The organism is Pseudoalteromonas sp. GutCa3 (genome assembly GCF_002836155.1).
GTDB lineage: Bacteria > Pseudomonadota > Gammaproteobacteria > Enterobacterales > Alteromonadaceae > Pseudoalteromonas > Pseudoalteromonas arctica.
The window spans coordinates 1-55,821 of the sequence record NZ_PJBK01000014.1; the positions used below are offsets into that span (position 1 = coordinate 1).

Sequence of the window (55,821 nt, forward strand, 5' to 3'; positions counted from 1 at the left end):
AAAACTAAGTTTTACTTAACACCTGAGTTGTTCGTGCCTCGCTATGCGTTGGCGTTTCCCGTCTCAGTGGGGTCGCATTATAGGGAGATCCGAAAACAGATCAACCCTTTTTTGAAGAAAACTTGAAATAATGTGCTGTTCGCTGAGTATTTGAGCTAAACGCTCAAAAACACAACTAAACTACCATTATTAATAGGTTCATAGAGCTATTTGAAATGAAAGTTGTGGCAACTACTAACGGGTAGAGACACATTTCGATCATCGATGCGGAAAAAACAACCAATAGAGCAAGAGTCGTATTCCTATAATCATTTAAATTAATCAAAAGCTGAGAATTAAATTGATCAGCCTATGTTTAATAATAGTTTTACATATTTTAGGAGGAAGTTTACTTAGGCCGTAATGGTTAACTTTACTCTGAGGTTCTTAGTACCGGTATATTTATAAGAGTACGCACGTTATATCTTTTAATCAGCTCTATAAGTAGAAACTTCGTTAGGGATTGCTCTAATTGTAGCTCAATTCGCGGCGGCATTATTAATAGCTGTAAATCACAATATATAGTGGAAATGATCTTTAACTAGAATCTGATAGGCTATTTTGAATGAATGGTAAATAAAGAGTAATTAGGTAGAGCTATTAAAGCAGCTGTCAAAACAACTTATCAATTCAGAATCTATGAGTCATTGCCCATAATAGAAGGTAATTACTGGTTCATATAGTTTGACAAATTTTAGGCAAGAAAAAGCCGAGCATAGGCTCGGCTTTTAGGTTTCTTTAAGACTTACTCTGCAGACTGTGCGTCTTCTTGAACTGCTTCGCTAGTCGCTGGGCGACCAACTAGTTCAATATAAGCCATTGGTGCATTATCACCAGTACGGAAGCCACACTTAAGAATACGAGTGTAACCACCTGGACGATCCGCGTTACGTGGACCGATTTCACTGAATAATTTACCAACAACTTCATTATCACGCGTGCGAGCAAACGCTAAACGGCGATTTGCTACACTGTCAGTCTTAGCCAGTGTGATTAAAGGTTCAATTACACGACGTAACTCTTTCGCTTTAGGCAAAGTAGTTTTGATGATTTCATGTTTCACCAAAGAACCTGCCATATTGCTAAACATCGCTTTACGATGGCTACTGTTACGGTTTAATTGACGACCACTCTTACGATGGCGCATGACCCTATCCTTCTAACTAAACTAATATAGTGATTTAGATTATTCAGCTAAACTTGCAGGTGGCCAATTTTCTAGGCGCATGCCCAGAGAAAGTCCACGTGAAGCTAGCACGTCTTTAATTTCAGTTAGAGACTTCTTACCTAAATTAGGTGTTTTAAGAAGCTCAACTTCAGTGCGCTGAACTAAATCACCGATATATTGAATTTGCTCGGCTTTCAAACAATTTGCTGAGCGTACTGTTAATTCAAGGTCATCAACTGGACGAAGTAGAATAGGATCGAATTCTGGCTTCTCTTCTTTCTCTTCTGGCTCAGTTACATCACGTAAATCTACGAATGCATCTAATTGCTCAGCTAAGATAGTAGACGCACGGCGGATCGCTTCTTCTGGATCTAAAGTGCCGTTTGTTTCCATATCAATGATTAACTTGTCTAAATCTGTACGTTGCTCAACTCGAGCTGATTCAACCGAGTACGCAATACGTTCAACTGGGCTAAATGATGCATCAAGCAACAATCTACCAATTGGACGCTCATCGTCATCAGAGGATAAACGACTAGATGCCGGCACATAACCACGACCACGTTCAACACGAATACGCATGCTGATCTCGCTGTTATTTGTAGTTAAATTACAAATAACGTGATCTGGATTAGCAATTGTTACATCGCCATCGTGCTGAATATCAGCCGCAGTAACAGGGCCTACACCAGATTTAGTCAGGGTCAGAAAAACTTCATCTTTGCCTTCTAACGTTACTGCTAAACCTTTAAGGTTTAATAGTATTTCAATGATGTCTTCTTGAACGCCTTCTTTCGCGCTGTACTCATGTAATACACCGTCGATTTCAACTTCAGTTACTGCACATCCAGGCATAGATGAAAGTAATATACGGCGTAAAGCATTACCCAGAGTATGGCCAAAGCCACGCTCTAATGGTTCTAAAACTATTTTAGAACGCGTTGGGTTGATAGCGTCGATGTCGACTAACCTTGGTTTTAGAAATTCTGTAACAGAACCCTGCATTTTATCCTCTCTTAACTCTTAACTTTACTTAGAGTAAAGTTCGACGATTAGTTGTTCATTAATGTCCGCAGACAGGTCTGAACGCTCAGGTAGACGCTTAAAGCTGCCTTCCAATTTCTTACCGTCAACTTCAACCCAAGTCGGCTTTTCACGTTGCTCAGCCAACTCTAGAGCAGCGATGATACGTGCTTGTGTCTTAGACTTCTCACGGATTACAACAGTATCTTCTGGAGTAATTACGTATGAAGGAATGTTCACAACACGACCATTAACTAAAATCGCTTTATGGCTTACTAACTGACGTGCTTCTGCACGTGTGCTAGCAAAACCCATGCGATATACAACATTGTCTAAACGTTGCTCTAAAAGCTGTAACAAGTTTTCACCTGTATTACCTTTAAGGCGAGCAGCTTCTTTGTAGTAGTTACGGAATTGCTTTTCTAATACACCGTATATACGACGTACTTTTTGCTTTTCACGTAATTGTAAACCGTAATCAGATAAACGACCTTTACGGGCGCCGTGCTGACCAGGTGCAGTCTCAAGTTTACACTTAGAGTCGATAGCTCTTACGCCGCTCTTAAGGAACAGGTCAGTACCTTCACGACGACTCAGCTTGAGCTTAGGGCCCAAATATCTTGCCATGTTATTTCTCCTAACCTATTGTTAAACGCGACGTTTCTTCGGTGGACGACAACCATTATGTGGTATAGGCGTCACGTCAGTAATGTTGGTAATACGGTAACCAGCAGCATTCAAAGCACGTACAGCAGATTCACGACCTGGACCTGGACCTTTGATGAAAACTTCTAGATTTTTTAAACCGTATTCTTGAGCAGCAGTACCTGCACGCTCTGCAGCAACCTGAGCAGCAAATGGTGTAGATTTACGTGAACCACGGAAACCTGAACCACCGGCAGTAGCCCATGATAGTGCATTACCTTGACGGTCGGTAATCGTTACAATAGTGTTGTTGAAAGACGCATGAACATGAGCCATACCATCAGCAACTTGTTTTTTAACCTTTTTACGACGAATTGGTGTCTTAGCCATAATACTATCCCCTTATCGCTTAATAGGCTTACGAGGACCCTTGCGGGTGCGCGCGTTAGTCTTAGTTCTTTGACCACGTAGTGGTAAAGAGCGACGGTGACGTAGGCCACGATAACAACCAAGGTCCATAAGGCGCTTGATATTTAAAGTAACTTCACGACGAAGATCACCTTCAACAGTGTACTTGCCAACTGCATCACGCAGTACGTCAAGAATTTCGTCTGAAAGTTCACCGATTTTTGTGGTTTCGGCGATACCAGTCGCTACTAAGATAGCCTTAGAGCGAGTCTTACCTATGCCATAAATAGCTGTTAAACCAATAACTGCATGTTTATGATCAGGGACGTTAATGCCAGCAATACGGGCCACTAACACATCTCCTATATTCGAATTTGGTAATCATCTGTTTGAAAAGCCCGTAAGGATACTCAAACGAAGACCAAATTACTACTAAAAACACAGGCCGAGAAAACTCAGCCTGCACGCTGTTTACTTAACCTTGCCTTTGCTTATGCTTAGGCTCACTGCAAATTACGCGTACTACACCAGCACGTTTAATAACTTTACAGTTACGGCATATTTTCTTAACGGAAGCACGTACTTTCATTGCTCAACTCCGTAAACTGACCTTATCGACCGTAGCCTTTAAGGTTCGCTTTTTTCAGCACAGAATCATACTGATGAGACATCAGGTGAGTCTGTACTTGTGCCATAAAGTCCATGATCACTACAACGATAATCAAAACTGATGTACCGCCGAAGTAGAATGGCGTTTGCCACGCCATCGTCATGAATTCAGGCACCAGACAGATAAAGGTTATATACAAAGCACCTGCCAATGTCAGGCGTGTCATCACTTTATCAATGTATTTAGATGTCTGCTCACCTGGACGAATACCTGGGATAAATGCGCCAGATTTCTTAAGGTTATCTGCTGTTTCACGTGGGTTAAAAACCAACGCTGTGTAGAAAAAGCAGAAGAAGATAATAGCCGCAGCTAAAACAAGTGAGTACAACGGTTGACCTGGGGTCAACGTAGTAGCAACAGCTTGTAATACATCAGCGACTGGACCTTCACCTTGGCCGAACCAGCTAGCAATTGTACCAGGGAACAGAATTATACTGCTAGCGAAGATTGGTGGAATAACACCCGCCATATTTACTTTTAGTGGTAAATGCGTGCTTTGAGCAGCAAATACTTGACGACCTTGTTGGCGTTTAGCGTAGTTAACAACAATACGACGTTGTCCACGTTCGAAAAACACTACAAGATAAGTAACAGCGAATACGATTACCGCAACCATCAACAGTACAAAAACATTCAAATCACCTTGGCGCGCCATTTCGACTGTCGAACCAATAGCAGACGGCAAGTTAGCTACAATACCAACAAATATTAGAACAGAGATACCGTTACCGATACCACGCTCTGTTATTTGTTCACCCAACCACATAAGGAACATAGTACCAGTTACTAAACTCACCACTGCGGTGAAATAGAAACCCATACCAGGGTTAACAACTAACCCCTCCATCATGCCCGGTAAGCTAGAAGCAATACCGATTGATTGAATAGTAGCTAGCACAAGCGTGCCATAGCGTGTGTACTGGCTAATTTTTTTACGCCCTTGCTCACCTTCTTTCTTAAGCTCTATAAACGGAGGATACATATGCGTTAATAGTTGCGTAATAATCGAAGCCGAGATATACGGCATAATACCCAGTGCTAACACTGAAGCTCGCTCAAGTGCACCACCACTGAACATGTTGAACATCTCAACAATGGTGCCCTTTTGTTGCTCGAAGAAATCGGCAAGTACAGCGGCGTCAATCCCAGGGATCGGCACAAATGAACCTAGACGGTAAATTATGATAGCACCCAATACGAAGAGTAATCGGCGCTTCAATTCCGAAAGTCCACCTTGTGCACTTTTTGTATCTTGACCTGGTTTAGCCATTAGTACTTCCTTAGTCTTCTACCTTGCCTCCGGCAGCTTCAATAGCTTCGCGAGCACCTTTAGAGGCTTTAAGGCCTTTAACGGTAACAGCGCGTGAAACTTCGCCAGATTTAACAACTTTAACGAAAAGAACGTTCTTTTTAACTAGACCAGCTGCTTGTAACGCGCTTAGGTCTACCACATCGCCTTCTACTTTAGCGATTTCAAAAAGGTTTATTTCTGCAGATACTAAAGATTTGCGAGAAGTAAAACCAAATTTAGGTAGACGACGTTGCATAGGCATTTGACCGCCTTCAAAACCAACGCGTACTTTGCCGCCAGAACGTGATTTTTGACCTTTGTGACCACGGCCGCCAGTCTTACCTAGACCAGAACCGATACCACGACCAACACGTTTTGGAGCAGTTTTTGAACCTGCAGCAGGTGAAAGTGTATTCAAATGCATCGAATTAACCCTCTACCTTAACCATGTAAGAAACCTTGTTTATCATACCACGTACACATGCTGTGTCTTCTAACTCAACAGTGTGGTTGATACGACGTAAACCAAGACCGCGTAATGTAGCTTTATGTTTCGGTAAACGACCGATAGAGCTTTTTACTTGTGTTACTTTTACAGTTTGATTTGCCATGGTTACCCCAGTATTTCGTCTACGCGAAGGCCACGTTTAGCAGCGATTGACTGTGGAGAATTCATATTCTCAAGAGCCGAAATCGTTGCACGTACCACGTTGATCGGGTTAGTAGAACCGTAACATTTAGAAAGTACGTTCTGCACACCAGTAACTTCTAGTACTGCACGCATAGCACCACCTGCAATGATACCAGTACCTTCAGATGCTGGTTTCATGAACACTAGTGAGCCAGCATGACGTCCCTTAACAGGATGCTGTAATGTGTTGCCATTTAGGTCTACGTTGATCATGTTACGACGTGCTTTTTCCATTGCTTTTTGAATAGCAGCTGGAACTTCACGTGCTTTACCATAACCGAAACCTACTTTACCTGCGCCATCACCAACTACAGTTAGTGCAGTAAAGCTAAAGATACGACCACCTTTAACTACTTTAGACACACGGTTCACCGCGATTAGCTTTTCAGCTAGATCAGGCTGTTGTTGCTTTGCTTCTACGTTAGCCATAGTCTACTCCTAGAATTGCAAACCGGCTTCACGCGCAGCATCAGCTAGCGCCTTCACACGGCCGTGATATTTAAAGCCACTGCGATCAAAAGCAATCTTTTCGATGCCTTTGTCAGCCGCACGTTCAGCAACCGCTTTGCCAACTGCTTGCGCAGCTTCAACGTTACCGGTGCCTTTAACTGTTTCGCTAATAGCCTTTTCAACAGTAGAAGCAGCAGCCAGTACATTACCCTCAGCATTTACTACTTGAGCGTATATGTGACGTGGCGTGCGGTGGATAACAAGACGCGTTGTGCCTTGTTCAATATAATTTCTACGAGTGCGTTTAGCACGACGTAGACGAGCTGTTTTTTTATCCATCGTCTTACCTTACTTCTTCTTAGCCTCTTTACGGCGTACATTCTCATCTGAATAACGAACACCCTTACCTTTATAAGGCTCAGGTTTACGGTATGCACGAATGTTAGCAGCTGTTTGACCAACTAACTGCTTATCTACGCCCTTAACTAGAACTTCTGTTTGGCTTGGAGTTTCAATCGTAATTCCTTCAGGAACTGCGAAATTAACTGGGTGTGAGAAGCCAAGAGTTAAATCTAATGTTTTACCCTTAGCTGCAGCACGGTAACCCACGCCTACTAACTGAAGTTTCTTCTCGTAACCTTCATGCGTACCAACAACCATGTTGTTGATTAGAGCGCGAGCAGTACCTGCTTGAGCCCATGCATTAGCTACGCCATCACGAGGTAAAGTAGTAATAACGTTGTCATTAACTTGTACTTCAACAGCGTTGTTGATAGTACGAGTAAGTTCACCGTTTTTGCCTTTAACTGTGATTTCCTGGCCTTTTAATGTAACTTCTACACCGGCAGGAACAGTAATTGGTGCCTTTGCTATGCGAGACATAGTTCCCCTCCGATTAAGCTACAAAACCAATGATTTCACCACCAACACCAGCACTACGTGCTGTGCGGTCTGTCATTAGGCCTTTAGAAGTTGATACGATAGCGATACCAAGACCACCCATTACCTTAGGTAATTGGTCACGTTTCTTATAGATACGTAGACCAGGGCGACTTACACGCTGGATATTTTCAATTACAGCTTTGCCTTCGAAGTACTTCAACTCGATAGAAAGCTCAGGTTTAGTTTCACCGTTAACGGCGAAATCTACGATATAACCTTCGTCTTTTAGTACTTTAGCTAATGCTACTTTCAGCTTTGAAGTTGGCATCGTTACAGATACTTTCTTCGCTGATTGACCGTTACGAATTCGTGTAAACAAATCCGCGATAGGATCTTGCAAGCTCATAGTCTTACTCCCATGATTCTATTACCAGCTAGCCTTTTTAAGGCCAGGAATTTCACCGCGCATAGCTGCTTCGCGAACTTTAATACGGCTCATGCCGAATTTGCGAAGGAAACCATGTGGGCGGCCCGTAATGTTACAACGATTACGTTGACGTGCAGGGCTAGAATCACGAGGTAAAGCTTGTAGCTTAAGTACCGCGTCCCAACGATCATCTTCAGATGTGTTAACATCACTGATGATAGCTTTTAGTGCCGCGCGCTTTTCAGCGAACTGAGCAACTAGTTTTGTGCGCTTTGCTTCGCGCGCTTTCATAGAATTCTTTGCCATAACCCTACCCTTATTTCTTAAATGGGAAGTTAAACGCTTCTAACAACGCACGGCCTTCCTCATCAGATTTCGCAGAAGTAGTGATAGTAATATCCATACCGCGTACACGGTCTACTTTATCGTAATCGATTTCTGGGAAGATGATTTGTTCACGTACGCCCATGCTGTAGTTGCCACGTCCATCAAAAGACTTAGCACTTACGCCACGGAAGTCACGAATACGTGGGATAGCGATTGATACCAAACGCTCAAAAAAGTCCCACATACGCTCGCCGCGTAGGGTTACTTTACAACCAATCGGGTAACCTTCACGCACTTTGAAGCCAGCAACAGATTTGCGTGCTTTAGTGATTAGAGGTTTCTGACCAGAGATTGCTGCTAGATCCGCTACTGCGTTATCTAAAATCTTCTTGTCAGCTAGGGCTTCGCCCACGCCCATATTCAATGTGATCTTTTCGATCTGAGGGACTTGCATGACAGAGCTGAAACCAAACTTCTCTTGAAGTTCCGCAACTACTTTGTCTTTATATACTTCATGCAGTTTCGCCATCATTCTACTCCAACTATTAGATAGTTTTACCAGTAGATTTAAAGATACGTAATTTCTTACCATCTTCAATCTTGAAACCTACACGATCAGCTTTACTCGTTTCCGAGTTGAAGATCGCAACGTTTGATGCATCCATAGATGCTTCTTTCTCAACAATGCCGCCAGCTTGGTTCAATTGTGGAACCGGCTTTTGGTGTTTCTTGATCAAGTTTATGCCTTCGACAAAGATTCGACCAGATTCAGTAACAACTGAAAGCACTTTTCCGCGCTTACCTTTGTCTTTACCTGCTAGTACGATTACTTCGTCATCACGACGTATTTTTGCTGCCATGATTGGCTCCTTACAGTACTTCTGGGGCTAGTGAAACGATTTTCATGAACTTATCATTACGAAGTTCGCGAGTCACAGGGCCGAAAATACGTGTACCAATTGGCTGCAAGTTATCATTTAAGATAACAGCCGCGTTGCTGTCAAAACGGATCAAAGAACCATCTGGACGGCGAACACCTTTTCTGGTACGCACAACTACCGCGTTTTTAACATCACCTTTCTTCACTTTACCGCGAGGAATAGCTTCTTTTACAGAAACTTTAATGATGTCGCCAATCGCTGCGTAGCGACGGTGTGAACCACCAAGGACTTTTATACACTGCACTTTGCGAGCGCCGCTGTTATCAGCAACTTCCAGCTGAGTTTGCATTTGGATCATGTTAATGACCTCCGGTGTAGTAATTACAACGTGTCTAAAATTCGTTTAAAAATCAGACATTTCGATTAAATCCCAATCAAAAAACAAACGAGTTGTCTCTTAAGGGCGGGCAATTGTACCAGCATTGAGGGGGTAGTGATAGGTTATTTTTTAATTAATTTAGAGCGTACGGTTATTAAAGTTGAGTAATTACGGCTATGTAGCTATTTTACAGGTGGTTACAAAACAAACAAGGCACTATATAAGTGCCTTGTTTGTTTTAACTATAGATGATTAACCGAATAAACCTTTTAATTTATCTTTAATCTTATCCTTTGCTTTGTCTTTGGCTTTTTCTTTTGCCTCATCAACCTTCTGCTTAGCTTCATCTTTAAGCGCATTGCCTACATCAAGCTTTATACCAACATCGTGGAAAGGCCCTTTTATACGTAGTGGTATTTTAAAACCAGTGCTGTCATCAGTGGTCCCCTGTCCTTCGATTGATCCAACTATGCCTGTAACCAAACGGTAATTAACTGTTGTTTGCGGTAAATCAACATCGCCTTCACCTGATATTCTAACGAGTGGGCTAATAAGTGATAAATCAGTATTTTTACCAACACCATTAGTAAAGTTAAAACTTCCCGTTAGTGCAGAGAAATCTGTTTGCTCTGATTCTTCAAACCCGGTATCCAGCCCTTCAGACGCAGCACCAAAGTTTCCTGAAATGAGTTCCTTACCTTTACGAACCATCTCAGCTATATTCGCACCTTTTACAGCTCCATCAGCAAACTCAAATTCAAGTTTTCCGTTAAGCGCACCAATAAACGACTTTTGACTTTGGCCAGTTGTGTTTAGGTTCCAATTTAAAGAACCCTTACCCATTAGCTTGTCAAAACCTGCCGCATCAGTTAATAAAGGCTGTGCATCTATACCAGCTAAGTCAAAGTTAGTTGATATTTTATAAGGCACTTGTTGTGCGTTTACATTAATAACGCCTTTACCTGACCCTTCATAAGCAGAAAAGCTATCTAGGCTTAGTTTTGCAACGCTATTTTTTAAAGCAACAGTAAATTGATTGGCGCCCAACTTAATATCGTTAGCTTTTAATCCACTTGAACGAATAACTACATTCGCATCTAGTGAATTTAACGCACTTAGATCAATTTTAGTGTCATCCCATACTATTGGCTCTGCAGGTTTATCATTTTGCTCTACTGGCTCTTCTTGTTTTGCTACTGCTTCAGGTAGGTACGGGTTTAAATCAAGCATACCTAAATCAATATCAGCATTTACAGCTAAACGCTTACCTAGGTTAAGCTCACTCTTACCTTTTATTTCCAATGCGTCTAACGTCGCAACTAAATCTTCTAAATTAAATTTCTCACCTGCTAGGTGCATTTTACCGTTTACACTAAATGCGTTAAAAGCATTGTCTTTAGCGTCTAACTCTACACCTTGCCATTTCGCAATACTTTTAACTGACTCACCGCTTAGTGATAACTGACCTTTAATATCTTGGCCTTGCCCAGCGATGCTCCCTTCGAACGTTAGATCAACTAAACGAGAATCTAAGGTTTGTTTAACATTAAAAGTAGCACCTTCAATTGCTTTAGCAGGAGTATCTAATTTTATATCAAGCTCAAAACGCTCCTGCATATAAGTAATACCCCCTTTTACTTCTAATGTTTTACGAAGTGATGGAAGTAAAATAGCGAGTTCTAAATCACTAATTTGTTGCTTAGCACCTGTTAGACCATCTAGATAAGTAAATGTGCCGCCATAAATAGCAACCTCACCTAACTCAATATCAAAGTTATCTGGAAGCTTTATCGCTTCACCTGATTGGCTTTGCTCTTTAGGTTGCTCTGCAACTGCATCAAACAACTGCCAATTAGCTTTACCATTTTTGTCAGTTTCTAATAGGATATTTGGTTCATTTATAACAAACTTATCTAATTTAAACTCACCACCAAATAATGAAAACCAAGGTATGTGTACAGCAAGCTGTTTCATACTCGCCATATCGGCGCGCGAACCTGATTCCATATTTGCAAAATGCACGTCGTTAAGTTCTAACTTTAATGCAGGGAATACGCTAAGTGTTTTATCACCTTTAATAGTAAGAGTGCGCCCAGTTGTTTGTTCTACCTGCTCAGACACTTTATTAAAAATAGTATCACTAGGGATTAAAAACGGTGCGGCAACAATTAGTGCTATACATAGTAAAAGTATTACACCTACAATTTTAAGTAAAGTTTTCATGATCGTCCTTTCAAACGTGCAAATAATGTTCTTATCATAGCGAGTGTTAGCCTTAAAATCATTGTAGTTGATGTAAAAAAGCCACTAAAACCATTTTACCTGTTATATATGAATCTTTCCTGAAACATTTTGATACCTTTAGGTTACAAATAAATATTGACCCGGTGATACCCCAAGGTTACATTGATACCCAGAGGTTACAAAAAATAAAATACTATTACAGGATGAATACTATGAAACAACAGGATATTAAAACTGAAGAACAATTTATGGGTCAAAACATATGGATTAGTTTAAGCGCAGGGATAGTTTGTTTACTTCTCTGTGTTTACTCACTAATAAAACAAGATCAACATATTGGAGGGCTTTTAACTGTTGGAATGGGCGTTTTTTTTTATATAGTTATAGTGATTATTTATCTCATTAAAGGGGGTTTTCCGTTAAAAATGTATTTTCAATACGCTTATAAAGATGAGTTTCTAAACACCATTGACACTAATGCATATAAACATACAAGTTTTGCATTTGGGTTTTGCCTTCTTGGTGTTTTTTATATAAGCGATGAAATACCTACCGAATTTTCGCATGCAACTATGGCAATATTCTACCTAGGTATCATGCTCTTGGTATATGGCGCTTCATTGCTTTGGCAAAATCGTGATTAGGAGAGGAAATGCAAAATAACATAGCAAAGTATCGAAAAGAGGCCGGGCTTTCACAGCAAGAACTTGCTGATGCTATTAACGTGTCGCGCAAAACAATAAGTACCGTAGAAACAAACCGGTTTACGCCGTCGGTAATAATTGCTCTAAAAATAGCAAAGCATTTTAATACCTCAGTTGAAAGCCTATTTGTACTGGATGAAAATGATTGATACATGTTAAAGCATTAGTCTCATTTTATTAGCAAAAATACTGATTTAGTCACTTCAATTACAACGTATGGAGGACAGCGCTGTTGTTATTAGCGTAATTGCGCTAAAATAGACCAGCAAAAAAATATATATCTAAACCGGAGATTCTACAAGGCATGAAAAAACTGCTAATTTCACCGTCAAAAATGACGCTAGGCGAACAAGAAAATCAAATCTATCAGAACATTCTGAAGCAATCTTCAGAGTTAAGCCTTAACCTTATGGCCGTGAAAGTAGAAAACCACCCTGATGATTTTTTACCTTGGTGTTACGAATTGCTAAGTGCAAGCAGAGATCGTATGAACTACGATTTGCTAGAGCCACAGCAGTTACCAGTACTTAAGAAGCTACACGATCAGCTTATTTCAGCTATCAGCTTTTTACAGGTTAAAACTTTACGTATTGCTCCGTGGCCTGTTGTAAGTGTATTTGTAGAACAACACAAAGACGTTATTGCACTTGATGAACAGCTTCGTTTGGTAGACTACATCAAAAGCATTCGTGAACAGTCTCTTAAAGATATGATTCCTGAAGACTTACTTGCGTTTAGCGGTAAGCACATGGCATCACTTGATCCAAGCACATACAACTTTGACGTTGAATGGTTTGCATCTACAAAGAGTGCAAAGAGCTTCCATCAAATGCTTGGTGATTTACCAGGTGCTTTTGACGATGCACTAGTGAATATTCCACTTGAAGGTGATATTACTCAATACGAATATCAACAATTTGTTGCTGCTTATTCAAAAATATTCACCGACAACAACGAAAAACCAACACTTGCGCCTGCAACACGACTGCTTGCAATGCGTCGCCCTGATTTATTTACTCCGATTACAAATAATCGATTAGATGCATTATGTGGTGCCCTTGGTGTTTCTAAACTTAAAAATAGTGATTTTGAGCGTTACTGGCAAGATATCGTAAAAGGTATTCAAGCTATGTCATGGTACAAAATGGCTAAACCTAGTAATGAGTTAGAAGAACAATTGGTTGCTATTAAAGCATTAATTCCATGTTTCTTTCACTACGCTGATGCTAAAACACCAGATAACTCTAACTACATTAAACTGCTAACCAAGCCTAAACGTACTACAACTACAACAGGTAAAACTCAGCGTAGAGGTAAAGAGTCTGCAGAAATTCTAGTAGACCGTGCACTTGCTGCTGACGATATTCCTGAGCATATTCGCAGTAAACGTGATTCAATTGTGAGTGAAGTACAAAAAGGTCGCAGCGTAAACGAAACAATTAGCCTTATGCGCACTATATTCGGTTAAAATCTTCTAATTTAGCCGTACTTTTATGGTGCGGCTAGGTTAATTTATGCACCAGCAATGTGCGCAACATCTTCCTTCATGTTATATCCCCATCCTATTCATAAAATTCAAGCTCATGTTTTTAATAAATAAAAAATAATTTTTAATAAAAAATAATGAAGCTGGCACATACAGTGCAATTATCCCGTTAGTTAAACAATAAAAAGCCGTCAGCCTAAAGGTTCCGATTACATAATAAAAACCTTGGCGAGCAAAAATCATATAACGGGAAATGGACATGCTAAAACTAAAAAAAACAATCGCTATCAGTGCTATAGCATTAATGGGCGCAACATCTTTAACGTCAACAGCCGTACATGCTGAAGTAACTGCTAATGCAGCGGCAACATCAAACTACTTATGGCGTGGTCAAGAGCAAACTGGGGGCGATGCAGCTATTTCAGGCGGTATTGATTACGCCAATGAATCGGGCTTTTATGCAGGTACTTGGGCTTCAAATGCATCGTGGGCAGATGAAATGACCTATGAGCTTGATTTATATGCAGGCTTTGGTGGCGACATTAACGAAAGCGTTAGCTACGATGTTGGCTATATTTATTACGCTTACCCAGATGCCGCTTCTGAAGCAGACGCAGATTTCTCTGAAATTTACGGTAGCATTAGTGTAGAAGGTTTTACATTTGGTGCTTCAGTACTTGCAACATCAGCTGCAAGTGGTGATGGTACAGACTTTGGTGATTCACTTTACCTGACAGCTGACTACGGTTTTGCTGTTGGCAGTAACGGCACTGAAATGGCACTTCACTTAGGCCATTACTCTGGTGATTTTATTGGCGATGACAATATTCTAGATTACGGTGTATCAATTTCGAAAGACGGTTTTACTTTTGGTTTGTCTGATACAGATATGGATGATTCAGATATTAAAGCTTACGTTGCTTATTCTGTAGACTTTAATTTATAAGAAAGAATGTGTTACTTGCTGCAACACGAAGGGCCTTTTGGCCCTTTTCTCGTTTTTGAATAAGACCCCTCACACCTGTTAACAAACCGTTACAATTGAATGAAAACAATACATACTTTTTCCTTTATTCTATAACTTAGTCACTGGGCATTTATAACTGCCTAGCCATAAAATAGGTATAAAGGAATAATAATGAAATCACCTAACGCTTTTAGCGCCCTACTCGATATTTATATAAATCCTAGTAAAGCTTTCAATGGTGTTGAACACGCCAAGGGTTGGTCATGGTTAGCATTTATATGTATTACCCTTGCTAGGCTAGTATCGCTAGTGTTTATATTTTTTACTCTAGTGTTGATATGCAGTTTTTGATTAATGAGCAAGTAGCAGCATCAAGTATAGATGCAACAATTGGCGAGCAAAAAGCAATTCGTCAAAGTATAGAGCTAAATGCAGAAAACCAAATTTGGTTTGCTCTGTTTGGCAGCGTAATGGGGCTAGCTATTATGAATGCACTCATGGCACTTTATTATATGCTTGTGGCTAAACAAGATCCTGAATCAGAACATAGCTACGGAGCTTGGTATGGATTCTCTACCTGGACAATGATGCCAGTTGTTATTTCAAGCCTAGGCACAATTGCTCTTGTACTAAGTGCAAGTACAGATCAAATATCTCAACAAGCCGTATTTAGCTACGCATCTATTAACCAATTAATAATAGGACTTGAAATTGGCCATCCTTTTTATAGCTTATTAGAATCAATAAACTTATTTAGCTTTTGGAGCATTGCGCTGGGAATGATCGGCTTAAAATGCTGGACTAATTTTTCAACTAACAAAGCACTCCTATTCTCTGCACTTCCTTCAATCATTATTTTTGGTATTTGGGCAGTCATTGCAGCAATGTAACCACTAGATGGGGGTATGTATTGCCTCCGCATTACTTAATTCACGGATAGATAAAAATGAAAAAAGCAATAATCATCACACTCGCTGTAGGCGCATTTATAGCCCTAATTGTGTCAAAGCAAATCTCTGGCGATGAAAAGCAAGCCGAAGTAAATATTGCTCAAGTAGAGCTTGGCGACATTGCTGACTCAATAATGGCTTCAGGTAATTTAGTTTTTAATACACAAGTGCAATTACGCTCTGAAGTGACAGGCCGAGTAGATAAAATATTTGTTCAAGAAGGCCAAGGAGTGAAACAAGGTGACATGTTAATGCGCCTTGATACAACCGCTTTTGAATCTGAAGTTACCCGTAGTAAAGCAATCCTTCGCGCCACAGAAATTGAAATTAAACATAGTAGAACACGCCTAACTAATCTAGAACGACAACTTAAAAGACAAAAAGACTTATACGATGTCGGTTTAGGTAATCAAGAGAGCTATGAGAACATTGAGAGCGCACGCGATCTGGCTAAAATCGATATTGAATCACGAATAGAGTCGTACAACCAAGCACAAGCATCACTACAAATTGCGCAAGATCGCTTAAGTAAAAGTGTATTTAGAGCGCCAATGAGCGGCTTGCTTGCATCTGTAAATATTAAAGAAGGTGAAACCGTTATAGCCGGTACTACTAATATTATTGGTTCTGATTTGATGTTAGTAGCCGACCCAAGCGCTATTTTAGCCGAGCTACGTGTTGATGAAACCGACATTGCGAGTATTAAGCTTAACCAAAAAGCGAATATTTATGCTGCCGCATACCCTAATAAACCATTTAGCGGCACAGTAATCAATATTGGTACTTCAGCTAAAAACCAAGCAGGCTCTCAAGGTTTATCATTTAAAGTAAAAGTATTACTCGATACTACTGAGCGCCAGCTATATGCAGGAATGAGTTGTAGAGCAGAGATCGCAACAAGCATTGCCGAAAACGGTTTAAAACTTCCAATAGAAGCAATCCAAAAAGAAGACGATAAAACATTTGTATGGCGACTAAATAGTGATAACACAGTTAGCAAAATTGCCGTAACTGTTGGAATATCATCTGATATAGAGCAAGCAATTACTGACGGCTTAAATGAGGGCGACAAAATAGTTATTGGCCCTGCGCGCCCAGTAAGTCTTCTGGCTGAAGGTGATGCGGTAAAACTTAAATCAGATGCAGACAAGGAAGAAGCCTAATGTCTGCGGTAATCAAACTTGAGCATATTAATAAACAATACAAAATGGGCTCAGAGGTATTTAAAGCACTTGATGATGTAAACGTACATATAATGCAAAACGAGTACGTGGCGATTATAGGACCTTCTGGTTCTGGCAAGTCGACCTTAATGAACTTACTAGGTTGTTTAGATACACCCACCAGTGGCGAATACTACTTAAAAGACAAACTAGTAAAAAGTATGACCGAGACAGAGCTTGCTCATCAGCGTAATGAAAGCGTTGGGTTTATATTTCAAAGCTTTAACTTAATACCACGTGCAACCGCACTAGAAAATGTAATGCAGCCTTTAGTGTATCGCTTTATTCCTAGCAAACAGCGCAAGCAACAAGCCCTAGAAGCACTAAAACGGGTAGGTCTCGGTGATAAAGTTAATCACTTATCTAGCCAACTATCAGGTGGGCAACGTCAACGTGTTGCTATTGCCCGCGCTTTAGTCACAAAACCACATATATTATTAGGAGATGAACCCACAGGTAACCTTGATAGTAAAACAACCCGCGAAATTATGGATTTGTTTGATGAGCTGCATAACGAAGGTCACACTATTATTTTAGTAACACATGAGCAAGAAATTGCCGATCATTGCCAACGCGTAATTCGTTTAGTGGACGGTAAAGTGGTAAGTGATGTAACTAAAGATGAAGGAATCAAGCAACATGTTTAAATCAGCTCTTGCCATAATGGAAGGCACTAAAGCCGCTTTTTCAGCTATTAAAGCTAATGCAATGCGCAGCGCACTGACTTGCTTGGGCATTATTATTGGTGTTGCCGCCGTAGTTACTGTAGTTGCAGTAATGCAGGGTTTTACAAAGCAAATAAACGATCAACTTGCTGATATGTCGCCAGATGTAACAACAATAAAGCCTTACACCAGTATTGAACTCGAAATGGTTGGTAAAAATGCCAAGCTTACCTACGACGATTTTTTAGCTTTAAAGTCGCGTATAAAAGAAGCTGAAACGCTAACTGCCCTAATGTTTACCTGGCGCTTTTCGGGGGGAGCTGAGTATGGAAATAAAAGCCACTCATCGCGTGTTATCGGTACTGAGCAAGACTATCAAAAAGCGTATCGTACTTATCCTGAACTTGGTCGCTTTATTCGTGCTGAGGACGATGATAAGCGAAGAAGGGTCGCATTTATCGGCCCTTCAATCATAGAAAAGCTAAACCTTCCTGAAAACCCAGTAGGTGAATATATAAAGCTAGGTGGTGAATGGTTTAGAATTATTGGCGTTGCTGAAAAACAAGGTAGCTTATTTGGTTTTGACCAAGATGATTACATTAATATTCCAATTAGTACCATGAGTGCTTTAGAAGGCGGAAGTACACAAACTAATGTGCAAATTATGTTTAGGTTAAATGAAGGTACTAACGAAGAACAAGTGCTTGCAAAAATAACCCGTGTATTACGCCAACTACATAAACTAAAAGAGAAAGATGAAAACGACTTTGAATTTGAAACCGCTGAAAAATCTCGTGCCCAAATAGATAAATTTACCAGCAGTGCTACTGCTATTACTGCTGGTATTGTTGGCATTAGCTTACTTGTTGGCGGTATTGGTGTTATGAATATAATGCTAGTGTCAGTAACTGAACGCACACGCGTTATTGGTACATTAAAAGCACTAGGCGCAACACCTGGTTTTATTATGCTGCAGTTTTTAGTTGAAGCCGTTGTGCTTTCACTCTTTGGTGGTTTAATAGGACTCATTATAGGATATGGCGCCGCAGGGCTTATTTCGTTTTTAGTCCCTAGTATGCCTGATGCATATATACCAGCATGGGCTGTAATACTATCGTTCGGATTTACATCAATGATTGGAATTATATTTGGTTTAGCCCCCGCCATTAAAGCAGCAAGACTAAACCCTATAGATGCACTGCGTTACGAATAACTAGTTTAAATAATTATTTAGCTTTAAATGGTACCTTATTACATTGTACTTCTACTGTTTTAGGGTACCAAGCTGGGCCGATTTGATTCACAACCACCTCAGCTAAACCATTAGTAAACGATTTATACGTATGAACGCTTTGCCACTCCCCTTGTGGGCAATGTGTTGTTAAATCTAACGGCTCTGATCCCTCGTACAACGCAAGTGCAAAATTATGATGCCACCGTGAGCTTTTTAGTGCTTTATTGCTTACTTTGCTCTGCATACCGTTATCAAAGTAAATATTTGTACACCCCGTTAAAATAATCAGTGTGCAACCGGCTGCAAATAGCTTGATTCTCATAATGTCTCCCCTAGTACTTGCTCTTGGCACCACACTTTAATGGTATGAGGCGAGTATATTCCAAGCGTAATTAAACTCAGCGCTCCATCACTAAATGTTTGTTGTGACTGCATTTGAATAACCGGTGTATCTAAGCAAACTTGTTTTACGTCTACCCGCTGCTCACCCACTAATCCCCATAAATAAAATGGGCGGCTATCTTCGTAATTAGCTTGGCTCGTTATTTTTGCTGTTGCCTGTGGCTGAATGGTTACCGCAGAACAAGCACTGAGGCTTAATGCTATCGCCCCTATAATTAATGGTTTCATACTCTTCCTTATAAACTAAATACCAGTAAGGTAACTTTATAAGAGAACATAAAATATTAGCGTAAAAAGCTGTGGGGAATATGTAGAAACGCTATGAAGTTTTATACAGTTTATTACACATAAAGGCCGCATAAATGCGGCCTTTAAAGTAGTCAACTTAAGTGGTTAGTAAATAAATAGACGTTAGAATTTAGCTAAATTATTTTTACTATCTTTGTCGACCAGCTTAATGTAAGGATCTACCCCCGCAAATAATGGCTTTTCTTTTACTTTTAGCTCAATAGTATTAGTACCAGACACTATTTGATGCTTTTGCGAGTAAATAACAAAGTCTTCAGCGAGTAGGTTTTCAGGGTCATCGCTAAATAATGCAATATCAATTAACTCATCGAGCGGCTGCTCGGTTTCTTCACCTTGTCCATCGGCATGCTGCTTAGTTGCTTCAACGCTCAGTGTTACGGTGTAAAAACCTTCGCTATCAACATCATCTGTAACCGACACTGCTTTCATTTCAAGCTCATAAAGCGTTATATATTTAAACTGATCATCAATAAAACTTTGCTCCGCTTGCGTTGCGTCTTGTTTTAAATAGCTAAGTAAATCAAGCGTAGTTGGGTATGGCGTTGACTGGTATTTAAACTCATTCAAAAACGCTTTAAGTGCGGCATTTAAGCGCTCTTCACCTAATCGGTCATACAAAGCCATCATCGCAACTGAGCCTTTATTGTAATGAAGATATTGTTGAGACTGCGTTTTATACAGCGGCATTTCTTCAAAGGCTTCGCCAGTACGGCCCATTAAGTATCTATCTAACTCGTACTTTAAAAATTTACGAAGTTTCTCGGCGCCAAAGCGTTTTTTTAGCACCATAAGTGCGCTGTATTGGGAGAGCGATTCAGAAATAACGGCACTGCCCTCTACATTAGCCCCCGATACTTGATGCCCCCACCATTGGTGTGCAACTTCATGTGCGGTTACATAGTAAGGGTAGTCAACTTTACTCTCATCTCTTAAGTCTGTAATAAAGCCCATGCTTTCTGAGTAAGGCACCGTATTAGCAAAACTTTGCGCAAACGAGCGATACTTAGGAAACTCAATAATACGTAACTGCTTATGCTGATATGCCCCAAAGGCTTGCGTGTAGTAATCTATTGAGTCTTGTACCGACTCAATCATACGGTCAACATTCCATGCATGATCTTTGTGGTAGTACACCTCAATGTTTACACCGTTGTGCTCAACCTTTTTACTTTCAAGCTCTGCCGAAAGCACAGAATAAAAGTTTAAAATAGGCGCATCCATTTTATAAACAAAAGTACGTCGTCCGTCTTTTACACTCTCACTTTTTAAATAACCAGGTGTAATAGCAAATTGTGACTCATCGGTGGTTACCGTTGCCTTATAGTTTATAAACCCATTAGCAGGCCCAAACTGATTTTGCGTATAATAGCGGCTGTCTTCTAGTTTATGTGCGCGCTCAAGTTCGGGTAAATCGTGCTTACGGCGCTCATACTTATCCGCAATTTGAAAATACTTTTGATAACCAAAATTTGGGAATAATTCTCTATTATTTACAAATGTCCCGTTGTGCACGAGTTGAGTATCAGATCCTCTATCAACAAAACCGTCGTGTTCACGAGAAACAGAAAGCTCACCTTCGCGTACTTCATTCGGCATTAGCGGTTGTTCAAACTCAAACCATACCATGCCTAAATCGGTTAAACGCTCTACTATTTTTCCGCCCGCCATTTTTACATCCCAGCTTTTAGATTGGCTAGGCTCGTTGATTAACACACGGGTTATTGGCTCGTTTGCGGTATTGGTAAACTTAATTTTAGCCACGGCATTTAAAGCACGCTTTTTAGGATAAATATCAATGTTTAAATCAACATCAGTTATTATAGGCAGTGGCAAGTCTTTGTATTGTGAAAACTCTTGCTCATACCTTACTTGTAGCGCTTCGCTATCATCACTTGTTACAAACTCGTTGATTACACGGGTGTTGTAATAAATGTTATAACCCGCGCCCACAAATACCAATAAACTTATAACGGCTGCAATCTGGCCTTTTAAAGACATGTTGTAACGTACTAAAGATAAACGAGTACGCAATGTTTGCGACGGGCCGCGATGCCATAAAGCAAACCCTACAATAGCTAAAAACACACTCAATGCCCCCCAATATAGGGTATACCAATGCGCGCCTTGTAAAAAATGTCCATAACCGTTTATATCTGAATACGGTACGCTACTGCTTTGAGAAAAATGATACATATGATGCTCAAACCCGTAAGCACCCATTACCATTTGAGCAATGTAATACAAAATAAATAAACCCATACCTATGTATTTATTAGGGCTAATTATTTGTAAAAAGAACGCCAATATAGCCATCATAATAAAAGGCAGTAATGTAAGGTAACCCAACCTAAATAAGTACTGGCCAAGCTCTAGGTTAAATTGCCCCTTAAACAGTTGCACTGCAATGGTAAACATCATGCCTACTAAATAAAGACCACAAACTGCAGTGATTAACGCAATAATTTTAGATACCCAAAACACACTGTTATGCACCGGGAAACTGTCAACAATATCACCCATACCACTGTGGCGTTCTCGCCAAACCAGCTCTGCGCTGTAATAAGCAATAATGATAAACATAAACAAAGCGGAGGAGTTTTGAATAATGCCCACCATGTTTTGTGTAAGCGGCCAATCTGTTGTGCCATACGCGCCAATAGGCGCAAAGAGTGGTGCGAGTAACATAGTAATACTGACACCCGCTAAAATCATAAAAGGGGCACTTAATATAACCTGCTTAAGTTCAAATAAGCTGCGCATTACTAATTGCGATTGCGTATTCACCCCTTTTGACTTGTAATTTTTAGCGCTGCTAATAAGTGCTGCTTGTTTATTTTTTACAAACGTTGAGACAGCAAATTGCTTTTTCTGTTTTTTACTTACTACGCGATTACCTAACTTTCCGAGGCCAAAAAACATCGCTAAACTTATTGCTACCCATAAAATACGGTTAATTAAAAAATCGCCCGAGAGCGTTAACACTTCGGTATTTTTATCACTTACAGTCCAGTAACGGGTTAAGTCAATTAACGAACCGAGGCCGAATGGATCTGCGTAAACAACAATATTCCTAAACGCTAAATCATCAAAATAGATACTCGCCAATTGGTAGGTTATATAAATCACTACGGCCGTTACATATACCGCCATCATGGTTTTAAAATAGACCGCCACACTATTAAAAATAGCACTAAGTACCAGTAAGCTGGGTATTGCTAAATATAAAAAAGGCGCTGCGTAATATATAAACTTATTAGGGCCTACTAGCTCACTATCAAGCCAGCCAACCAACAAGCCAAATTGAGATCCCAAAAACACGCCTAATGGCACAGTTAAAAAAACAACTAGCACAACCAAGTAAGCACCAAAAAAACGTCCTGATTGATAAGCAAGAGGGTTAACGGGCTTACTAAAAACCAGCTCATCCATTTTGCTTTCACTGTTGCGAATAGCAGAGCTGGCAACAAAGTTAACCACTAAAAACATAGCGAGTGTACAAAATGTAACGGTTAAAAGCATAATAGAGAAAGGCGAGTTCATATGAACATTCGCCCCACCTAACGGGAACTTACTACTAGAGCTTATAAAAAACGCCATAAAAAAGAAGATTAATGAGGTCACATAAAACGAAGGCTGGCGCACAAAATAGCGCAGCTCAAACGCGAGCATATTAAAAAACATAACGCCTCCTTATGCTACTTGGCTGTTACGATGATTAAGCAGAGTAGAAAAATACACATCTTCTAAATTTGCATTACTTGCTTCAAACCCTTGTGGGGCTTGCTCTGCTATTACATGTAAAATTGTTTTCCCTGCAAATAGGCGCTTAGAAATAACCGGTAATTGCGGCTCAAGTTCTTGCGCTTCTTCTTGGCTCATGGCTTTGCGCCAAATTTGTCCTTGGAGCTTATCGGTAAGCGCTATTGGGTTACCTTCTAGTAAAATCTTACCGCCAGCCAACACCGCCATATTTGGGCAAAGCTCTGCTACATCTTCAACAATGTGAGTCGATAATATAACTACTTTTTGCTCGCCTAAGCTTACTAACAAGTTATGAAAACGATTACGTTCCTCTGGATCTAGCCCCGCTGTTGGCTCATCAACTATTAGTAAATCAGGGTCACCCAGTAATGCCTGTGCAATACCAAAACGCTGGCGCATACCGCCCGAAAAGCCACTGACCGCTTTTGAGCGATGTTGATATAAATTAGTGTGCGCAAGTAATCCTTCAACCGACTCTTTACGCTCTGCTTTATTATGAATCCCCTTTAAAACAGCCATATGGTCCAGTAAGTCGTAAGCACTAACACGTGGATACACACCAAAGTCTTGCGGGAGGTAACCTAAACGTTGGCGCAGAGCCTGTGGGTCTTTAAATACATCAATACCATCAAAAGTAATTGAACCTGAATCAGCCGACTGCAGTGTTGCAATGGTACGCATTAGCGATGACTTACCTGCGCCATTTGGCCCAAGCAATCCAAACATCCCTTTACCGATAGATAAATCAACACCTTGTAGTGCATGTACGCCGTTATCGTAGGTTTTAGATAACCCAGTTATTGATAGCATTTTTACTTCCTTGAATATGAGTAATTATTTTTATAATGTTTTATACCACAAGGAAAATAGGAACATAAGTTACTTGATGGTTAAATTTGTAACAACAAATAAACATAATTTAAACTCATAACACTTGCCTGCACTGTATTCACTCGGTATAAAAACCACATATACTTTTTATAAGAAGCGAAAAGCCATGCAAGATCACCAAAGCCAACCATTAAACGACTTTATAGAATACCCACACGACGAAATGCTAAATCGCGCTAACGAGTTTTTACAAACCAGCCAACGCCGCCATAGCATTCGCAGCTTTAGCGATCGCCCAGTACCAAAAAATATTATTGAAGCATGTATAAAAGCAGCTGGTACAGCACCTAGTGGTGCAAATCATCAGCCTTGGCATTTTGTGGCTATAAACAGTAGCGATGTAAAAAAACAAATAAGAGAAGCCGCCGAAAAATTAGAGCGTTCTTTTTACGAAGGACGAGCAGGTGAAGAATGGTTAGATGCACTAAAACCGTTAGGTACCGATGCTAATAAGCCTTATTTAGAACATGCACCTTGGCTTATAGCTGTATTTAGTCAAAAAAAGGGCGGCGTAAGCACCGATGATAAAAATACGAATTATTATGTGCATGAGTCTGTTGGCTTAGCTACCGGCTTTTTAATTCAAGCTTTGCACCGCAGTGGTTTGGCAACCCTTACTCATACTCCAAAACCAATGAGTTTTTTAACCGACATATGTGGACGCGATAGAGATAACGAACGCCCGTATATGCTACTTATTGCAGGCTACCCAAGTGATGATGCAACAATACCTGCTCATGCACTGGATAAAAAATCACTCGATGAAATAGCTACGTTTATTTAGTATCTTCTTGTCGGCAAAACCACTGATATAGCAAAGCAATGATCGACTCAACTTTTGGATCGGTCAATGAGTAATAAATAGTGTGCCCTTCTCTGCGAGTAGCAACCATATCTGCCTTGCGTAAACTTGCTAAATGCTGAGATAACGCTGACTGTGCTAAAGGTACATTTTTATTTAGCTCACCTACACTTTGCTCACCTTGTAATAAACTACATAAAATCATTAAGCGATTTTTGTTAGCCATTAATTTTAAAAACTGTTCGGCTTGCTCTGCGTTGACAGCTAGTTGTTCAATATTCATTTTATTATTTCTCTTTTTGATACCTTTTTAAGTATAGACTTTTACATTAGTAAGTTCTAATATAATTAACATTAGGTTTTACTAATATTAAGATGACCATGAAACTAGCGATGCCATTTTATTAATCGGCGGAAGTGCTGTAGCAGTATCCGCACTATTAAGTTACTTTATATAAAGTAACTTTCAGTTTTTAACGTTATTTATAAGTATTAACTCAATTCAACCTACTTATACCAAGTAGCACCTATTAATGTCTTTTTTAAGAAAAAGAGGATTTACAAACTAATGCTTACATCAATCCCTGACTTACTAAAAATTATCACACCTAACCAACGCCGTATTGACGCAGCGCAAGCAAAACTCGAGCTTGAACAAAATAAAGGTTTACTTATTGATGTGCGAGAACCTGCAGAGCACGCGACAAAATCGGCTGCCGGCGCTATAAATATTCCGCGTGGATTACTCGAGATGAAACTAATGGAAATAGAAAAAGACGCAGCTCGCCCTATTTACGTGCACTGCGCAAGTGGTGCACGCGCAACGTTGGGAGCAGAAGCATTAACGCGTGTGGGTTATGAAAACGTAACCGTTATTACCTGTGACGCAAACCAAATATGTAGCGTATTTTAAGTATCTACTAAGTACTTATAATTATGCGCCTAACAAAGGTAGGTGTTTAACGCTGTGATAAGTCAGTGCTAATTTAATACACTCTTTAACTGGGTGTTCTGGTAATGGCTTTTCACTATTTAACACTATTGCTCTATTTCCTTCAAAGGTAAGATTATGAGAGTACAACTCTCTAAATGTGCTTACTAGCTTTGATTGGCAATGAAAAAACAAATAACACGATGAGCCCTTTAAGCCTACGCGAATGGGGCTGCCATTTATTGTGTTATAACTTGGCTCTCCCCACTTTAAAAACTCTTCAACAGCTCCTAAGTTTTGCTCTTGTGCTACGGTATAAATTAGCTCTCGTAATTGTATAAGCGTACTTTTAGCTGCCTCAGGATGATTATTAAATATATTTTTTATATCCGTATTCATAAAAACATCCTTATAAGTATTACAAGTTTAAAACAGGTTACTTTTGCTGCCTTTCATCAACTAAAACAAGTAGCATCTGCTCAATATTTTTAACACTATAAGTAAGTGCTCTCAGTAGCTCTTTCTCACTTTGCTCTGTTGCCTGCTGCGACGTTTTACCTTGATTAGCCAATACATCTTTTTGCTCAAGTATCGCCTCTCTAAACTCACTCGCATTAACTACACCAAGCAAAGACACTAAAGCGCCACTTCCTGACTGCCCTGCCGTTTCAAAGCTTAAACGATATAACCCAAAAAGGCGCATTAGTGGGCCTTGGCTTAACCCTACATCTGTTATTTTTTCAAGCGGAATCGATTTTTCTTCTTTAAATAATATGCCACGTTTAACAACTAGTTTTTGTGGTAATAAGTCAGCCGACATAGCTGCGAGTATTCGTCCGCCCACCAGCCATACAATCGCTAAAACAATAGGTAACAACGGAATAGTCACCAGCGCTAGTACACTAAAAAAAGCGGCCATTAGCATCCAGTATTGCTGCACTTTCGGGTCGAAAGATGCACTTTTTAAAATATGTTTTGTCATTGTTTTAATCCTTTATCTATATAACTAAAAATACACTCTGCAAGCTTCAATAACCTCTACTCAATCTTACAAACTAATAACGACTTTTATAGCAAGGGCAATAAACACAACACCCAGTATTTTATCAAGCCACGGGTTCTGCTTAGTAAAACCAAAGCGATTTTTTGAAACCTCAGTAAGTACTGCAACTAGTAAATACCAACCTGTATCAATTACAAACACGGTTAAGCACATAATAATGCCAATGCTTAAAGTGAGATTTTGCGGGTCTATAAACTGCGAGAACAAGGCTAAAAAGAAAATAGCGAGCTTGGGGTTCAAAAAGGCAATGGCAAAACCATCTTGTAATGCTTTAGCTGCACTTACCTCACTTTTTTGTACTTCAAGTTCGTCATTACTTGGTTTTGCTAGCAATATTTTTATACCTAAATACGCCAAATAGGCCGCACCTAAGTAAACTAGTATTTGATAAACAGTTGGAAACTGCGTCATTAAAGCGCCTAACCCTAATAACGATGCACCGGCATACAAGCCAACGCCAGTACCATGACTGAGCGCGGCAAGCATACCGTTTTTCATACTACCGTTAAGTGAGTGCTTTAAAACCACCGCTAAACTTGGTCCTGGCGACATTGCGCCCATCATACAAATAGCCGCTAGGCTTAACCATACTGTAAATGTCATTTAAAGCTCGTCAGTTTCAATAAGTAATGTATAACCGTGCACTTGCCCATAAAAACCTGCCAAGGGCACTGCGTTTATTACTTTCCAGCCATCTTGGTTTAATTCCTGTATGCGGTCATTCAGTGCGACTATATCTACCCCACCCAAAAAACGGGTCTTTCTAAATTCGATTACTTTTTGCATTTTAATCCTTGTGTATCTTATAAAGTGTATTCAAAATCGTAGTGGTGAATCCCTTGCTCAATTCGTATTTTCATACTGCCAGTTAACCCTTTTAGCTCATAGGTGCCTGAATCAGGAATAACATTTAAAATAAGACTGTCTTGTCCTTTATCCATAGTGCCAAAGTGTTGCAGTACAAAACTGCCCTGCTTACCTTCAAGCTCACCTATCACTTGCTCTATTGCCACGTAACCCGCACTGCCTTGGGTTGGCGTCATTGCGCTAAGCATCTCGCCTTGGCTTGTAGCATTTAAGTCACCTTTAAATGTTTTATCGATCGACATACGTCCTAAGTTAATACCTTGCTGCCCTTTGGCATAACCTTCAATAGGCGCTAAAGCCACTGTAAATTCACCGCTTATTATTTTTGTTGTCATAACAATTCCTTATTGATGATATTTAATACTATTGATTTTTAATCCGATGATGCCATATCTATACCTTAACCTTTAAAAAGAATCCACTATGTCAAAAAACACCTCTGCATCCGAAAAAGCAGCTTTTAGCAGCTTATTACCTGTTTTTGCTTTTATAAAACCTTACAAATGGATGGTAGTAGCTGCGCTAGCCGCGCTATTGGTCACTGCGGGTGTTAACTTATCACTAGGTCAGGGGGTTAAGTTTGTTATTGATCATGGGTTTATTGCAGGCTCCAAAGATCAATTACAACAAGCTGTACTGGTACTCATTGGCTTAATCAGCTTATTAGCGATCGGTACCTTTAGCCGTTTTTATTTAATGTCGTGGATTGGCGAACGGGTAAGTAACGATATTAGAAAAGCAGTGTTTAATCGCATTGTAACGCTACACCCTAGCTACTTTGAAGAAAACCGCAGTGGCGAACTTATGTCGCGTTTAACCACCGACACCACATTACTGCAATCAATTATCGGCTCATCATTTTCTATGGCACTGCGCAGTGTACTTATGTTGATTGGTGGCTTAGCTATGCTGTTGTTTACTAATTTAAAACTTACTTTAGTGGTTGTAGCCTGTGTACCGCTGGTACTTGTTCCTATGATGATATTTGGTCGCAAGGTACGTAAACTAGCAAGCTCTAGCCAAGATGCCATTGCCGACATAAGTACCTATGCCGGAGAAATCATACAAAATATTAAAGTAGTGCAAAGCTATAGCCACGAAGCACAAGAGCAGCACGCTTTTGCACTTGAAACCGAAAAAGCCTTTAATGTGGCTAAAAGCCGCATTAAACAACGCTCGTTTTTAATTGCAGCGGTAATATTTTTAACTTTTAGCGCTATTAGCGCAATGCTATGGGTAGGTGGCAGCGACGTATTAGCAGGTACCATGACTGGAGGTGAGCTAGGAGCCTTTGTGTTTTACGCTATTATGGTGGCAATGTCGGTGGCAACCGTTGCTGAAGTATATGGCGAACTACAACGCGCAGCAGGCGCAGCTGCAAGATTACTTGAGTTACTTGCTGTTAAAAGTGAGATAGAAAACCCACTAAATCCACAAGATAGTAACTTACTAAAAAATAGTAACAGCCCTGCTATTACGCTTGAGAATATAAGCTTTAACTATCCCTCTCGCCCAGACGTAAGCGCGCTTAATAAAATAAGCCTAAATATAAATCAAGGCCAAACCGTGGCAATTGTTGGCCCTTCTGGCGCAGGTAAAACAACGTTATTTGAATTGCTACAACGTTTTTACGATCCGGCTAGCGGAGCTATTAAGTTTAAAGATGTAAACATTAAAGATTTATCGCTTAATACTCTGCGTAATAAAATGGGCATGGTAGCGCAAAACCCTATTTTATTTAGCTCCGACGTAATGCATAACATCCGCTACGGCAACCCAAGTGCAACCGATGAGCAAGTATATGCCGCAGCAAAGTATGCGCATGCCGATGAATTTATCAAACAGTTACCGCAAGGTTATAACAGCTTTTTAGGTGAGCAGGGTGTGAGGTTATCGGGTGGGCAAAAGCAGCGTATTGTGCTTGCACGTGCCATATTAAAAGACCCTGAAATACTTCTTCTGGATGAAGCCACCAGCGCGCTGGATGCGCAAAGCGAACACCATGTACAAGCTGCACTTGAGCATTTAATGCAAAACAGAACAACGTTAATTATTGCCCATAGGCTGGCAACGGTAAAACATGCAGATGTAATTGTAGTAATGGAAAATGGGGAAATCATAGCAACGGGTACTCACCAAGAGTTGTTAGCAAGTAACCCGTTGTATCAAAAACTGTGTGAATTACAGTTCAATAAAGACTAATTATTCTTCGGTATTTGGCACTATCTGAATTTCTACGCGACGGTTTTGAGCACGGCCATTTGCACTATCATTAGTTGCAATTGGGCGTGTTTCGCCATAGCCCATAGTGCTAACACGTGTAGCCATAATTTGTTGGTTCACTAAGTAGTCTTTCACACTTTGTGCGCGTTCACGCGATAGGTTCATGTTGAAGCTATCTTTACCCGTACTGTCAGTATGCCCTTGCACACTAAGGTAGGTTTTTTCGTACTTGTTCATTACTTTAGCAATCGCATCTAACGTATCGTTAAAGCCTGATGAAATATAAGACTGAGCAGTCGCAAACGTAATGTTTGATGGCATTACTAAACGTAAGTTATCGCCTTCACGCACTACTTCAACACCTGAACCCGCTAACTCATCACGAAATGCTTCTTCTTGCTTATCCATGTAGTCGCCAACAGCAGCGCCCGCCAGTGCACCAATAGCTGCACCAATAAAAATACGTTTATCTTTATGATTTCCCGTAGCCTTACCTAATACACCTCCGGCTGCGGCGCCTATAGCGGCTCCTTTACCTGTGTTATTCATTTCACAACCAGAAAGTAATACAGCTATTACGGTTACGCTTAAAAGTGATTTAGTTAAAGTCATGGTGATACCCTATTCATTAAGAATTTAGCAAGAGTATGCAAATACATGTATGAACAAACTATGAAGAGAGTGTTAAAAGCAACGCATCTTGCTTGATTGTTAAACAGACCTCAAACTAATGTGCCATTTTAATAAAAATGTCATACTACGCTGTGACAATTTAATGAATTTTACAAAGGATATTGGCGCAATGTTAATTGCTATTTTTAGACAGTTTTTTTTACTAGGGTGTATGAGCTTTGGCGGCCCTGCTGCGCATTTAGGTTATTTTAAACGCCACTTTGTAGACTCGTTAAATTGGTTAACTAACACGCGTTACGCACAACTTATTAGTTTAAGCCAAGCACTGCCTGGGCCAGGCTCTAGCCAAGTTAGTTTTGCTATTGGTGTTGAGCGTGCTGGAGTACTGGGTGGTATAGCTGCTTTTGTAGGTTTTACTCTGCCTTCGTTTTTAATAATGGTGCTACTTGCGGTGAGTGCTCATCAGTTTGACGCTGTTTACTTTGCCATTATTGCAGGCTTAAAGTTATTTGCCGTTGTTATAGTTGCTGATGCAACACTTAGTATGGCTAAAAGCTTTTGTACAAGTGCTGCGCTTAAGTTACTTGCGGTAATGAGTACACTTGCTTTGGTGTTATTTCCAATGATGGGAACTCAAATCGCTATTTTAATAACCGCTGCAACAGTAGGTGCTATATGGCCTTTATTAAAACTGGGTACAGCCACAGAAAATGTTGGCAGTACAAAAAGTAATATTAATTGGATTGCACTGGGATTATTTGCGCTCTTACTTGGTGTTAGCTTTATTCCACTAGGGCATGAGTTTGCTTTGTTTGCCCCTTTTTACCAAGCAGGTGCAATGGTTTTTGGTGGCGGACACGTAGTACTGCCGGTACTTCAAGCTGGTGTGCCAGCATTGAGTGATGATCAGTTTTTAAGTGCTTACGCGAGTGCACAAGCAGTGCCTGGGCCTATGTTTACTATTGCTACTTACTTAGGCGCACAACTTACTACAGAACAACCATTAGTGGGTGCTCTTATAGCTACACTGCTTATATTTATGCCTGGTTTTTTACTTATACTCGCGTTTCAAAAGAGCTGGATTAACTTGGCAAGTAAGCCACGTTTTGCAAGCTCAATAGCGGCGCTTAATGCCGCGGTAGTAGGTTTTTTAGCGGCTGCACTGTATTCGCCAATTTGGACATCAGCGGTGCATAACCTTTGGCAAGTTGCGTTAGTAATAATTACATTTGCATGGCTGCGATTTAAAAAGCCACCTATTTGGTGGCTCTTAGCTTTATTTATTGCTGTGGGTCTTTTACAACACTATTTGCCATCACTCTAAATGTTGGCTTATCTGTTTGTTGCTCGTTAGGTGGGCTTAATTGTCCACTTACACTTTGATATGCTCTAAGCCCAAACACGGGTAATACCGCAAGCAAATGGTCCATTATTTCGGCTTGTAAATGCTCGTACGAAATCCAGCGTTTGTCTTCACTAAAGCAATAAAACTCAATAGGTAAACCATGGTTTAGTGGTTGTAGCTCTCGTACCATTAACGTAAGCGACGTATTAATTTTACTGTGCTGTTTTAAATAGCCTTCAGCATAGCGACGAAATAGCCCTAAATTAGAAACCTGAGCAGGTAATGTCGTCACTCGAATATAGTCGTGCAGCGGAATAGCCGCATCAATTTGTTTTCTAAACTCATCACCCACTAAACAAATACTGTGCATATCAATATTGAGTGAGCGTTTAATACGTCTACCGCCCGACTCTTGCATCCCGCGCCAGTTTTTAAATGAACCCGCTACCAGCATATAAGTTGGAATAGTTGTTATGGTGTTATCCCAGTTACGTACCTTTACAGTGTTTAAACCCAAATCAATTACTTCGCCATCGGCGCCGTAATTTTCTACTTGAATCCAATCACCATAGGTTACTAGGCGATTTGCTGCTATTTGAATACTGGCTACAAAGCCTAAAATAGTGTCTTTAAATACTAATAACGTAACAGCAGCAATAGCACCAAAGCCAGAGAGAATATAAGTAGGTGACTTCTCAAGAAAAATGCTCACAATTAAAATTGCACACACAATAAAGGTTATTAGCTTAACAACCTGAATTAAGCCCTGAATAGGGACCTCGCGGGCAAACTCTAACTGGTTATAAATAGTACCCGCAATGCTCACAATACTGCTAAAAATAAAACCAGCATAAATAATAAGCAAAGCTTGTCCTATCGTTTTTAGTATTTCTCCTGCAATTTCATTAACTGGGTATACGCTATCAAACGTAGCTAAAAACAATACGCAGCACAGCATTCCGGCAATACGTTTATTTAGCTTATTAAGCATAGGAGAAAGCGCACCAATTCGCTCAGGAGAAAGCCTCGTCACTATTTTTTGAATGCCAGGTAACATTAATCTACGAGTAAATAAGTAAACAATTAATAAAGAAAATATCCCTATTGAGACTGCGGTAATTGAGCTAAGAAAATCCGCGTCGGGTACTTTTTCAAACCAAGGAGCAATTAATTCCTGAAGATGGGTGTTGGTCATAGTGTTTCAATTTCCTTACTGATTTGTGGTTCAGGTAAATCTTGTTGAGCATAAATGTCGGCAAGCTGCTGATCTTTAGCAACCCATAGCTCATTCACATAATGTTGAAAATTAACTTTAAATACGTCATCGCTTTGATAGCTGCCCTGCATATTGTCATTAATAGGCGTTACGTCTATTGAAACATAAATAGAATCTAGCTCACCTTTTAGCAAGTTACGACAAACGTGATCTGTCTTACCGCTATATACTAAACTTGTATTAAGCATGGCATCAAATTGATCGGCTAATACTTCAAGCGCAAAAGCAATGCCACCCGCTTTGGGCTTTAATAAATGCTTAAAAGGACTTTGTTGCAGATTATGTTTGGCTGGCGTATAGCGTGTACCTTCAACAAAATTAATGATGGTAGTAGGATGATGACGAAAATTACGACAGCTACGCTTTGTGCGCTCTACATCCAACCCTTTCAACTTTGGATTTTTAGCTAGTTGCGCTTTGCTTACCCGCTTCATAAACGGCATACCCATAGCCCACGCACCAGTGCCAATAAAAGGCATGTATTTTAACCCATCTTTTAAAAAGAACTTAGGGGCAGGCAATGCATGTAATGAGCTAAGTACAGTTATATCTAACCAACTCGCGTGGTTACAAATAAGTAAATACCAACTTTTTGAGTTTAAGTCGCCACTTATATCAACCACAATATTAGGGCAACCTAACCAAAGCCCTAAACGGTTGCCGTTACACCAACCTCGGTAAGCGCTGTGTAATATAGAGTTAACCACAGGCAAAGGCAGTAATAACTTAATAAGGCCCAGTACAAATACTAGCGAGCCAAAAAGTATCATGTTAGAAAACAATACGCAGCCTACAATTAAGCCGTTAAGCCAATTTGGTAACCACTTTTTTAGCATAACTGTAAGCTCATATTTTTACCTTTTACTTATGGGTTTTTTCGAGCGATTGCAGTGTTTGCTCTTTGTTTTCCCATAAGCGGTTTAACTCGCTTTGAAAGCGAACTCTAAATTCAGAATCACCTGTGTAGTCACCAATAAGCTCTGCGCTTACTGGCCTTACTTCCACGTGTACGTTGATATTTTTTACCTTACCACCAGCAAAATCCATAAAAGTAGGAATACCATCTGGGTACTGAATGGTGACGTTAACCACTTTAGTAATTTGCTCGCCCATTGCTTGCATTACAAAAGCAATACCGCCCGCTTTTGGTTTTAATAAATGTGGGAACGGGCTATTCTGGCGCTCATGCTTTTGCGTAGTAAAACGAGTGCCTTCTACAAAGTTAACCACACTTACTGGCATCTCTTTAAATTTTTCGCAGGCTTTACGTGTGGTTTCTAAATCTTTGCCACGCAGCTTTGGATTCTTTTTTAATTGGCTTTTACTCGTGCGAGTCATAAACGGAAAATCAAGCGCCCACCAACACAAACCTAAAATAGGCACGTAAATAAGCTCTTTTTTCAAAAAGAAGTTTAAAAATGGAATTTTACGATTAAACACACGCTGTAATACTAAAATATCGACCCAGCTTTGGTGATTTGCAATTACTAGATACCAATCTTTTAGTTTAAGGTCTTCAAGGCCAGTTACATTAAGTTTAGTTGGCGTGAATAACGCTTGATTTAAGCTATTAAAGGTAACCCAAATAGTTGCAAATTGCTTAGCTGCCCAGCTCATAAGCTTTTGTAGAGGCTTAATAGGGATAAGCTTTATAAGCCCACAAACAAAAATAGGCACAAACCAAAAAAGTGTGTTTATTGTGTAAAAAATAATACTAAATACACTGCGAATAACTGACATTACTTCCATTCCTTTAAACATTGCGCAGCCACTAATACTGCGCTTTCAGTTGCTTACAAATTAATCTTCAAAATAGGTATAGCCTTCAAGGCCTGCATTAAGCTCAGCTAAATAACCTTCTTTACACTGCGTCGATACATCAAGTTTATTAACTTGGTACGCAAAGTTGTCAGCTAAAATGGCGCTATCATAGTCAACAAACTTTAATACATCCTTAACGCTATCACCTTTTATAGCATTGGTTAACACATAACCTTCGTCGTTAAGCTCTACGTGCACCGAATCAGTGTCACCAAATAGGTTATGTAAATCACCTAAAATCTCTTGATACGCGCCTACCATAAACATAGCGATGTGGTATTGCTCGCCATGCTTATATTCTGGTATTGGTAGGCTGGTTTCGATACCAGCGCCTTCAACGTATTCACGAATCTGCCCGTCAGAATCGCAGGTAATATCTTGAATAATCGCGCGCTGAGTCAGTGGCTGAGTTAAGTTTTCGATTGGCATAACAGGAAACAACTGCTGAATACCCCATACATCAGGCAACGACTGAAATAATGAAAAGTTAACAAAGAGTTTATCTGCAAGCTTTTCGTTTAAATCGTCGAGTACTTCACGGTGCGCGCGCGCATTATTACTAAGCGATGCACGTACACGATGTAAAATAGTAAAGTAAAGCTGCTCTATTTTCGCCCACTCTAGCATGCTTACTAAGCCATGCACGTACTGATCGTGCGCTTCGCTAAATAAGTGCATAGCGTCGTGATAAATCTCTAATGCCATACGCGGGTTTAAACGCTGTAAACACTGCCACATTTCATCAAGCACTAATGCGCTATTTTCAAGCGGTGGCTCTGGATTTAAATGATTAGGCGCTTTTTCTACGTCAATTACATCGGTAATTAATACCGCATGGTGAGCAGTTAAAGCACGCCCCGACTCGGTGATAATGGCCGGATGCGTAAGGTTATGCTGATCGCACACTTCTGCAAATGCATTCACTACGTTACGCGCGTACTCTTCTACGGTGTAGTTCATTGAACACGCACTACGTGAGCCAGAGCCTTCGTAATCAACGCCCAAACCGCCGCCCACATCAACTGTATTTAACGGTACGTTTAATTGTGTAAGCTCAGCAAAGTGGCGTGCACATTCACGTAAAGCACGGTGAATATCACGAATGTTGGCAATTTGAGAACCAATATGAAAATGCACCATTTGCATTAAGTGCAGCTTATTATGCTTTTTAAGCACTTCAACAGCACTTAGTACTTGGCCTGCTGTTAAACCAAACTTGCCTTTTTCGCCGCCCGTGTTTTGCCACTTGCCTTTGCCTACTGAGTTTAGGCGAATGCGAATACCAATAGCCGGTTCAATGCCTAGGTTGTCTATTTCTTCAAGTAGTGTGGTCAGTTCTGAAAGCTTTTCTACCACAATTTTTACGCTGTGGCCCATTGCTTGACCAATACACGCTAGGCGTAAAAACTCACTGTCTTTATAGCCGTTACACACTATTGTGATTGGCTCTTTTGCTACCCCCAAAATAGCCATAAGTTCTGGCTTTGAGCCTGCTTCTAGGCCAACAAGCCCGCTTGGATGCGCTAATAGTTTACTTACTACAGAACGTTGCTGATTTACTTTAATTGGGTAAACACAGGTGTATTTTCCGTTATATTCGCGATTTGCTCGCGCCTGCGTAAACGCGTTAGTAAGTGTGTCTACACGATTTTTTAAAATATCAGTAAAGCGTACTAAAACCGGCAACGTTAAACCTTGTTGCTTAAACTGCTCAGTTAATTGCGTTAAAGAAATGGCCGGTTTTGTTTGGTCGCCATCTGGGTAAGCCACCAGTTCGCCTTGTGCGTTAATATCAAAATAACCATCACTCCAATGAGCAACGTTATAAGTGGCGCGTGCTGTTTCTAAACCCCAGGTCATGGCAACTCTTCTTTAGTCAATTAGGTATAAAGGCGCATTTTAATACGTCACTATCCACTAGGCTAACAAAAATTGAACTTTCACTCACTCCTAACTAACTTTATTCGTCAAATCAGTTAAAATGTCATTGAGCAAAACGCCAAGCACTGGCAGAATTGCCCCTTTTTCATACTCAACCTAAAAAGTGTAATAGTAACTATGGCAAATTTAGATCAAAGTAAGTGGTTTACTGAAATTAGCGACCGCGATGGCAGCGCATTTTCATTACGTATTAATAAAAAGTTAGATGAAAAACAGTCTCCTTTTCAAAAGGTAGAAATGTTTGAAACCACAGACTTTGGTAATTTAATGATCATCGACGGGTGTACTATGGTAACAACCCGCGAAAACTTCTTTTATCATGAGATGATCAGCCACCCTGCACTTTTAGCGCATCCAAACCCTAAAAACGTCGTTATTATTGGCGGCGGCGACTGCGGTACTTTACGCGAAGTATTAAAACACCCAGGCGTAGAAACTGTAACGCAAATAGATATCGACGAAGTAGTAACGCAAATGTCGTTAAAATACTTCCCAGAGCTTTGTGAATCTAATAACGACGCCCGTGCAACTGTTATGTTTGACGACGGTATTAAATACATGCGCGAAGCCGCTGGCGAATCTATCGACGTAGTGATTGTTGATGGCACAGATCCGGTAGGTCCAGGTGAGGGTTTATTTAACCATGCGTTTTACACAAGCTGTTTAGATGCACTGCGCCCAGGTGGTATTTTAGTACAACAAAGTGAATCGCCACTTATGCACATGCCATTATTAGTTGAAATGCGCGAAGCAATGCTAAGCGTAGGCTTTAAGGATTTACAAACACTGCCATTCCCACAACCAATTTACCCAAGCGGTTTATGGTCAGTAACACTTGCGCGTAAATCACAAGCATTTGACGGTTTTAGAGAAGATGCAGCTGCAAATATTGCACAGCATAGCGAATACTATAACAACGGTATTCACCATGGTGCACTCGCTACACCTAACTACATGAAACGCGCATTCGATAAAAAATAATACCAATCTGCTTATATATAGGGTCTATTTAACGTTAAGAAAATTACGCTAGAACTAGGCAAAAATTTTTGTATCTAGTTGTTCTAAATAAAAAATTTTTAACGACGTTATAGTGCAATTTAATTCGTTAAATTGATCAAAGATTTATGCAGGTTGGTATAATCTATACCAATTTTATTAAACTAAAAAGGGAGCATTTAAATGCTCCCTTTTTTATACTTTTAAAAACGCCATTGCGCATTTAGCATTATTTGCTGCTGCGAGATTCGTTCATTAAATCCAATTGGCTCTCTATTTTTTGAAACACTTTTAAGTGCAGAACCTTCAACCCCTATTTGTAGTTTACTAGTGAGCTGGTAGCGCCATGTTGCTGTTAAGCCTTCCCCATTACTTGCATTAGGGTCAAACGCGGTTGTGTCGTTGTCAGTAACTTTAAAATAATCATAACGTACTGAAACTCGATGTTTGCCTTCTTTATGGCTCAGCATTAAATAATGGCTATAAAAAGCATTATCAATTAATGCATTACTGCCCATTTCAGTCTTGCCATTGAGTGCCTGGGCAATAAAACGTGTTTTACTGTTAAATTTATAAAGCCAAGCGGCGCTCGTGAATCGAGTATTCCAAGCATATTGCCCAGAACTATAATTAACAGTATTTGGATCGCCATTATTATCATAATAGTAGATTCTAAATTGAGACTGCTTTAAGTAATCCCAATGTATACCGGCGTAATAACCAAAGCGCCCGTCTACTTCCTCAAACGGTAAAACCTGATTAGCCTGCCAACGTAATTCGTATGAATTTAATGCCGCTATAGGCGCAAATTTAATACTTTCGTTAAATGTAGTTTGTCTATCGTGTAATGCAAAACCACGCCACGCAAGTAAAGTACCGGCAGGATCATTGCCTTTAAATGTAGCACCTACAAAACTAAAGCTATGAGCGCTGTTGAAACGTTTTGCTGGGCGCTTAATAGTTACCTCTGCGCCAACAGTGCGTACTTCCTCGCCTATCCAGCTATTAATAGCTGAGTTTGTATAGTTATAAGGAGAAGTCCACCCTATATCAGGATTTTCAAGCGACATAAGTGGGTAAAAGCCCCCCACGCGCATGTGCCATTTATAGTTGCTGTTAGATAGCGGCTGATACTTTATATAAGCCTGCGTAAAACCAAGGCCAACGTCAGGATCTTGATTCGCATTTAACACCCCATGAGCCGACCAACTAGATGCTAAATCAACATTAAAATCTAAAATACCTTGGGATAAAATAAGTTCGTCGCTTTTAGTATCGTGCCGATATAGCCCAAGGCCGCCCTCTTGGAAGCTACGTATATCGTCACCCTGCACGGCTCTAATTTGTATTAAGCCTTTTACTTGTGCATACAACACATTACTAAAACATAAAGCACCGGCTAAAAATGCCAGCCTCGTTAAGCGATTAATAGTCATCAAATTCATCCGTAGCAAAATCAATTTGCTCCGCAATTTCCTGCTTTACTTTATAAGTGATAGGGTTAGTAGCCACATTGATAGTTTGAGATTCAACCTTACTAATATCACTAAACCCAGAATGCCAAACACTTAACGTGTATTCGCCTGCATTGGCATTTAAATCAACATTCCCGTTTTCATCAGTGATTGCAAAAATAGTGCTATCTACCACCACAATATAACCTAACATCCAATCATGAATATTACAGCCAAGCTCAACAACACCCGTTTGATCAAAAGTAATGGGCGCTTTTGGGTGCTCCTTATATAGCTTTAATTCGAACGTTTTGGCTTTAGAAAATGAATAAACATGATGCATGATTGAGTCCGCATTCGGAAACTCTACCTTTGCATTTTGTGGGACAACTAAAATACGCGGCTTAAATTCTCGATTTTTCTGGGTCATCGCATAAGGTGCTTCTGGAGGAATAACGCTAGAGGTGTCTCCTGCAGTTAGCCATACAACAGCATTAGGTAATGGGTCATTATTAGCATTTTTAATTGTAATATTTGCTGCAAAAACTCCAGTACTAACACTTAGTAAAAATACATAAAGTAAGCTTTTTATCATTTTCTTGTCGCTATTATCAATTTGTTTACATTATAGACCGATTAAGCCACCAAATTCTTTCTATTTTTTAAAACATTGAATACGTATGTAAGCAGTCGTATTAATCATCAACAGTCATTATCCTTAAATGTCACCACCGACTCATCTAAGGACACACCATGAGAATACCAGCACTTGTGCTTTTAGCCTTTGCTAGTAATAGCTACGGACAAACCGTAGAGCTAAAATCGCCAGACACACAAATAACAGTAAGCATCTCTGACGAAAACAACACGCCAAGCTACGCAATAAAATTTAAAAACAAAGCGGTTATAAACAAATCTTTACTGGGGTTTGAATTTAAAACACAAGCAGCTTTTAGCGACGGCTTTAAAATTAAAAGCATTGAACAACAAAGCGTTAACTCGCAGTGGCAACAACCTTGGGGCGAACGCCAAAACGTTGTTGACGAATATAACGAAGTAGCCGTTACCTTTACAAAAAATGAGCCAAATAAAGGTACCTACACAATTCGATTTAAAGCATTTGATAGTGGTGTAGGTTTTCGATACGAAGTGCCACAACAAGCCGGCTTCGAACATACAGAAATAACCAAAGAGCTGACTGAATTTGCTATAAACAATAGCCATGATGCAACAGCATGGTGGATACCTGCTCGTGGCTGGAACCGCTACGAATATGTTTACAACACCACCCCACTTAACGAAGCTCCACTAGCTCACACACCATTTACGTTTAAAACAAGTGACGGTACTCATATTAGTATTCATGAAGCCGCACTTGTTGATTACGCAGGCATGGTGCTTAATCAACGCCGCTCTGGTACGTTTACTGCAGATTTAACGCCGTGGTCAGATGGTGTCGCCGTTAAAAAACAAGGTGCTTTTAAAACACCATGGCGCACCATTCAAATAGCCGACAGCGCTGTTGGCTTAGTTAATTCAGATATAATACTAAACCTAAACGAGCCTAATAAACTCGGTGACGTGTCGTGGGTTAAGCCTGGCAAATACGTGGGTATTTGGTGGGGTATGCATATAAACACGCAAACTTGGGGTAGCGGTAAAAAACACGGCGCCACTACGCAAACCACAAAATACTATATGGATTTTGCAACGCAGTATGGTTTTGATGGCGTACTCGTTGAAGGCTGGAATATTGGCTGGGATGGCGATTGGTATTTTAATGGCGATGTATTTAACTTTACCAAACCGTACGACGACTTTGATATAGCAGCGCTTACTCAATACGGCAAAGAAAAAGGCGTACAGCTCATTGGCCATCACGAAACATCAGGCAATGTAAGCAACTACCGTGACCAAATGGAAGATGCCTTTGCTCTTTACGAAAAATCAAACGTAAGCCAAGTAAAAACAGGTTATGTAGCCGATGGCGGAAATATAAAACGTATAGACAAAAACGGTATTGCTCGCCACGAATGGCATGACGGCCAGTTTATGGTTAACGAATACCTTTATAACGTAAAACTTGCGGCTAAGCATAAAATTAGCATTAATACTCACGAGCCAATTAAAGATACAGGCCTGCGCCGTACTTACCCAAACTGGATCGCGCGCGAAGGTGCACGCGGACAAGAATATAATGCATGGGGTTCACCACCTAACCCACCAGAGCATGTACCAATGCTTGCTTTTACCCGCATGCTTGCAGGACCAATGGACTTTACGCCAGGTATTTTTGATATGAGCTTTAATGGTTTAGGAGGCGATACAAACCGCCCACAAACCACACTCGCCAAACAACTCGCGCTTTATGTTGTTTTGTATAGCCCAATTCAAATGGCTGCCGACTTACCTAAAAACTATTTGGCTAAGCCCGATGCGTTTCAATTCATTCAAGACGTACCAACAGATTGGCAGCAAAGTATTGCTATTGATGGTGAAGTAGGCGACTTTATTGTATTCGCTCGTAAAGAACGTAAAAGCACTAAATACTCAGGAAATGATTGGTACCTAGGTGCTGTTACGGACGAAAAAGCCAGAACTGTTGAGGTAAAACTCGACTTTTTAGAGCAAGGCAAAAAGTTTGAAGCACAAATTTATAAAGATGGTAAAAGCGCAGAGTGGAAAAACAATCCGTACGATATAGCTATCGAAAAACGTATTGTAACTGCAAGCGATAAACTAACGCTTAAATTAGCCACTAGTGGCGGTACAGCTATTCGTTTTAAAGCACTTTAATATAATAAAGCCCCTGCATTTACTATGCAGGGGTTGATACCTTTATTGGCAAATATACTTGTGCACTTAAACCGCCTTCTGGGCGGTTTTCTAGTTTTACTTTACCGTCGTGCATATCAACAATGCGTTTAATAATAGCAAGGCCTAGGCCACTGCCTTCACTTCCTCGTGCAGCATCGCCTTGTTTAAAAGGCTCAAAAACAGACTCTAATTCGTTTTCAGGAATGCCGGGGCCACTATCGTTTACAGCGATAACTACATATTTTTTGTTTGAATTAAAGTAGCTAAGTACTTCAATATCGCCCTCAGAATAACGCAGCGCATTACCAATCATGTTAGTAATTACACGTTTAATAGCCACAGAGCTTAACGGTATATTGCCTATATTTGGATTACTTTTAAACGTAATAGTACGTTGATGCTGAAGCTCAGAATTGACAACCTCGGCAACTAAAGCATTTATATCTTCGCAACTTAGTTCTTCACGTTTATGGTGGCGTAGATACTCAATAAACTGATCAATAATCCCGTTCATGTCTTCTATATCGTAAATAATACCTTCACGGAGATAGTCGTCTTCATCAACCATCATTTCGGTAGCTAAACGAATACGCGTAAGCGGCGTACGTAAATCATGAGATACACCGGCCATTAGTAAACGGCGGTCGTTTTCAAGTGCGGCAATTCCGCGCGACATTTGGTTAAACGCGCGCGTTACTTCTATTACTTCTGTTGAGCCTTGTTCTTCTAACTTGGTAGAAAAGTCGCCTTTACCCACTTTCACTGCAGCTTGTTGCAGTGCTTTTAATGGTCTATTAAGGTGCCTTGCAAACAACCACCCACCCAGCACACTTAAAAAGCCAATACTTGATAAGTAAAAAGTTAAAAACTCTAAGTTGTTCTCTTTAAAGCCTTTAAGCGGTACTTTTACCCAATAACCTGGCGCTTGCGGTGCTTCAACCCAATAAATCAACGGATCAGTTTGGCTAATACGTACACGAGAATAACCTCCAAGTTGCTCAGTCATGCTGCGCGATAGCATAGAATATTCGCGGCTTTGCCCAAGCCCTTGGCGCATTGCTTCGCGCTGCGTCATGACTTCAATACCGGTAATTTCAAAAAACTTTGCAGATACTTCGTCGTTTATTTCAACGCCATCTTCCCAGTCAATGAATACTGTTTTAATTTGCTTAGCAAGCATCAAGTTAACTTGCTCAATGGTTGGTTTTACAACATAAAAACTAACCGTAACATAAGACACTATTTGATTTATGAGCAGCAGAGCCGCCACTAAAAAAACAGTTTGTCCAAAAGCACTGCGCGGAAACATGCCCATAAATATTACTTTTCACCGTCGGGAACAAACACATACCCCAAACCCCAAACGGTTTGAATATATCGCGGATTGGCAGCATCTACTTCAATCATGCGGCGAAGTCTCGACACTTGCACATCAATGCTTCGCTCAAGCGCACTGTAATCGCGGCCACGCGCTAAGTTCATTAGCTTATCGCGGCTAAGTGGCTCACGTGGATGCGAAACAAGCGCTTTAAGCACTGCAAACTCACCACTGGTAAGCGATATTGTTTTATCCCCTTCACTCATTTCGCGCGTTGCTAAATTAAGCGTAAATTTACCAAAAGCGATTAAGTTTTCTTCAGCAGCAGGTGCGCCTGGCACTTCTTTTGCTCGGCGACGTAAAATGGCTTTTATGCGAGCAAGTAGCTCACGTGGGTTAAATGGTTTTGGAATGTAATCGTCAGCGCCAAGTTCAAGACCAATAATGCGATCTACTTCGTCGCCCTTTGCAGTAAGCATAACAATAGGAATTTCATTTTCTTTTTGGCGTAGACGGCGGCAAATAGATAAGCCATCCTCGCCTGGGAGCATTAAATCGAGAACCATTAAGTGAAAGTTTTCTCGCTCTAGGAGTCTATCCATTTGCTCCGAGTTTCCTGCGGTTCTAACAATAAAGCCTTGCTCTACTAAATAACGTTCAAGCAAACTGCGTAAGCGCATATCGTCATCAACAACTAATACTTTTGTGGTTTCGTGTCCCATAATCTCTTTCTTATTTTTATATCCAATTACTAGTTAATATAAATGAAAAACTTAATAATCAAAAACTAATTACTTGCTTAGATTGTTACTGAACATTTCAAAGCTTACTTACTCGTACTTTATTACATTTTACGCTCGACAAGTTTTGGCAAATTTAATAACGTGCACACCATTAGAGCTAATAAAGAATTCACCATGAAAACAAATTTAGTTACCCGCGAAGGTTACTTACAATTACAACAAGAACACGACCAACTATGGAACGTTAAACGCCCAGAAGTAACAAAAATAGTTAGCTGGGCAGCCAGCCTCGGAGATCGCTCTGAGAACGCAGACTATCAGTACAACAAGCGTTTGCTACGCCAAATTGACCGTCGTGTACGCTATTTACGCAAACGCATACCTGATTTAAAAATCATCGACTACTCTCCCGTTCAAGATGGAAAAGTGTTTTTTGGTGCATGGGTCGAAATTGAAAACGAAGAAGGTGAAACTAAAAAATTCAGAATTGTCGGACCTGATGAAATTTACGACCGAAAAGATTACATATCGATAGACTCACCTATGGCGCGGGCGCTGATTAAAAAACAAGTAGATGACGATTTTGAGGTACCTACTCCTCAGGGTAAAAAACAGTGGTATGTAAACAGTATCGATTACCAAAAAAAGAAATAAAAAGTTTTGATTCAGATCATGTTAACTTTTGATTGTGTAAATTAAACCAATAAGCTATAACTGAATTATTCAAGTTGATTTGTTTAATTTGAAAGCAGTTAATTAAGGTCGTGGTTATGTCAAACATAGTACAGCGCATATTAAATAATGCCGTATTGTTTGCACTTTTAATGAGTGTAAGTTTGACGCTGCATGCCAGTAACACTGAAGTAAACCTTGATAACGCTAAACTATCTAATCACTTTATTGCTTGTGACATTCCTGACCAAGCAAACCTCGATTTTGACGTAGACTCTCACGTTAATACTATTACCTTTAGGTCGCCTCAACCACTTCCTAATGTCGTAGATTCTTTTTATAAGAGCACCAACCTAAACAGACCTTTTAGCACTGCGTACCAACGCGGACCACCTAGCTATTTAATTTAATTCATTATTTTACAACTTAATTAAATTTTATAACTACTAAGGTGACTACTATGTCTAACTTTAAAGAATTACGTACTCAAAATGTTTCTCACGGCGTTATTGCAAGCACATTTGCAGATGACCAACCATTGATTGATTTATCATCTCCAGCGCTAAAAATGGTAAATAACTTTACTCAAAAAACGCCCATTCGTGCAGAGCATACAACAACGATTACAGATGCACTTAAACAAGTTAGTGCACAACAATCTGATTTTGTTTTAGTAACCGACGAGAACCAAAAATTGATTGGTCTTGTTTCTAGCGCCGATTTACAAAGCTCTAAAATTACTATTATTGCAGAGCGTTTAAATACCCCACGAAGTGAAGTAAGCTTGCGCGATATTATGACGCCAATTAGCCGACTTACAGGTGTAAGCATGCAAAGTTTAAGCTATGCATGTATTGGTGATGCGCTGCAAACAATGGAGCATCAAGGTGTAATGTTTTTATTAGTAACAACAGCAAGTAGCGAAATTTGTGGTTTAATTTCAGCTCGCCAAATAGCTAAAACATTACATATTCCACTACATATTAGCCCTATTGCTCACTCTTTCAGTGAAGTATTAGAAAACATTGAGCATCCTCACTAGGGCGCTCTTTTAGTTGAATTTATTTACTCCCCTCCCAACCATCTTAAAGCAAGTGAAATAGCTTGCTTTAAGAGCTTTTTATTACTACCTCCTGTGATATTATTCAAGCAATTAACGGCGCCAGTAACACGCTTCTGGTCTTATTTTATTGTATAAAAAGGTTTTTGCATGAGCGATATCTCTGCACGTTTAGCCGGTGAGTTAAACGCACAGCAGCAACAAGTTGTTGCAGCTACAAAATTACTTGATGAAGGCGCAACTGTTCCTTTTATTGCCCGCTACAGAAAAGAAGTTACCGGCGGCCTAGACGACACCCAATTACGCCTTTTAGAGCAGCGTTTATCGTATTTACGTGAACTAGAAGAGCGCCGTAGTTTTATTTTATCGACCATCGAATCGCAAAATAAATTAACGCCAGAGCTAAGTGCCGATATAACTAATGCACAAAGTAAAACTGAACTTGAAGATTTATACTTACCTTATAAAGCTAAGCGCCGTACTAAAGGCCAAATAGCAATTGAAGCTGGTTTAGAGCCTCTTGCAGATGCACTATTTAAAGATGCTAACCTTGACCCAGAGCAACAAGCAGAGCAGTTTGTAAATGCTGAAAAAGGTTTCGCAGATACAAAAGCGGTACTCGAAGGCGCTAAATTTATCTTGATGGAGCGCTTTGCTGAAGACGCAAAATTACTTGCTAAATTTAGAAGCCACATAAGCCAAAACGGCGCAATTGAAAGCACTGTAATTAAAGGCCAAGAGCAAGCGGGTGCAAAATATCGTGACTACTTTGAGCATCAAGAACTTCTCAAAAAAGTACCTTCTCACCGCGCGCTTGCTATGCTTAGAGCCCGAAATGAAGGTGTACTTCAGTTAAATGTTAATCCAGAGCCTAGCGCTGAAAATTCAGCGCAACTATGTGCCAACATGATTGCTGACCATTACCGTTTAGATATTAAATATAAAGTGGCAAGTCCTTGGTTATTAAACGTTGTGCAATGGGCGTGGAAAATTAAGTTAGGATTACACCTAGAGAATGAATTTTTTGCAGCAATGCGCGAAAAAGCAGAAGCTGGTGCAATCGACGTATTTGCTAAAAACTTAAAAGATTTATTAATGGCAGCACCTGCAGGCCCTCGTACTACTTTAGGTCTTGATCCAGGCCTTCGTACTGGCTGTAAGATTGCCGTTGTTGATAGCACAGGTAAATTACTAGCTACACAAACTATTTTCCCTCATGCACCACAAAATCATTGGGATAAATCAGTGCGTACGTTAGAGCAACTTTGTCGTCAGCATAAAGTTGAGCTAATTGCGATTGGTAACGGTACTGCATCACGCGAATCAGATAAGTTGGTTGCTGAGCTTATGAAAGCAAACAGCGAACTTAAGCTTAGTAAAATTATGGTTAGCGAAGCGGGTGCATCGGTTTACTCAGCTTCTGAATTTGCAGCTAATGAATTCCCAGATTTAGATGTTTCTATACGAGGGGCTGTCTCTATTGCGCGCCGCCTTCAAGATCCTCTTGCTGAACTTGTTAAAATTGAGCCAAAATCAATTGGTGTTGGCCAATACCAACACGATGTATCGCAAAGCCAATTAGGCCAAAGTCTTATTTCAGTTGTTGAAGACTGTGTAAACTCAGTAGGCGTAGATTTAAACATGGCATCGGTACCGCTACTTACACGCGTATCTGGTTTGAACAAAACATTAGCGCAAAATATCGTTAATTATCGCGATGCTAACGGCACATTTACTAAACGTAGTGAGCTTAAAAAGGTTGAGCGTTTAGGGCCAAAAGCATTTGAACAAGCGGCTGGTTTTTTACGTATTAACAATGGTAGCGATCCTCTAGATAACTCATCAGTTCACCCTGAAGCTTACCCTGTTGTTAAACGTATTTGTGAACGCAATAGCGTAGATGTCAGTAACCTAATTGGTAACAGCGACTTTTTAACTAAACTTGCTGCTAACGATTACACTGACGAAAAGTTTGGCTTACCAACCGTTACCGACATTATTACTGAGCTTGATAAACCAGGTCGAGATCCTCGCCCTGAATTTAAAACAGCTGAGTTTAAAGCCGGTGTTGAAAAAATTAGTGACCTAAAACCAGGTATGATTTTAGAAGGCGTGGTTTCAAACGTTGCTAATTTTGGTGCGTTTGTTGATGTAGGTGTTCACCAAGATGGTTTAGTGCATATTTCAGCAATCACGAATAAATTTATATCAGATCCGCGTGAAGTTGTTAAAGCTGGTGATATTGTAAAGGTTAAAGTTGTTGAAGTAGACGCTGCACGTAAACGTATAAGCTTTACTATGCGCTTAGATGACGACATTGATACAAGTAATAAGTCAGCAGCGCCAGCTACGCAAAAACCACAAGCACGTGCTAATAATTCGCAACCTCGCGCTGCAAAGCCTAAACGTGACAACGGTAATGCGTTAATGGGTAATGCATTTGCCGATGCGTTCGCTAATGCTAAAGTGAAAAAATAATAGTTGTACAGCTAAGCTAAAACGAAAAAAACCGCGTAAGCGGTTTTTTTGTGGTTATGTTTTGCTAAATTATTAACTTAACGCTGAAAAACTACTTTGGCTCGCTGGCGATGTAGCCATTTGATAAAAGTTAGCAATACGCCCCGCCCGTGCCTCAACATCGGCATCACGTGTTTGCTCATCACTTTTAGCTGTTTTTGTATCGTTGCTTTCATCGCTAGAGAATGAAGCTTCAAGCTTACTTTTTGCGTCTTCGTCGTCTTCTTTTTCAGGTTGTGCAAGCTCAGCTTGAGCCGCTGCTAGCTTTTGCGTAGCATCTGCGGCAATAGAGCGATCAGCTCCCGAAGGCTCTGCAGGCGCTAATGCGGCAGCGCGTACCGTTTGCATTTTGTCTATAGTCGCTTGCGGATCATTGGGAACTTCAGATACATCTATTTGTACTTCTCCGCCAACTGCGTAGTTAGTACCATCTGGGCCACGTTGATACTCATAGCTTGGCGAGCCAGCATGTTGCCCACCTACAGAAGCGTGCGCTTGCTCGTGTATTCGTACTTCAGTATCTCGTGCTTTTAGCTCTGTAATTTGTTGTTGTTCTAATTGCAGCTCTTCTTGCTCAGATTCTTTTTTCTCAATTCCTTCACTTTCTTCCTCAGAGCCCTCAGGGTTTTCTGAGTTTCCATCGCGCTGCTGAACTGACTTTTCGTCTGCTATTTTCCCCGTTGCGTTATACGTCGCACCATCGCTACTGCCTGGTAATTTTGCTTTTTCAGAATCACTTTGCGCTTTGGTTTCTGTATTGCTTGCGCTACTAGATGCGGGAGCAGGAATAACTTCGCGTAGTTGGTTGTCACGCCGTGCAGTTTCCGTATAAACATTTGCAGTGTTTATATTGATAGAAGGAAATGGCGTGACAATATTCATAATACTAAACTTTAATATCGATTAACGTGCCAAGTACATCATCGGCCGTTTGAATTGATTGCGTATTTGCCTTGGCATTAAACTCTTCAACTTTTAAGTTAACAAGTGCTTCATCAACACGAGCAGGCTGTGCTACAGGTGCAGTAATAGCTTCTTCAGGGCGTGCTGCTGTAAGCTGACGTTGCTGCGCTAATTGCGCGTCATCTTGCTGTTCTATACTGGCACGGTTAATCTCAGCACTGGCTTTTTCAATACCTTGGCTAGCTCGATTAAACCCTTCTACACCACTATTAAATACAGATCCGATTGGCATATTAAAACCTCCACCAAATAAACATTGTTTAATTATCGCTCAGGTTCTGCTCAAAATAAAGCTTTAAACAGCGCTATTCTTAGCTCTATTTTAAAGCATTGATTTAACGACAGATAAAAACTCACTTTTATGAGAAATAAATGGCGCGTGCGACGCTTTATCTAGCACTTCGTATTCAAACTCAGTATTTAGTACTGACATTTCACTAATTGCTTTATAAGGCACTAAGGCATCAAGTCGGCCAAATACTCCTTTGATAGGTACTGGGCAATGAGCAAATAAATCACGTAAATCGTCGTTTTGTAAAATATCTAAACCAGCACTCAGGGCGTCGCTTTGTGGTGCGCTGTACTGATTTAGTAATTGTTTAAGCAGCTTTATATCATCACGCGCCGACTCGCTACCCATCGCTTGAATAGCTAAGAAGCGCTCTATTGTTTTTTCTCGATGATTAACTAACTGCTCTTTAAACTGCGCCAATACATTCGCTTTTATTCCGGGCCAATTATCTGCCTCCGCAAAAAAAGGAGTCGATGCAATTAAAATAACTTTTGATACTTTTTCAGGCCAATGCTTAGCAATATAAAGTGCAAATAATCCACCTAACGACCACCCCATTAAAATGGTCTTCGGCTTTAACTGCTTACTTAAAGTTTCTGCTGCATCATGCAAAGTATAAGGGCTTGGGCAAACATGGCTATTACCAAACCCAGGTAGGTCAAGGCTACGTACACTTCCTGAATATAAAAACTCAAGTTCTGGCTGTACTAACTGCCATACGCCCTGATTCATTCCCCAACCATGTAATAACACTAACTCATTTTGCATATTTGCCTAACCTTTACCAAACTTAGGCTCATCATAACGTTTAAAAAGGCGATTGCAATGCAAGGAGCGAGTCAGTGAAACAAGCCGTTTTAAATTGGTTATTTCCCTCTTATTGCGTGCAATGTCAAAATACGATTACGACCTCTTTAGGGCTTTGTGATTATTGCCTTGAAGATTTACCATTGTTTGATTTTAGTAAGCATAAGAATTTACTGCATCGACCCGATATTGTTGAGATGTTTCCTAATTGCGAGTTTGATAAATTATTTGCCTGTGCTTTTTATCAACCTCCCTTTGAACATTGGCTTAAAAGGCTAAAATTTAATAATCAAATTCATTATAAAAAGGCATTGCAGCAAGTTATACAAAAACAATTAACGCAGTTTTTTGAGCAAAGCCCTACTTTGCCAGATACCTTTATTATTTTACCTCTTCATAAAAGCCGATTCATTACTCGCGGGTTTAATCAGGTAAGCCAAGTTTGGCAACCATGTTTAGCTAATTACGCATCAGTGAGTAACGTACTTATTCGCGATAAAAAAACACAAGCCCAGTCGGAGCTATCTAAAGCAAAGCGTATTAAAAACTTAAAAAATGCCTTTATTTGTACAGAGGATATGGGCGGTAAAACAGTCGCTATTGTTGATGATGTGATGACGACAGGGGCAACATTAAACGCAGCTACTAGTGCACTAAAACAAGCAGGCGCTAAACAAGTGTGGGCTTTTACAACTTGCTTAACGCCTATTTAATTATTAAAAAGTATTATACCAATCCGCAATAATACTTAATCATTTTACGGGGCTAAACGTGTCGCTACCTGTGTTAAAAAATTCTCATTTACGACTGCATGGATGCAGAAGGTAGAGCAATGCAGGAGCAATTGCCGAGAACAACTAAATAGCGAATTTTTTGCCTAGCTATCAACACGTTTTTCCATCCTCAAAATAGATCACTTAATTTAAGCGAATTAGTATTATTCGCCATTTGCACGAAACGTATGGCCAAAAAATAAAGCGTTGCTTAGTAGTCGACTAGTCCCATACCAGTAACCTCTAAATACAGGGTCATCGGTCATGCCTATTACTGTACCTCGCCCGTATGAGTGAGCAATTAAGCCTGCGCCGCCAGCAACTTGCTCAACATTAACGGCATCGGTAAAGCCTGCCAATAATGGATTTTTAGTGTAGGTAAGTATATTTACGAACGGAGCATCGGAAGCTTCTAGCAACCAAGTACTGTTTTTGAATACGGGCAATGTATTACGCTTAAGTGAAAATGTAAGCGGATGAGTTAAATCTACATTAGTATTAAAAATAGCACCTGCAATGCGTTGACGTCCTGCTAAATGATCTTTATCGCCATAACTTAAATCTGTCGTTTTAAATGCACTTGCTACATCTTGTCGTGATAGATAGCTTGCTTTGAGTAATTGCTGATCAGCTAAAAATTTAGCGCCGCCTTTGTGACCCCAAATAACGCCGCCTTTTCTTACCCAGCTTTTAATAGCAACTTTGTCGGTATCAGATAAGCTATTGTAATTGCCATGAGCAAGCACAATATGACTGTAGTCACTTAACTCGAGTGAACTAAAGCGGTTCATTTCAACAATTGTTGGTGCAACACCTACAAAGCGATCTAGGTAATACCACACTTCGCCGACTTCGTACTGGCTTGCGCCTTGCCCGCCAATAAGCAGTACTTTTGGAGCACTAACAACCGCCATTGATCGCGACCCTAAATCGGCTCCCTTGCTTGTTAAACCTGATGTAATAGGTTTGATTGCAATACCAAACTCATTTTGTGCTTTATTTAGCAAGGTAATCCAATCTGTATTTGTTTGTAGTCCAGCCGGTATAATAATACTTCCAGGTTTAAAATTAATTTCTCCTGATGTTGATTTAGCCGTTAATGCTTTTAGCGCTACACGTGCTTTTATACCTTGCTGTAATAAGCTATTTAACATTTTAGGTGCTAAATAATCATCCCACGAAAAACCAAATGCGTAACCTTCGGTGAGTGAAGAAAATGATGGGGTTGCTACTTTTTCCCATGCTTTATCAGCAACCTTTAATCCCCAACTACTTTTAACTTTAGAAAATGGCAAATTAAACGCATGCGCTAATGTCCAGCCAGATACATCGTAAAAAGTATTATCGGCAAAGTTTTTTTGCTCACTAAAAATCGCTTTTACTAAACGATATTGTGGTTGTGCTAATGGTACAAAATAGCTATGTGTACTGAAATTCTTACCATCTGCTTTTAATGATTTAGTAAGTGGGTAAGCGTTAATTTGATGCTGCTTTAACAATTCTAAAAAGTGCATAATACGGGTGTTGTCGCTTGCACCTTCAACAACATAACCTTCAAAGCTTTCATCGCTGGCTAAATCAGTAGCTTGATTGTAAAACTTAGCCTGGTAATCAAGTAATGCTTGGCGGTTATCAACTGCTGCCTTAAAGGTAGATAAACTCGTTAACAGTTGATTTTTAATAGTGAAAGGAAAGCTCAAAGGTCCATTTATAGTGTCTTGAATATGTCCACGAGAACTTGCCTGCTCAAATAAAATGCCTATGCCACCATTTACATCGGGATAGGTTGAACCTTTACCGTAATAGAAGTCATCAAAGCTTTCTTCAGTAAAATAAAGTGCATTGTTTTCATCTAAGGTTTTTGCATGATAGTTGGCAATTGCCTTTGTTAAGGTAACATTTTCATCAGGTGTTATAGGGTGCTTACGACTTGGAATACCTGGTTGAAAAAAGTAACTGCTGTTTGGACCCATCTCATGAAAGTCAGTTAAAATATTTGGTTTCCACTGATGAAATTTAGCAATACGTGCACGCGATTCAGGATGCTGTAGCAGTAGCCAATCGCGATTTAAATCAAACCAATAGTGGTTAGTACGGCTGCTAGGCCAGTTTTCAACATGCTCACGGGTTTTAGAGTCACTTGATAAATTCATGCCTCGGTTACTGTTGGCCCAATTAGCAAAACGAGCAAGCCCGTCAGGATTAAGTGAAGGGTCGAGTAAAATAACCGTGTTATTTAATAGCTCATCTATTTCAGTACCTTGTGCAGCAGCTAAATAATAAGCCACCAGCAATGATGAGTTACTACCTGATGACTCATTACCATGAACGCTATAACCCATCCATACAACGGCAGGATCGTCTTGTGCTTTACTACTGTTATTACTTAAGCGTGCTAAGTGAGCTTGGCGTGTCTGCTCTATGCTTGATAACTTATCAGCAGCAGTAATTGTTAGCATTACTAACGGGCGTTGTTCATGCGTGCGGCCAATCACCTCAAAATTTATACGGTCGCTTTTATCAGCAAGTATTTCCATATAACGTACGAGCTGATCGTGTCTCACGTGCCACTCTCCTACTTCGTAACCGAGTACTTGCTCAGGAGTAGGAATTGAAGGGTCAAATTTTACATCTTGTTCAAAATAATACGAAAGTGGCTTAGCTACACTTGAAAAGCTAAGCAACACCACCATTAATGTTAATACCAAACGCATATAAATCACTCAAAAAATGTTCGTTGTTTGCACGCTACCATTGCTTAAAATAGATGCCAACTTTTTACGCTCAACACTAGCCGCAACACGATGAGCGGAGTATGATACGCAGTATCCGAGTAATTTAGTCAAGTATAGATGGTTTTATGATTTCTATTTCCGAAACAGCGCAAGCGCATTTTGCTAAACTATTAGCAGATCAATCACAACAAACCAATATTCGTGTGTTTGTTGTAAACCCTGGTTCATCACAAGCGGAATGTGGTGTGTCTTATTGTCCAGAAGACGCTGTAGAAGCGAGCGATATTCGCCTAAACTTTAACGGTTTTGATGCCGTTGTAGATGCAGAAAGTGCTCCATTTTTAGAAGAAGCTGAAATCGATTTTGTTACCGACAAAATGGGTACTCAGTTAACGCTAAAAGCACCAAATGCAAAGGCGCGTAAAATAGGTAACGATGCATCGTTAAACGAACGTGTACAGCACATGCTAGAAACCGAAGTAAATCCACAACTTGCTAACCACGGTGGTCAAGTAAGCCTTGTTGAAATTACAGCTGCAGGTATTGCTATACTTCAGTTTGGTGGTGGTTGTAACGGTTGTTCTATGATCGATGTAACACTAAAAGAAGGCATTGAAAAAGAAATGATAGCTAAGTTTGAAGAAATCACCGGTGTTGCTGATATAACAGAGCACGAAGCGGGCGATCACTCTTACTATTAGGCCTTCTAAATGCTAAAGCAGCTTATTTATCGCTTAGGGAGCAACCCTAAGCTGAGCTTAAAGCGCTTTTTTCGCGGCTTAGCACTGTTTGTGCTAGCCGTGATATTCATATCTATTGGGTATTACACTCACTACAGCTTACAAATAATTGGCGTTATAATTTTACTCCCCGCATTATTTTTTGCCGGTTGGGGCTACTGCGGTATTTTTGCTAATCGTTTTTCACAAGTTTTAAAAGATATGGGCCCTAAACACCACGACCCCGATCTCTGGAAATAAACCATTTATTTAGTTTAATCTAATAGCTGATTATTTATTTTTAAGTGGTGATATTTAATTATTAATGTAACCCCGCGCATTAACATAAAACAGCTCATAGCCAGCCATAACCCATTATTTTCCCAGTCTATAAACACCCAAAACACACCAAAAAAACCAACTCCAGCGGAAAGTATCATACTGTTACGCATGTTCTTTGCTCGCGTAAGCCCTACAAAAACACCATCAAACAAAAAGCAGCTCATGGCCAAAATAGGCAACACTATTAGCCATGGTAAATAGTGTGTTGCCTCTTGAATAACCTCTGGTACATTGGTTAAAAGCTTGATTATACCGCAGCCAAACAATGCAAAAAAAGCGCTATATAAGACGCCAAAAAGCATGCCCCAAAATACACTTATTTTAACCCAAAGCTCTATATTTTTAACGCTTCCTTGGCCTTTAGCTTGTCCTACTTTTGCCTCAGACGCGTAAGCAACGCCATCAAGAGCAAAACTCACCAACATTAGAAAGTTAAGTAAAACAGCATTAGCAGCTAATGTGGTTTCGCCTATACGCGCTGCGTAAAACGTCATAAAACTAAAGCATAATTGCAGTATTAAAGAGCGAATAAATATATCTCTATTCAAACTCAATAATTCAGCCATTTTGCTAATACTCAACCAATTCGG

General features: G+C 40.1%; 63 protein-coding genes (1 of these 63 only partly in view). 21 read left to right on the forward strand and 42 right to left on the reverse strand.

Annotated elements, in window-relative coordinates; all coding sequences use genetic code 11:
* Positions 1–784 precede the first annotated feature (784 nt).
* The 18 genes from rplQ to CXF64_RS01015 form a co-directional block, all read right to left on the reverse strand.
* Positions 785–1,186: a 50S ribosomal protein L17 gene (gene rplQ, locus CXF64_RS00930; RefSeq protein ID WP_002959450.1), complete on the reverse strand. Its 402-nt coding sequence runs from the start codon at positions 1,184–1,186 to the stop codon at positions 785–787.
* A 39-nt stretch (positions 1,187–1,225) separates the two neighbouring features.
* Complete coding sequence (locus CXF64_RS00935) at positions 1,226–2,212, reverse strand: DNA-directed RNA polymerase subunit alpha (protein ID WP_002959452.1); 987 nt, start codon at positions 2,210–2,212, stop codon at positions 1,226–1,228.
* Positions 2,213–2,236: 24 nt separating this feature from the next.
* Positions 2,237–2,857: a 30S ribosomal protein S4 gene (rpsD, locus tag CXF64_RS00940; protein WP_002959461.1), complete on the reverse strand. Its 621-nt coding sequence runs from the start codon at positions 2,855–2,857 to the stop codon at positions 2,237–2,239.
* A 21-nt stretch (positions 2,858–2,878) separates the two neighbouring features.
* Positions 2,879–3,265: a 30S ribosomal protein S11 gene (rpsK, locus tag CXF64_RS00945; protein ID WP_002959471.1), complete on the reverse strand. Its 387-nt coding sequence runs from the start codon at positions 3,263–3,265 to the stop codon at positions 2,879–2,881.
* Positions 3,266–3,277: 12 nt separating this feature from the next.
* Positions 3,278–3,634, reverse strand: a complete 357-nt coding sequence (rpsM, locus tag CXF64_RS00950; RefSeq protein ID WP_007584664.1) for a 30S ribosomal protein S13 — start codon at positions 3,632–3,634, stop codon at positions 3,278–3,280.
* 124 nt (positions 3,635–3,758) lie between these two features.
* Positions 3,759–3,872, reverse strand: a complete 114-nt coding sequence (rpmJ, locus tag CXF64_RS00955; protein ID WP_002959476.1) for a 50S ribosomal protein L36 — start codon at positions 3,870–3,872, stop codon at positions 3,759–3,761.
* Between the two features lie 22 nt (positions 3,873–3,894).
* Positions 3,895–5,223, reverse strand: a complete 1,329-nt coding sequence (secY, locus tag CXF64_RS00960; RefSeq protein ID WP_007584663.1) for a preprotein translocase subunit SecY — start codon at positions 5,221–5,223, stop codon at positions 3,895–3,897.
* Between the two features lie 10 nt (positions 5,224–5,233).
* Positions 5,234–5,668: a 50S ribosomal protein L15 gene (gene rplO, locus CXF64_RS00965; protein WP_002959480.1), complete on the reverse strand. Its 435-nt coding sequence runs from the start codon at positions 5,666–5,668 to the stop codon at positions 5,234–5,236.
* A gap of 4 nt (positions 5,669–5,672) precedes the next feature.
* Positions 5,673–5,855: a 50S ribosomal protein L30 gene (gene rpmD, locus CXF64_RS00970; RefSeq protein ID WP_002959482.1), complete on the reverse strand. Its 183-nt coding sequence runs from the start codon at positions 5,853–5,855 to the stop codon at positions 5,673–5,675.
* A gap of 2 nt (positions 5,856–5,857) precedes the next feature.
* On the reverse strand, positions 5,858–6,364 hold the full coding sequence (gene rpsE / locus CXF64_RS00975; protein ID WP_002959485.1) for a 30S ribosomal protein S5: 507 nt from the start codon (positions 6,362–6,364) through the stop codon (positions 5,858–5,860).
* Between the two features lie 9 nt (positions 6,365–6,373).
* The gene (gene rplR, locus CXF64_RS00980; protein WP_002959486.1) at positions 6,374–6,724 is read right to left on the reverse strand and encodes a 50S ribosomal protein L18; all 351 of its coding nucleotides are present in this window, start codon (positions 6,722–6,724) and stop codon (positions 6,374–6,376) included.
* A 9-nt stretch (positions 6,725–6,733) separates the two neighbouring features.
* Entirely contained in the window at positions 6,734–7,267 is a 534-nt protein-coding gene (rplF, locus tag CXF64_RS00985) for a 50S ribosomal protein L6 (protein ID WP_002959488.1), read from the reverse strand.
* 13 nt (positions 7,268–7,280) lie between these two features.
* Complete coding sequence (rpsH, locus tag CXF64_RS00990) at positions 7,281–7,673, reverse strand: 30S ribosomal protein S8 (RefSeq protein ID WP_007584660.1); 393 nt, start codon at positions 7,671–7,673, stop codon at positions 7,281–7,283.
* Positions 7,674–7,694: 21 nt separating this feature from the next.
* Positions 7,695–8,000 carry a 30S ribosomal protein S14 gene (gene rpsN / locus CXF64_RS00995; protein WP_010554914.1) on the reverse strand — a complete coding sequence of 102 codons (306 nt, stop codon included), beginning with the start codon at positions 7,998–8,000 and terminating at the stop codon, positions 7,695–7,697.
* A gap of 10 nt (positions 8,001–8,010) precedes the next feature.
* Positions 8,011–8,550, reverse strand: a complete 540-nt coding sequence (rplE, locus tag CXF64_RS01000; protein ID WP_010554915.1) for a 50S ribosomal protein L5 — start codon at positions 8,548–8,550, stop codon at positions 8,011–8,013.
* A gap of 16 nt (positions 8,551–8,566) precedes the next feature.
* A complete protein-coding gene (gene rplX, locus CXF64_RS01005) occupies positions 8,567–8,881 on the reverse strand; it encodes a 50S ribosomal protein L24 (RefSeq protein ID WP_002959496.1) in 315 nt (104 codons plus the stop codon).
* Positions 8,882–8,891: 10 nt separating this feature from the next.
* Positions 8,892–9,260 carry a 50S ribosomal protein L14 gene (gene rplN / locus CXF64_RS01010; protein WP_002959498.1) on the reverse strand — a complete coding sequence of 123 codons (369 nt, stop codon included), beginning with the start codon at positions 9,258–9,260 and terminating at the stop codon, positions 8,892–8,894.
* 273 nt (positions 9,261–9,533) lie between these two features.
* Positions 9,534–11,504 (reverse strand): AsmA family protein, encoded by a 1,971-nt coding sequence (locus tag CXF64_RS01015; protein WP_101216072.1) that lies wholly within the window; start codon positions 11,502–11,504, stop codon positions 9,534–9,536.
* Positions 11,505–11,737: 233 nt separating this feature from the next.
* On the opposite strand from CXF64_RS01015, the gene CXF64_RS01020 reads away from it, so the two are divergent.
* The 8 genes from CXF64_RS01020 (at position 11,738) to CXF64_RS01060 (ending at position 18,733) form a co-directional block, all read left to right on the forward strand.
* Entirely contained in the window at positions 11,738–12,169 is a 432-nt protein-coding gene (locus CXF64_RS01020; protein WP_007584645.1) for a hypothetical protein, read from the forward strand.
* An 8-nt stretch (positions 12,170–12,177) separates the two neighbouring features.
* Positions 12,178–12,378 (forward strand): helix-turn-helix transcriptional regulator, encoded by a 201-nt coding sequence (locus CXF64_RS01025; RefSeq protein ID WP_024591361.1) that lies wholly within the window; start codon positions 12,178–12,180, stop codon positions 12,376–12,378.
* 155 nt (positions 12,379–12,533) lie between these two features.
* Entirely contained in the window at positions 12,534–13,697 is a 1,164-nt protein-coding gene (locus CXF64_RS01030; protein ID WP_024591362.1) for a hypothetical protein, read from the forward strand.
* 277 nt (positions 13,698–13,974) lie between these two features.
* Positions 13,975–14,661 (forward strand): TorF family putative porin, encoded by a 687-nt coding sequence (locus CXF64_RS01040; protein ID WP_024591363.1) that lies wholly within the window; start codon positions 13,975–13,977, stop codon positions 14,659–14,661.
* Between the two features lie 359 nt (positions 14,662–15,020).
* The gene (locus CXF64_RS01045) at positions 15,021–15,572 is read left to right on the forward strand and encodes a YIP1 family protein (RefSeq protein ID WP_232783774.1); all 552 of its coding nucleotides are present in this window, start codon (positions 15,021–15,023) and stop codon (positions 15,570–15,572) included.
* A gap of 56 nt (positions 15,573–15,628) precedes the next feature.
* The gene (locus CXF64_RS01050; RefSeq protein ID WP_101216073.1) at positions 15,629–16,795 is read left to right on the forward strand and encodes an efflux RND transporter periplasmic adaptor subunit; all 1,167 of its coding nucleotides are present in this window, start codon (positions 15,629–15,631) and stop codon (positions 16,793–16,795) included.
* Positions 16,795–17,502 carry an ABC transporter ATP-binding protein gene (locus CXF64_RS01055; protein WP_024599491.1) on the forward strand — a complete coding sequence of 236 codons (708 nt, stop codon included), beginning with the start codon at positions 16,795–16,797 and terminating at the stop codon, positions 17,500–17,502. Before CXF64_RS01050 ends, CXF64_RS01055 begins: the two co-directional genes overlap by 1 nt.
* Entirely contained in the window at positions 17,495–18,733 is a 1,239-nt protein-coding gene (locus CXF64_RS01060; protein ID WP_101216074.1) for an ABC transporter permease, read from the forward strand. Before CXF64_RS01055 ends, CXF64_RS01060 begins: the two co-directional genes overlap by 8 nt.
* Positions 18,734–18,746: 13 nt before the next feature.
* Here CXF64_RS01060 and CXF64_RS01065 read toward each other — a convergent pair whose 3' ends face one another.
* The 4 genes from CXF64_RS01065 to CXF64_RS01080 form a co-directional block, all read right to left on the reverse strand.
* Positions 18,747–19,076: a Bor/Iss family lipoprotein gene (locus CXF64_RS01065; protein ID WP_101216075.1), complete on the reverse strand. Its 330-nt coding sequence runs from the start codon at positions 19,074–19,076 to the stop codon at positions 18,747–18,749.
* Positions 19,073–19,384: a Bor family protein gene (locus CXF64_RS01070; RefSeq protein ID WP_101216076.1), complete on the reverse strand. Its 312-nt coding sequence runs from the start codon at positions 19,382–19,384 to the stop codon at positions 19,073–19,075. Before CXF64_RS01070 ends, CXF64_RS01065 begins: the two co-directional genes overlap by 4 nt.
* 183 nt (positions 19,385–19,567) lie before the next feature.
* Positions 19,568–23,146, reverse strand: a complete 3,579-nt coding sequence (locus CXF64_RS01075) for an ABC transporter permease/M1 family aminopeptidase (RefSeq protein ID WP_101216077.1) — start codon at positions 23,144–23,146, stop codon at positions 19,568–19,570.
* A 9-nt stretch (positions 23,147–23,155) separates the two neighbouring features.
* Positions 23,156–24,037: an ABC transporter ATP-binding protein gene (locus CXF64_RS01080; protein WP_007584623.1), complete on the reverse strand. Its 882-nt coding sequence runs from the start codon at positions 24,035–24,037 to the stop codon at positions 23,156–23,158.
* A 187-nt stretch (positions 24,038–24,224) separates the two neighbouring features.
* On the opposite strand from CXF64_RS01080, the gene CXF64_RS01085 reads away from it, so the two are divergent.
* Positions 24,225–24,902, forward strand: coding sequence for a nitroreductase family protein (locus tag CXF64_RS01085; RefSeq protein WP_024608087.1), 678 nt, complete (start codon positions 24,225–24,227; stop codon positions 24,900–24,902).
* Here CXF64_RS01085 and CXF64_RS01090 read toward each other — a convergent pair.
* Complete coding sequence (locus CXF64_RS01090) at positions 24,895–25,203, reverse strand: ArsR/SmtB family transcription factor (protein WP_101216078.1); 309 nt, start codon at positions 25,201–25,203, stop codon at positions 24,895–24,897. The two genes, CXF64_RS01085 and CXF64_RS01090, sit on opposite strands and share 8 nt — an antisense overlap.
* 285 nt (positions 25,204–25,488) lie before the next feature.
* On the opposite strand from CXF64_RS01090, the gene CXF64_RS01095 reads away from it, so the two are divergent.
* Entirely contained in the window at positions 25,489–25,833 is a 345-nt protein-coding gene (locus tag CXF64_RS01095; RefSeq protein ID WP_024591370.1) for a rhodanese-like domain-containing protein, read from the forward strand.
* A gap of 21 nt (positions 25,834–25,854) precedes the next feature.
* Here the strand turns inward: CXF64_RS01095 and CXF64_RS01100 are convergent, their stop codons facing one another.
* From CXF64_RS01100 to CXF64_RS01120, 5 genes are all read right to left on the reverse strand, one after another.
* Entirely contained in the window at positions 25,855–26,250 is a 396-nt protein-coding gene (locus CXF64_RS01100; protein WP_101216079.1) for a DUF1801 domain-containing protein, read from the reverse strand.
* Between the two features lie 37 nt (positions 26,251–26,287).
* Positions 26,288–26,833, reverse strand: coding sequence for a PH domain-containing protein (locus CXF64_RS01105; protein ID WP_101216080.1), 546 nt, complete (start codon positions 26,831–26,833; stop codon positions 26,288–26,290).
* A 66-nt stretch (positions 26,834–26,899) separates the two neighbouring features.
* Positions 26,900–27,517 (reverse strand): LysE family translocator, encoded by a 618-nt coding sequence (locus CXF64_RS01110; RefSeq protein ID WP_101216081.1) that lies wholly within the window; start codon positions 27,515–27,517, stop codon positions 26,900–26,902.
* Entirely contained in the window at positions 27,518–27,700 is a 183-nt protein-coding gene (locus CXF64_RS01115; protein WP_024604488.1) for a hypothetical protein, read from the reverse strand.
* 17 nt (positions 27,701–27,717) lie between these two features.
* Positions 27,718–28,116, reverse strand: a complete 399-nt coding sequence (locus CXF64_RS01120; RefSeq protein WP_101216082.1) for a DUF3224 domain-containing protein — start codon at positions 28,114–28,116, stop codon at positions 27,718–27,720.
* 88 nt (positions 28,117–28,204) lie between these two features.
* Here CXF64_RS01120 and CXF64_RS01125 point away from each other — a divergent pair, with 88 nt between their 5' ends.
* Positions 28,205–29,983: an ABC transporter transmembrane domain-containing protein gene (locus tag CXF64_RS01125; RefSeq protein WP_101216083.1), complete on the forward strand. Its 1,779-nt coding sequence runs from the start codon at positions 28,205–28,207 to the stop codon at positions 29,981–29,983.
* Here the strand turns inward: CXF64_RS01125 and CXF64_RS01130 are convergent, their stop codons facing one another.
* A complete protein-coding gene (locus tag CXF64_RS01130) occupies positions 29,984–30,616 on the reverse strand; it encodes an OmpA family protein (RefSeq protein WP_101216084.1) in 633 nt (210 codons plus the stop codon). It lies immediately after the preceding gene.
* A 190-nt stretch (positions 30,617–30,806) separates the two neighbouring features.
* Between CXF64_RS01130 and chrA the strand changes: the two genes are divergently transcribed.
* On the forward strand, positions 30,807–31,961 hold the full coding sequence (gene chrA / locus CXF64_RS01135; protein ID WP_101216085.1) for a chromate efflux transporter: 1,155 nt from the start codon (positions 30,807–30,809) through the stop codon (positions 31,959–31,961).
* Here chrA and CXF64_RS01140 read toward each other — a convergent pair.
* From CXF64_RS01140 to speA, 4 genes are read right to left on the reverse strand one after another with little or no spacing between them, the layout of a single operon-like run.
* Complete coding sequence (locus CXF64_RS01140; protein ID WP_101163384.1) at positions 31,918–33,177, reverse strand: mechanosensitive ion channel family protein; 1,260 nt, start codon at positions 33,175–33,177, stop codon at positions 31,918–31,920. The genes chrA and CXF64_RS01140 overlap by 44 nt on opposite strands.
* Positions 33,174–34,094 carry an acetyltransferase gene (locus tag CXF64_RS01145; protein ID WP_024591377.1) on the reverse strand — a complete coding sequence of 307 codons (921 nt, stop codon included), beginning with the start codon at positions 34,092–34,094 and terminating at the stop codon, positions 33,174–33,176. Before CXF64_RS01145 ends, CXF64_RS01140 begins: the two co-directional genes overlap by 4 nt.
* A 25-nt stretch (positions 34,095–34,119) precedes the next feature.
* Positions 34,120–34,998, reverse strand: coding sequence for an acyltransferase (locus CXF64_RS01150; RefSeq protein ID WP_024591378.1), 879 nt, complete (start codon positions 34,996–34,998; stop codon positions 34,120–34,122).
* A 60-nt stretch (positions 34,999–35,058) separates the two neighbouring features.
* Positions 35,059–36,939, reverse strand: a complete 1,881-nt coding sequence (gene speA, locus CXF64_RS01155; RefSeq protein ID WP_024591379.1) for a biosynthetic arginine decarboxylase — start codon at positions 36,937–36,939, stop codon at positions 35,059–35,061.
* 198 nt (positions 36,940–37,137) lie between these two features.
* On the opposite strand from speA, the gene speE reads away from it, so the two are divergent.
* Positions 37,138–38,001: a polyamine aminopropyltransferase gene (gene speE / locus CXF64_RS01160; protein ID WP_024608074.1), complete on the forward strand. Its 864-nt coding sequence runs from the start codon at positions 37,138–37,140 to the stop codon at positions 37,999–38,001.
* Between the two features lie 221 nt (positions 38,002–38,222).
* On the opposite strand, the gene CXF64_RS01165 is transcribed toward speE, so the two are convergent.
* Both CXF64_RS01165 and CXF64_RS01170 read right to left on the reverse strand, forming a co-directional pair.
* The gene (locus CXF64_RS01165; RefSeq protein WP_101216086.1) at positions 38,223–39,455 is read right to left on the reverse strand and encodes a hypothetical protein; all 1,233 of its coding nucleotides are present in this window, start codon (positions 39,453–39,455) and stop codon (positions 38,223–38,225) included.
* A complete protein-coding gene (locus CXF64_RS01170; RefSeq protein WP_101216087.1) occupies positions 39,445–40,068 on the reverse strand; it encodes a methylamine utilization protein in 624 nt (207 codons plus the stop codon). Before CXF64_RS01170 ends, CXF64_RS01165 begins: the two co-directional genes overlap by 11 nt.
* 158 nt (positions 40,069–40,226) lie before the next feature.
* On the opposite strand from CXF64_RS01170, the gene CXF64_RS01175 reads away from it, so the two are divergent.
* Positions 40,227–42,269 carry a glycoside hydrolase family 97 protein gene (locus CXF64_RS01175; protein ID WP_101216088.1) on the forward strand — a complete coding sequence of 681 codons (2,043 nt, stop codon included), beginning with the start codon at positions 40,227–40,229 and terminating at the stop codon, positions 42,267–42,269.
* Positions 42,270–42,291: 22 nt separating this feature from the next.
* On the opposite strand, the gene envZ is transcribed toward CXF64_RS01175, so the two are convergent.
* Together envZ and ompR are read right to left on the reverse strand one after the other, a co-directional pair.
* Positions 42,292–43,605: a two-component system sensor histidine kinase EnvZ gene (envZ, locus tag CXF64_RS01180; RefSeq protein WP_024607434.1), complete on the reverse strand. Its 1,314-nt coding sequence runs from the start codon at positions 43,603–43,605 to the stop codon at positions 42,292–42,294.
* Between the two features lie 5 nt (positions 43,606–43,610).
* Positions 43,611–44,330 carry an osmolarity response regulator transcription factor OmpR gene (gene ompR, locus CXF64_RS01185; protein WP_002959552.1) on the reverse strand — a complete coding sequence of 240 codons (720 nt, stop codon included), beginning with the start codon at positions 44,328–44,330 and terminating at the stop codon, positions 43,611–43,613.
* Positions 44,331–44,525: 195 nt separating this feature from the next.
* Between ompR and greB the strand changes: the two genes are divergently transcribed.
* From greB to CXF64_RS01205, 4 genes are all read left to right on the forward strand, one after another.
* The gene (gene greB, locus CXF64_RS01190; protein ID WP_007584978.1) at positions 44,526–45,005 is read left to right on the forward strand and encodes a transcription elongation factor GreB; all 480 of its coding nucleotides are present in this window, start codon (positions 44,526–44,528) and stop codon (positions 45,003–45,005) included.
* Between the two features lie 116 nt (positions 45,006–45,121).
* Complete coding sequence (locus CXF64_RS01195) at positions 45,122–45,433, forward strand: hypothetical protein (RefSeq protein ID WP_007584977.1); 312 nt, start codon at positions 45,122–45,124, stop codon at positions 45,431–45,433.
* A 50-nt stretch (positions 45,434–45,483) separates the two neighbouring features.
* Positions 45,484–46,065: a CBS domain-containing protein gene (locus tag CXF64_RS01200; protein ID WP_024594284.1), complete on the forward strand. Its 582-nt coding sequence runs from the start codon at positions 45,484–45,486 to the stop codon at positions 46,063–46,065.
* Positions 46,066–46,233: 168 nt separating this feature from the next.
* Positions 46,234–48,561 carry a Tex family protein gene (locus tag CXF64_RS01205; protein ID WP_101216089.1) on the forward strand — a complete coding sequence of 776 codons (2,328 nt, stop codon included), beginning with the start codon at positions 46,234–46,236 and terminating at the stop codon, positions 48,559–48,561.
* A gap of 72 nt (positions 48,562–48,633) precedes the next feature.
* On the opposite strand, the gene CXF64_RS01210 is transcribed toward CXF64_RS01205, so the two are convergent.
* The 3 genes from CXF64_RS01210 to bioH form a co-directional block, all read right to left on the reverse strand.
* Positions 48,634–49,482 (reverse strand): putative metalloprotease CJM1_0395 family protein, encoded by an 849-nt coding sequence (locus tag CXF64_RS01210; protein ID WP_101216090.1) that lies wholly within the window; start codon positions 49,480–49,482, stop codon positions 48,634–48,636.
* Between the two features lie 4 nt (positions 49,483–49,486).
* Entirely contained in the window at positions 49,487–49,795 is a 309-nt protein-coding gene (locus tag CXF64_RS01215; protein WP_007584971.1) for a hypothetical protein, read from the reverse strand.
* A 90-nt stretch (positions 49,796–49,885) separates the two neighbouring features.
* The gene (gene bioH, locus CXF64_RS01220; RefSeq protein WP_010554945.1) at positions 49,886–50,623 is read right to left on the reverse strand and encodes a pimeloyl-ACP methyl ester esterase BioH; all 738 of its coding nucleotides are present in this window, start codon (positions 50,621–50,623) and stop codon (positions 49,886–49,888) included.
* Between the two features lie 74 nt (positions 50,624–50,697).
* On the opposite strand from bioH, the gene CXF64_RS01225 reads away from it, so the two are divergent.
* A complete protein-coding gene (locus CXF64_RS01225; protein ID WP_101216091.1) occupies positions 50,698–51,375 on the forward strand; it encodes a ComF family protein in 678 nt (225 codons plus the stop codon).
* 224 nt (positions 51,376–51,599) lie between these two features.
* Here the strand turns inward: CXF64_RS01225 and CXF64_RS01230 are convergent, their stop codons facing one another.
* Positions 51,600–54,149: a M14 family zinc carboxypeptidase gene (locus CXF64_RS01230; RefSeq protein ID WP_101216102.1), complete on the reverse strand. Its 2,550-nt coding sequence runs from the start codon at positions 54,147–54,149 to the stop codon at positions 51,600–51,602.
* 146 nt (positions 54,150–54,295) lie between these two features.
* Between CXF64_RS01230 and nfuA the strand changes: the two genes are divergently transcribed.
* On the forward strand, positions 54,296–54,871 hold the full coding sequence (nfuA, locus tag CXF64_RS01235) for a Fe-S biogenesis protein NfuA (protein WP_007584966.1): 576 nt from the start codon (positions 54,296–54,298) through the stop codon (positions 54,869–54,871).
* 9 nt (positions 54,872–54,880) lie between these two features.
* Complete coding sequence (locus CXF64_RS01240) at positions 54,881–55,150, forward strand: hypothetical protein (RefSeq protein ID WP_002959572.1); 270 nt, start codon at positions 54,881–54,883, stop codon at positions 55,148–55,150.
* A gap of 14 nt (positions 55,151–55,164) precedes the next feature.
* On the opposite strand, the gene CXF64_RS01245 is transcribed toward CXF64_RS01240, so the two are convergent.
* On the reverse strand, positions 55,165–55,821 hold the 3' portion of the coding sequence (locus CXF64_RS01245; protein ID WP_101216092.1) for an MATE family efflux transporter. 615 nt of this gene lie beyond the right edge of the window; only the last 657 of its 1,272 coding nucleotides appear in the window; its start codon lies off the right edge, out of view; the stop codon is at positions 55,165–55,167.

What these genes read in the sequence shown, in the direction of transcription:
- CXF64_RS01125 (WP_101216083.1), top strand. Translation starts at nt 28,205, where the DNA reads ATGTCAAAAAACACCTCTGCATCCGAAAAAGCAGCTTTTAGCAGCTTA.
- CXF64_RS01150 (WP_024591378.1), bottom strand. Translation starts at nt 34,998, where the DNA reads ATGTCAGTTATTCGCAGTGTATTTAGTATTATTTTTTACACAATAAAC.
- bioH (WP_010554945.1), bottom strand. Translation starts at nt 50,623, where the DNA reads ATGCAAAATGAGTTAGTGTTATTACATGGTTGGGGAATGAATCAGGGC.
- CXF64_RS01030 (WP_024591362.1), top strand. Translation starts at nt 12,534, where the DNA reads ATGAAAAAACTGCTAATTTCACCGTCAAAAATGACGCTAGGCGAACAA.
- CXF64_RS01095 (WP_024591370.1), top strand. Translation starts at nt 25,489, where the DNA reads ATGCTTACATCAATCCCTGACTTACTAAAAATTATCACACCTAACCAA.
- rplQ (WP_002959450.1), bottom strand. Translation starts at nt 1,186, where the DNA reads ATGCGCCATCGTAAGAGTGGTCGTCAATTAAACCGTAACAGTAGCCAT.
- speE (WP_024608074.1), top strand. Translation starts at nt 37,138, where the DNA reads ATGGCAAATTTAGATCAAAGTAAGTGGTTTACTGAAATTAGCGACCGC.
- CXF64_RS01090 (WP_101216078.1), bottom strand. Translation starts at nt 25,203, where the DNA reads ATGAATATTGAACAACTAGCTGTCAACGCAGAGCAAGCCGAACAGTTT.
- rplR (WP_002959486.1), bottom strand. Translation starts at nt 6,724, where the DNA reads ATGGATAAAAAAACAGCTCGTCTACGTCGTGCTAAACGCACTCGTAGA.
- CXF64_RS01110 (WP_101216081.1), bottom strand. Translation starts at nt 27,517, where the DNA reads ATGACATTTACAGTATGGTTAAGCCTAGCGGCTATTTGTATGATGGGC.
- CXF64_RS01165 (WP_101216086.1), bottom strand. Translation starts at nt 39,455, where the DNA reads ATGACTATTAATCGCTTAACGAGGCTGGCATTTTTAGCCGGTGCTTTA.
- secY (WP_007584663.1), bottom strand. Translation starts at nt 5,223, where the DNA reads ATGGCTAAACCAGGTCAAGATACAAAAAGTGCACAAGGTGGACTTTCG.
- CXF64_RS01205 (WP_101216089.1), top strand. Translation starts at nt 46,234, where the DNA reads ATGAGCGATATCTCTGCACGTTTAGCCGGTGAGTTAAACGCACAGCAG.
- ompR (WP_002959552.1), bottom strand. Translation starts at nt 44,330, where the DNA reads ATGGGACACGAAACCACAAAAGTATTAGTTGTTGATGACGATATGCGC.
- rplN (WP_002959498.1), bottom strand. Translation starts at nt 9,260, where the DNA reads ATGATCCAAATGCAAACTCAGCTGGAAGTTGCTGATAACAGCGGCGCT.
- CXF64_RS01060 (WP_101216074.1), top strand. Translation starts at nt 17,495, where the DNA reads ATGTTTAAATCAGCTCTTGCCATAATGGAAGGCACTAAAGCCGCTTTT.
- rpsH (WP_007584660.1), bottom strand. Translation starts at nt 7,673, where the DNA reads ATGAGCTTGCAAGATCCTATCGCGGATTTGTTTACACGAATTCGTAAC.
- chrA (WP_101216085.1), top strand. Translation starts at nt 30,807, where the DNA reads ATGTTAATTGCTATTTTTAGACAGTTTTTTTTACTAGGGTGTATGAGC.
- CXF64_RS01140 (WP_101163384.1), bottom strand. Translation starts at nt 33,177, where the DNA reads ATGACCAACACCCATCTTCAGGAATTAATTGCTCCTTGGTTTGAAAAA.
- CXF64_RS01085 (WP_024608087.1), top strand. Translation starts at nt 24,225, where the DNA reads ATGCAAGATCACCAAAGCCAACCATTAAACGACTTTATAGAATACCCA.
- CXF64_RS01230 (WP_101216102.1), bottom strand. Translation starts at nt 54,149, where the DNA reads ATGCGTTTGGTATTAACATTAATGGTGGTGTTGCTTAGCTTTTCAAGT.
- CXF64_RS01175 (WP_101216088.1), top strand. Translation starts at nt 40,227, where the DNA reads ATGAGAATACCAGCACTTGTGCTTTTAGCCTTTGCTAGTAATAGCTAC.
- CXF64_RS01040 (WP_024591363.1), top strand. Translation starts at nt 13,975, where the DNA reads ATGCTAAAACTAAAAAAAACAATCGCTATCAGTGCTATAGCATTAATG.
- CXF64_RS01070 (WP_101216076.1), bottom strand. Translation starts at nt 19,384, where the DNA reads ATGAAACCATTAATTATAGGGGCGATAGCATTAAGCCTCAGTGCTTGT.
- greB (WP_007584978.1), top strand. Translation starts at nt 44,526, where the DNA reads ATGAAAACAAATTTAGTTACCCGCGAAGGTTACTTACAATTACAACAA.
- CXF64_RS01130 (WP_101216084.1), bottom strand. Translation starts at nt 30,616, where the DNA reads ATGACTTTAACTAAATCACTTTTAAGCGTAACCGTAATAGCTGTATTA.
- rpsN (WP_010554914.1), bottom strand. Translation starts at nt 8,000, where the DNA reads ATGGCAAAGAATTCTATGAAAGCGCGCGAAGCAAAGCGCACAAAACTA.
- rplX (WP_002959496.1), bottom strand. Translation starts at nt 8,881, where the DNA reads ATGGCAGCAAAAATACGTCGTGATGACGAAGTAATCGTACTAGCAGGT.
- speA (WP_024591379.1), bottom strand. Translation starts at nt 36,939, where the DNA reads ATGACCTGGGGTTTAGAAACAGCACGCGCCACTTATAACGTTGCTCAT.
- CXF64_RS01215 (WP_007584971.1), bottom strand. Translation starts at nt 49,795, where the DNA reads ATGCCAATCGGATCTGTATTTAATAGTGGTGTAGAAGGGTTTAATCGA.
- rpsD (WP_002959461.1), bottom strand. Translation starts at nt 2,857, where the DNA reads ATGGCAAGATATTTGGGCCCTAAGCTCAAGCTGAGTCGTCGTGAAGGT.
- envZ (WP_024607434.1), bottom strand. Translation starts at nt 43,605, where the DNA reads ATGGGCATGTTTCCGCGCAGTGCTTTTGGACAAACTGTTTTTTTAGTG.
- rpsK (WP_002959471.1), bottom strand. Translation starts at nt 3,265, where the DNA reads ATGGCTAAGACACCAATTCGTCGTAAAAAGGTTAAAAAACAAGTTGCT.
- rplF (WP_002959488.1), bottom strand. Translation starts at nt 7,267, where the DNA reads ATGTCTCGCATAGCAAAGGCACCAATTACTGTTCCTGCCGGTGTAGAA.
- CXF64_RS01170 (WP_101216087.1), bottom strand. Translation starts at nt 40,068, where the DNA reads ATGATAAAAAGCTTACTTTATGTATTTTTACTAAGTGTTAGTACTGGA.
- CXF64_RS01055 (WP_024599491.1), top strand. Translation starts at nt 16,795, where the DNA reads ATGTCTGCGGTAATCAAACTTGAGCATATTAATAAACAATACAAAATG.
- CXF64_RS01210 (WP_101216090.1), bottom strand. Translation starts at nt 49,482, where the DNA reads ATGAATATTGTCACGCCATTTCCTTCTATCAATATAAACACTGCAAAT.
- CXF64_RS01240 (WP_002959572.1), top strand. Translation starts at nt 54,881, where the DNA reads ATGCTAAAGCAGCTTATTTATCGCTTAGGGAGCAACCCTAAGCTGAGC.
- CXF64_RS01100 (WP_101216079.1), bottom strand. Translation starts at nt 26,250, where the DNA reads ATGAATACGGATATAAAAAATATATTTAATAATCATCCTGAGGCAGCT.
- CXF64_RS01045 (WP_232783774.1), top strand. Translation starts at nt 15,021, where the DNA reads ATGCAGTTTTTGATTAATGAGCAAGTAGCAGCATCAAGTATAGATGCA.
- CXF64_RS01145 (WP_024591377.1), bottom strand. Translation starts at nt 34,094, where the DNA reads ATGCTAAAAAAGTGGTTACCAAATTGGCTTAACGGCTTAATTGTAGGC.
- rplO (WP_002959480.1), bottom strand. Translation starts at nt 5,668, where the DNA reads ATGCATTTGAATACACTTTCACCTGCTGCAGGTTCAAAAACTGCTCCA.
- CXF64_RS01195 (WP_007584977.1), top strand. Translation starts at nt 45,122, where the DNA reads ATGTCAAACATAGTACAGCGCATATTAAATAATGCCGTATTGTTTGCA.
- CXF64_RS01120 (WP_101216082.1), bottom strand. Translation starts at nt 28,116, where the DNA reads ATGACAACAAAAATAATAAGCGGTGAATTTACAGTGGCTTTAGCGCCT.
- CXF64_RS01015 (WP_101216072.1), bottom strand. Translation starts at nt 11,504, where the DNA reads ATGAAAACTTTACTTAAAATTGTAGGTGTAATACTTTTACTATGTATA.
- CXF64_RS01080 (WP_007584623.1), bottom strand. Translation starts at nt 24,037, where the DNA reads ATGCTATCAATAACTGGGTTATCTAAAACCTACGATAACGGCGTACAT.
- rpmD (WP_002959482.1), bottom strand. Translation starts at nt 5,855, where the DNA reads ATGGCAAATCAAACTGTAAAAGTAACACAAGTAAAAAGCTCTATCGGT.
- rpsE (WP_002959485.1), bottom strand. Translation starts at nt 6,364, where the DNA reads ATGGCTAACGTAGAAGCAAAGCAACAACAGCCTGATCTAGCTGAAAAG.
- rpmJ (WP_002959476.1), bottom strand. Translation starts at nt 3,872, where the DNA reads ATGAAAGTACGTGCTTCCGTTAAGAAAATATGCCGTAACTGTAAAGTT.
- CXF64_RS01200 (WP_024594284.1), top strand. Translation starts at nt 45,484, where the DNA reads ATGTCTAACTTTAAAGAATTACGTACTCAAAATGTTTCTCACGGCGTT.
- CXF64_RS01025 (WP_024591361.1), top strand. Translation starts at nt 12,178, where the DNA reads ATGCAAAATAACATAGCAAAGTATCGAAAAGAGGCCGGGCTTTCACAG.
- rplE (WP_010554915.1), bottom strand. Translation starts at nt 8,550, where the DNA reads ATGGCGAAACTGCATGAAGTATATAAAGACAAAGTAGTTGCGGAACTT.
- CXF64_RS01065 (WP_101216075.1), bottom strand. Translation starts at nt 19,076, where the DNA reads ATGAGAATCAAGCTATTTGCAGCCGGTTGCACACTGATTATTTTAACG.
- CXF64_RS01050 (WP_101216073.1), top strand. Translation starts at nt 15,629, where the DNA reads ATGAAAAAAGCAATAATCATCACACTCGCTGTAGGCGCATTTATAGCC.
- CXF64_RS01020 (WP_007584645.1), top strand. Translation starts at nt 11,738, where the DNA reads ATGAAACAACAGGATATTAAAACTGAAGAACAATTTATGGGTCAAAAC.
- nfuA (WP_007584966.1), top strand. Translation starts at nt 54,296, where the DNA reads ATGATTTCTATTTCCGAAACAGCGCAAGCGCATTTTGCTAAACTATTA.
- CXF64_RS01115 (WP_024604488.1), bottom strand. Translation starts at nt 27,700, where the DNA reads ATGCAAAAAGTAATCGAATTTAGAAAGACCCGTTTTTTGGGTGGGGTA.
- CXF64_RS01075 (WP_101216077.1), bottom strand. Translation starts at nt 23,146, where the DNA reads ATGTTTTTTAATATGCTCGCGTTTGAGCTGCGCTATTTTGTGCGCCAG.
- CXF64_RS00935 (WP_002959452.1), bottom strand. Translation starts at nt 2,212, where the DNA reads ATGCAGGGTTCTGTTACAGAATTTCTAAAACCAAGGTTAGTCGACATC.
- CXF64_RS01105 (WP_101216080.1), bottom strand. Translation starts at nt 26,833, where the DNA reads ATGACAAAACATATTTTAAAAAGTGCATCTTTCGACCCGAAAGTGCAG.